This is a genomic window from Sphingobacterium siyangense (genome assembly GCF_007830445.1).
In the GTDB taxonomy this organism is placed as follows: Bacteria; Bacteroidota; Bacteroidia; order Sphingobacteriales; family Sphingobacteriaceae; genus Sphingobacterium; species Sphingobacterium siyangense.
The window spans coordinates 117604-175274 of the sequence record NZ_VLKR01000004.1 but is presented as its reverse complement, the minus strand read 5'-3'; the positions used below and the strand labels follow the sequence as shown (position 1 = coordinate 175274).

The 57671-nt window shown below is 41.2% G+C and carries 47 protein-coding genes (1 of these 47 running past the window's edge); 28 read left to right on the top strand and 19 right to left on the bottom strand.

Going from position 1 to position 57671, the window contains the following annotated elements; translation table 11 throughout:
- Together fbp and IQ31_RS06000 are read left to right on the top strand one after the other, a co-directional pair.
- Positions 1 to 214: the 3' portion of a class 1 fructose-bisphosphatase gene (gene fbp / locus IQ31_RS06005; RefSeq protein ID WP_145327440.1), read on the top strand. It extends 797 nt beyond the left edge of the window; 214 of the gene's 1011 nt are visible here — the last part of the coding sequence; its start codon lies beyond the left edge, outside the window; it ends in the stop codon at positions 212 to 214.
- Between the two features lie 114 nt (positions 215 to 328).
- A complete protein-coding gene (locus IQ31_RS06000; RefSeq protein ID WP_145327439.1) occupies positions 329 to 1777 on the top strand; it encodes a L,D-transpeptidase family protein in 1449 nt (482 codons plus the stop codon).
- Positions 1778 to 1818: 41 nt separating this feature from the next.
- On the opposite strand, the gene IQ31_RS05995 is transcribed toward IQ31_RS06000, so the two are convergent.
- Entirely contained in the window at positions 1819 to 3351 is a 1533-nt protein-coding gene (locus IQ31_RS05995) for a DUF3943 domain-containing protein (protein WP_145327438.1), read from the bottom strand.
- 101 nt (positions 3352 to 3452) lie between these two features.
- On the opposite strand from IQ31_RS05995, the gene IQ31_RS05990 reads away from it, so the two are divergent.
- Positions 3453 to 4985: a SulP family inorganic anion transporter gene (locus tag IQ31_RS05990; RefSeq protein WP_145327437.1), complete on the top strand. Its 1533-nt coding sequence runs from the start codon at positions 3453 to 3455 to the stop codon at positions 4983 to 4985.
- On the opposite strand, the gene IQ31_RS05985 is transcribed toward IQ31_RS05990, so the two are convergent.
- Complete coding sequence (locus tag IQ31_RS05985; RefSeq protein ID WP_145327436.1) at positions 4969 to 5577, bottom strand: methyltransferase domain-containing protein; 609 nt, start codon at positions 5575 to 5577, stop codon at positions 4969 to 4971. The genes IQ31_RS05990 and IQ31_RS05985 overlap by 17 nt on opposite strands.
- A 253-nt stretch (positions 5578 to 5830) precedes the next feature.
- Here IQ31_RS05985 and IQ31_RS05980 point away from each other — a divergent pair, with 253 nt between their 5' ends.
- The 5 genes from IQ31_RS05980 (at position 5831) to IQ31_RS05960 (ending at position 14186) form a co-directional block, all read left to right on the top strand.
- Positions 5831 to 6289, top strand: a complete 459-nt coding sequence (locus IQ31_RS05980; RefSeq protein WP_145327435.1) for a hypothetical protein — start codon at positions 5831 to 5833, stop codon at positions 6287 to 6289.
- Positions 6290 to 6540: 251 nt separating this feature from the next.
- Positions 6541 to 7812, top strand: coding sequence for a glucose-1-phosphate adenylyltransferase (locus IQ31_RS05975; RefSeq protein ID WP_145327434.1), 1272 nt, complete (start codon positions 6541 to 6543; stop codon positions 7810 to 7812).
- Between the two features lie 193 nt (positions 7813 to 8005).
- Entirely contained in the window at positions 8006 to 8782 is a 777-nt protein-coding gene (locus IQ31_RS05970; protein ID WP_145327433.1) for a phosphatase PAP2 family protein, read from the top strand.
- A gap of 377 nt (positions 8783 to 9159) precedes the next feature.
- Positions 9160 to 12405 carry a SusC/RagA family TonB-linked outer membrane protein gene (locus tag IQ31_RS05965; protein WP_208734134.1) on the top strand — a complete coding sequence of 1082 codons (3246 nt, stop codon included), beginning with the start codon at positions 9160 to 9162 and terminating at the stop codon, positions 12403 to 12405.
- 11 nt (positions 12406 to 12416) lie between these two features.
- Positions 12417 to 14186, top strand: a complete 1770-nt coding sequence (locus tag IQ31_RS05960) for a RagB/SusD family nutrient uptake outer membrane protein (RefSeq protein ID WP_145327432.1) — start codon at positions 12417 to 12419, stop codon at positions 14184 to 14186.
- 110 nt (positions 14187 to 14296) lie between these two features.
- Here IQ31_RS05960 and IQ31_RS05955 read toward each other — a convergent pair whose 3' ends face one another.
- Positions 14297 to 14710 (bottom strand): metallophosphoesterase, encoded by a 414-nt coding sequence (locus IQ31_RS05955; protein WP_208734132.1) that lies wholly within the window; start codon positions 14708 to 14710, stop codon positions 14297 to 14299.
- Positions 14711 to 15064: 354 nt separating this feature from the next.
- On the opposite strand from IQ31_RS05955, the gene IQ31_RS05950 reads away from it, so the two are divergent.
- The 8 genes from IQ31_RS05950 to IQ31_RS05915 all read left to right on the top strand — a co-directional run bounded on the left by IQ31_RS05950 (position 15065) and on the right by IQ31_RS05915 (position 32811).
- Positions 15065 to 15655: a YdeI/OmpD-associated family protein gene (locus IQ31_RS05950; RefSeq protein WP_145327430.1), complete on the top strand. Its 591-nt coding sequence runs from the start codon at positions 15065 to 15067 to the stop codon at positions 15653 to 15655.
- Between the two features lie 546 nt (positions 15656 to 16201).
- Positions 16202 to 20212 carry a hybrid sensor histidine kinase/response regulator transcription factor gene (locus IQ31_RS05945; protein ID WP_145327429.1) on the top strand — a complete coding sequence of 1337 codons (4011 nt, stop codon included), beginning with the start codon at positions 16202 to 16204 and terminating at the stop codon, positions 20210 to 20212.
- A gap of 182 nt (positions 20213 to 20394) precedes the next feature.
- Positions 20395 to 23259 carry a glycoside hydrolase family 31 protein gene (locus IQ31_RS05940; RefSeq protein ID WP_244294374.1) on the top strand — a complete coding sequence of 955 codons (2865 nt, stop codon included), beginning with the start codon at positions 20395 to 20397 and terminating at the stop codon, positions 23257 to 23259.
- Positions 23260 to 23286: 27 nt separating this feature from the next.
- The gene (locus tag IQ31_RS05935) at positions 23287 to 26424 is read left to right on the top strand and encodes a SusC/RagA family TonB-linked outer membrane protein (protein ID WP_208734130.1); all 3138 of its coding nucleotides are present in this window, start codon (positions 23287 to 23289) and stop codon (positions 26422 to 26424) included.
- 12 nt (positions 26425 to 26436) lie between these two features.
- On the top strand, positions 26437 to 28065 hold the full coding sequence (locus IQ31_RS05930; protein WP_145327428.1) for a RagB/SusD family nutrient uptake outer membrane protein: 1629 nt from the start codon (positions 26437 to 26439) through the stop codon (positions 28063 to 28065).
- Positions 28066 to 28114: 49 nt separating this feature from the next.
- Positions 28115 to 29050: a hypothetical protein gene (locus IQ31_RS05925; protein ID WP_145327427.1), complete on the top strand. Its 936-nt coding sequence runs from the start codon at positions 28115 to 28117 to the stop codon at positions 29048 to 29050.
- A 4-nt stretch (positions 29051 to 29054) separates the two neighbouring features.
- Positions 29055 to 31499, top strand: a complete 2445-nt coding sequence (locus IQ31_RS05920; RefSeq protein ID WP_158638804.1) for a glycoside hydrolase family 2 TIM barrel-domain containing protein — start codon at positions 29055 to 29057, stop codon at positions 31497 to 31499.
- Positions 31500 to 32055: 556 nt separating this feature from the next.
- Positions 32056 to 32811 (top strand): copper resistance protein NlpE, encoded by a 756-nt coding sequence (locus tag IQ31_RS05915; RefSeq protein WP_145327425.1) that lies wholly within the window; start codon positions 32056 to 32058, stop codon positions 32809 to 32811.
- Here the strand turns inward: IQ31_RS05915 and IQ31_RS28200 are convergent.
- Both IQ31_RS28200 and mnmE read right to left on the bottom strand, forming a co-directional pair.
- A complete protein-coding gene (locus tag IQ31_RS28200; RefSeq protein WP_414711783.1) occupies positions 32723 to 33211 on the bottom strand; it encodes a CPBP family glutamic-type intramembrane protease in 489 nt (162 codons plus the stop codon). The two genes, IQ31_RS05915 and IQ31_RS28200, sit on opposite strands and share 89 nt — an antisense overlap.
- Positions 33212 to 33496: 285 nt before the next feature.
- A complete protein-coding gene (mnmE, locus tag IQ31_RS05905) occupies positions 33497 to 34876 on the bottom strand; it encodes a tRNA uridine-5-carboxymethylaminomethyl(34) synthesis GTPase MnmE (protein WP_120334635.1) in 1380 nt (459 codons plus the stop codon).
- Between the two features lie 177 nt (positions 34877 to 35053).
- Here mnmE and IQ31_RS05900 point away from each other — a divergent pair, with 177 nt between their 5' ends.
- Positions 35054 to 35539, top strand: a complete 486-nt coding sequence (locus tag IQ31_RS05900) for a hypothetical protein (protein WP_120334634.1) — start codon at positions 35054 to 35056, stop codon at positions 35537 to 35539.
- A 67-nt stretch (positions 35540 to 35606) separates the two neighbouring features.
- Here the strand turns inward: IQ31_RS05900 and xpt are convergent, their stop codons facing one another.
- The 3 genes from xpt to IQ31_RS05885 all read right to left on the bottom strand — a co-directional run bounded on the left by xpt (position 35607) and on the right by IQ31_RS05885 (position 39473).
- Positions 35607 to 36182, bottom strand: a complete 576-nt coding sequence (gene xpt / locus IQ31_RS05895) for a xanthine phosphoribosyltransferase (RefSeq protein ID WP_088161115.1) — start codon at positions 36180 to 36182, stop codon at positions 35607 to 35609.
- Positions 36183 to 36235: 53 nt separating this feature from the next.
- The gene (locus IQ31_RS05890; RefSeq protein ID WP_145327424.1) at positions 36236 to 38014 is read right to left on the bottom strand and encodes an AMP-dependent synthetase/ligase; all 1779 of its coding nucleotides are present in this window, start codon (positions 38012 to 38014) and stop codon (positions 36236 to 36238) included.
- A 265-nt stretch (positions 38015 to 38279) separates the two neighbouring features.
- The gene (locus tag IQ31_RS05885) at positions 38280 to 39473 is read right to left on the bottom strand and encodes a proline dehydrogenase family protein (protein ID WP_075992054.1); all 1194 of its coding nucleotides are present in this window, start codon (positions 39471 to 39473) and stop codon (positions 38280 to 38282) included.
- Between the two features lie 95 nt (positions 39474 to 39568).
- Here IQ31_RS05885 and IQ31_RS05880 point away from each other — a divergent pair, with 95 nt between their 5' ends.
- The 3 genes from IQ31_RS05880 (at position 39569) to IQ31_RS05870 (ending at position 41731) form a co-directional block, all read left to right on the top strand.
- Positions 39569 to 39775 carry an RNA-binding S4 domain-containing protein gene (locus IQ31_RS05880; RefSeq protein ID WP_088161117.1) on the top strand — a complete coding sequence of 69 codons (207 nt, stop codon included), beginning with the start codon at positions 39569 to 39571 and terminating at the stop codon, positions 39773 to 39775.
- A gap of 50 nt (positions 39776 to 39825) precedes the next feature.
- The gene (gene aroB / locus IQ31_RS05875) at positions 39826 to 40893 is read left to right on the top strand and encodes a 3-dehydroquinate synthase (protein ID WP_088161118.1); all 1068 of its coding nucleotides are present in this window, start codon (positions 39826 to 39828) and stop codon (positions 40891 to 40893) included.
- Positions 40894 to 41014: 121 nt separating this feature from the next.
- Positions 41015 to 41731: a ThuA domain-containing protein gene (locus tag IQ31_RS05870; RefSeq protein ID WP_145327423.1), complete on the top strand. Its 717-nt coding sequence runs from the start codon at positions 41015 to 41017 to the stop codon at positions 41729 to 41731.
- A gap of 154 nt (positions 41732 to 41885) precedes the next feature.
- Here IQ31_RS05870 and IQ31_RS05865 read toward each other — a convergent pair whose 3' ends face one another.
- Both IQ31_RS05865 and IQ31_RS05860 read right to left on the bottom strand, forming a co-directional pair.
- Positions 41886 to 43772 (bottom strand): TonB-dependent receptor plug domain-containing protein, encoded by a 1887-nt coding sequence (locus tag IQ31_RS05865; RefSeq protein ID WP_145327422.1) that lies wholly within the window; start codon positions 43770 to 43772, stop codon positions 41886 to 41888.
- Between the two features lie 101 nt (positions 43773 to 43873).
- Entirely contained in the window at positions 43874 to 44785 is a 912-nt protein-coding gene (locus IQ31_RS05860; protein ID WP_232475749.1) for a zinc dependent phospholipase C family protein, read from the bottom strand.
- 219 nt (positions 44786 to 45004) lie between these two features.
- Between IQ31_RS05860 and IQ31_RS05855 the strand changes: the two genes are divergently transcribed.
- The 3 genes from IQ31_RS05855 to IQ31_RS05845 are packed head-to-tail and all read left to right on the top strand — an operon-like array spanning position 45005 to position 47621.
- Positions 45005 to 45991, top strand: a complete 987-nt coding sequence (locus tag IQ31_RS05855; RefSeq protein WP_145327421.1) for a glycosyltransferase family protein — start codon at positions 45005 to 45007, stop codon at positions 45989 to 45991.
- Between the two features lie 6 nt (positions 45992 to 45997).
- Positions 45998 to 46729: an FKBP-type peptidyl-prolyl cis-trans isomerase gene (locus tag IQ31_RS05850; protein WP_075992061.1), complete on the top strand. Its 732-nt coding sequence runs from the start codon at positions 45998 to 46000 to the stop codon at positions 46727 to 46729.
- Positions 46716 to 47621: an aldo/keto reductase gene (locus IQ31_RS05845; RefSeq protein WP_145327420.1), complete on the top strand. Its 906-nt coding sequence runs from the start codon at positions 46716 to 46718 to the stop codon at positions 47619 to 47621. Before IQ31_RS05850 ends, IQ31_RS05845 begins: the two co-directional genes overlap by 14 nt.
- Before the next feature lie 6 nt (positions 47622 to 47627).
- Here the strand turns inward: IQ31_RS05845 and kdsB are convergent, their stop codons facing one another.
- From kdsB to mazG, 4 genes are all read right to left on the bottom strand, one after another.
- Positions 47628 to 48371, bottom strand: a complete 744-nt coding sequence (kdsB, locus tag IQ31_RS05840) for a 3-deoxy-manno-octulosonate cytidylyltransferase (protein WP_145327419.1) — start codon at positions 48369 to 48371, stop codon at positions 47628 to 47630.
- Between the two features lie 88 nt (positions 48372 to 48459).
- Positions 48460 to 49077 (bottom strand): deoxynucleoside kinase, encoded by a 618-nt coding sequence (locus IQ31_RS05835; RefSeq protein ID WP_145327418.1) that lies wholly within the window; start codon positions 49075 to 49077, stop codon positions 48460 to 48462.
- A 12-nt stretch (positions 49078 to 49089) separates the two neighbouring features.
- Positions 49090 to 50088 (bottom strand): tryptophan--tRNA ligase, encoded by a 999-nt coding sequence (gene trpS, locus IQ31_RS05830; protein WP_145327417.1) that lies wholly within the window; start codon positions 50086 to 50088, stop codon positions 49090 to 49092.
- Positions 50089 to 50163: 75 nt separating this feature from the next.
- The gene (gene mazG, locus IQ31_RS05825; RefSeq protein WP_145327416.1) at positions 50164 to 50976 is read right to left on the bottom strand and encodes a nucleoside triphosphate pyrophosphohydrolase; all 813 of its coding nucleotides are present in this window, start codon (positions 50974 to 50976) and stop codon (positions 50164 to 50166) included.
- 136 nt (positions 50977 to 51112) lie between these two features.
- On the opposite strand from mazG, the gene IQ31_RS05820 reads away from it, so the two are divergent.
- The 4 genes from IQ31_RS05820 to IQ31_RS05805 all read left to right on the top strand — a co-directional run bounded on the left by IQ31_RS05820 (position 51113) and on the right by IQ31_RS05805 (position 53590).
- The gene (locus IQ31_RS05820) at positions 51113 to 51412 is read left to right on the top strand and encodes a hypothetical protein (protein WP_075992067.1); all 300 of its coding nucleotides are present in this window, start codon (positions 51113 to 51115) and stop codon (positions 51410 to 51412) included.
- 19 nt (positions 51413 to 51431) lie between these two features.
- Positions 51432 to 51941 carry a hypothetical protein gene (locus tag IQ31_RS05815; RefSeq protein ID WP_145327415.1) on the top strand — a complete coding sequence of 170 codons (510 nt, stop codon included), beginning with the start codon at positions 51432 to 51434 and terminating at the stop codon, positions 51939 to 51941.
- A gap of 106 nt (positions 51942 to 52047) precedes the next feature.
- Positions 52048 to 52731, top strand: a complete 684-nt coding sequence (locus IQ31_RS05810) for a hypothetical protein (protein ID WP_088161128.1) — start codon at positions 52048 to 52050, stop codon at positions 52729 to 52731.
- Between the two features lie 109 nt (positions 52732 to 52840).
- A complete protein-coding gene (locus IQ31_RS05805; RefSeq protein WP_145327414.1) occupies positions 52841 to 53590 on the top strand; it encodes an SDR family NAD(P)-dependent oxidoreductase in 750 nt (249 codons plus the stop codon).
- Between the two features lie 82 nt (positions 53591 to 53672).
- Here the strand turns inward: IQ31_RS05805 and IQ31_RS27840 are convergent, their stop codons facing one another.
- From IQ31_RS27840 to IQ31_RS05785, 5 genes are all read right to left on the bottom strand, one after another.
- Positions 53673 to 53837, bottom strand: coding sequence for a hypothetical protein (locus IQ31_RS27840; protein ID WP_244294372.1), 165 nt, complete (start codon positions 53835 to 53837; stop codon positions 53673 to 53675).
- A 27-nt stretch (positions 53838 to 53864) separates the two neighbouring features.
- Positions 53865 to 55238, bottom strand: coding sequence for a sulfatase family protein (locus IQ31_RS05800; protein ID WP_244294370.1), 1374 nt, complete (start codon positions 55236 to 55238; stop codon positions 53865 to 53867).
- Between the two features lie 152 nt (positions 55239 to 55390).
- Positions 55391 to 55975, bottom strand: coding sequence for a YdeI/OmpD-associated family protein (locus IQ31_RS05795; protein ID WP_244294368.1), 585 nt, complete (start codon positions 55973 to 55975; stop codon positions 55391 to 55393).
- Positions 55976 to 55983: 8 nt separating this feature from the next.
- Complete coding sequence (locus IQ31_RS05790) at positions 55984 to 56448, bottom strand: SRPBCC domain-containing protein (protein ID WP_145327413.1); 465 nt, start codon at positions 56446 to 56448, stop codon at positions 55984 to 55986.
- Position 56449: 1 nt separating this feature from the next.
- Positions 56450 to 56770 (bottom strand): ArsR/SmtB family transcription factor, encoded by a 321-nt coding sequence (locus IQ31_RS05785; RefSeq protein WP_088161133.1) that lies wholly within the window; start codon positions 56768 to 56770, stop codon positions 56450 to 56452.
- A gap of 213 nt (positions 56771 to 56983) precedes the next feature.
- Between IQ31_RS05785 and IQ31_RS05780 the strand changes: the two genes are divergently transcribed.
- Positions 56984 to 57616, top strand: a complete 633-nt coding sequence (locus tag IQ31_RS05780; RefSeq protein ID WP_145327412.1) for a hypothetical protein — start codon at positions 56984 to 56986, stop codon at positions 57614 to 57616.
- The last annotated feature ends 55 nt before the right edge of the window (positions 57617 to 57671 follow it).

The window sequence follows — 57671 nt, the reverse complement described above, 5'->3', positions numbered from 1 at the left end:
GACTTCTGCGCACCCTAATGGTAAGCTAAGATTGATGTATGAGTGCAATCCAATTGCCTTCATCATTGAGCAGGCAGGGGGTAAAGCTTCGAATGGATCGCAGCGCATACTCGATATTGAGCCAAAAACTTTGCACCAGCGATCAGCAGCTTTTTTGGGCAATACCGATATGGTGGAATTGCTGGAAGATTTCCTGAAAAAATACAGTGATTGATTCTGTAGTGATTCAATGACAGGTAAGATTCTTTAGACAATAAGAATTATTTATCTTTGTCCTTAGAAAATGGCTTCATTATTGCGAAGCCATTTCTTTTTCACGATTTGTAATATGTTACGTTTTTTAGTTTTTATTTCATTTGTTTCAGTAGTATTTTTTTCTTGTAAGGATAATCCTCCGACTTATGGTGATGTGTTGGCGAAAGAGTTTGAGAATAAGTCCTATAAGGATTTTGACACTGCAGCGTATGTAAAAGTCTTCCGTGAAGTGTATGGCAAGGAAAAATCTCAATTGGTTAATCCAAGCTGGATGAAGGAATTATCGGATTCTACTGAAGGGATGACTTTAATTGCCGAACACCTTTTTGATGGTAGTATAGACACCATGTTAACTTACTTTGAGCGGAGTGATGCACATGGTATTCGAGCTAGTTATTTCCATACAGCTGCGATTAAGGAAACATTATCTTCGCTTCGAAAACTGAAAAGCAAAGATGTTGCTGAAGTTTATCCATTATTGGCCAAACTTGACTTATTGAGTACTGATGGGCTCGTGGCTTATATCAGCAGCATAAAATATGGTGTGGTCAACCCCAAACGCCTTTATGGAAGATATTTCGTTCCTCAAAAGCGTATGAGCTATGGCAAAGTTGTACAAATGCTGGATAGTGTAAAAATTGGAACTGTGTTGACCGATATCCAACCTAAAAATCAGTATTACACCAGGTTTCAGGATTTATTGGAAAATGGGAACCTAAACAGTGCACAACGTAGCCAGGTGTTAATGGTATTGGAAAAATTGCGCTGGATGGGAGATGCTTTTCCGGAGAAATATGTATTTGTGAACATACCTGAACAACGGTTACATATTATGGAAGAAGGGAAGACAAGTCAACTGATGAATGTGTGTGTAGGTGAAACTGATAATCCGGCTTATACGCGAAAAGGTGAGAACCACGAGACGCCTGTCATGCAGGGGGTGTTGGATGCCATGCAAGTAAATCCTGTATGGAATATTCCAAGCAGTATTGTCAAGAAAGAGTTATTGTCAAGCGTTCGAAATAATCCAAACTATCTGGCCTCGCGTAATATGGTAGCCTATTACAAAGGTAAACAAGTGGACCCTGCAACGGTCAACTGGAATTCGGATTCTGTGGAGAATTTTCGTTTTAAACAAAATCCTGGTTCGGATAATTCATTGGGGAATGTGAAGTTTTTGTTTGAGAACCCCTATTCCATTTATTTGCACGATACGCCTGCAAAACAAATGTTTGGGCAGAGCAATCGCGCTGTGAGCCATGGTTGTGTGCGTGTTGAAAAACCCGTTGATTTGGCGTCTTACCTTGTCAATAATGAAAAACAGGCCGAAAAAATTGCAAAAGAAATTACCACAGATTCGATCTCAAAATCACGTTGGGTAACACTGAAACGGCAGATGCCAGTTTATATCACCTACTATACAACCTGGTTGGATGACGAAGGAAAAATCGTTACGTATCCGGATATATATGGTTATGATCCGCGTTTGAAGGAAGCGTTAAAGAAATATTGGACAAATTAATCAAAAAGGCTTAACTTATTTAGTTAAGCCTTTTTTTATCGCTAGTATTCAGAATTGTAGGCTAGTGCTATCCGGACAAAAGGATAGTCTTTGTTGACATTGTTATGGTCTTGATAATGACCTTCCAATCTAAAGTAACCGGAGTAAAGGTTGACACCGAAATTTTTCCAGATACGCATTGAAGCACTCGTGGATACCGCGTGTAGAAAATGGTGGGATTTGTTGCCACTGATTGTGACAAAATATCCGCCACGATAATCTATACCAAATTTAAAGCGGTTTAATGTGCTCAATGTGGCTGAAGCCCTAACATCTGCCCCGGGGCCATAATCGTAAGTGCGACTTTCACCAAAATGGAGATAAGGATCAGGTACAGCAGCCAATACCACTGGACCACCACCAAGGATGGTTGTCAGCTTGGTACGGCTACCAATATTGAAGTTTGAAAAAACATTGTAATTGATGCTCTGTGATCCGTAATAAAAAGCTTCATTGCGTAGAAAGTCGAAATGCGCAGACACGATACCACGATGACGTCCTGTTAAATTGGATAAAATACGGTTACCGTATAACGAGGCATACACATTGACCGCATTGACGATGGAACTATCATCTGATCCAAGTTCCAAGTTGAGGAAGAAATCATCAAAGGGTTTCTTTTTGTCTAGATCATCGTTGGTGTAAATCAGTTTGATACGAGCATAGATGTCATTCTTTCCTTTATTCAAGATGTCATGTTCTTTGGCATCAAACCGTCTTAGCCCCAATTCAACTTCAGTGTGTACTAAAGAACTGTCGACCACCGCACCTTTTACCTTATCTCCCCAGCGCCCGTCGAGCAGACGGTTGAGCCCGTTTATCGGATTGATCAACATGGCCAATAGTTCTTTTTTATTGCGTTGTCCTTTGGTCAGGCTTGGGCGCGAAAGAATATGATGCGATAGTCTATGGGTCATTTCACCTAAAATAGTACCGCCAAAACTTGTGTTGATGATATCATTGATGGATGGTGGTTCTGTTTCACCTGCAGTTTCCCAGATATAGCTACCAGCTACGGTTGCTGCTGTCGATTGTAGAAAACTGTAGTTGTTGGATCGGAACGAATTAAAATAAAACTGACCGTGATAAGGATGCGCTATTTGATTTGTTGCAAAAAGATTGTCGTCCCAGGTCCAGGCTGACAGTTTTAAATGACTAAAGAAGTTTTTAAAGGAAATATGGGAAACAGGATCTTTTCGAATGAAGTAATTAACCGATGCAGGAATAGCTTGGATGGAAAACCACTCAATTCCCGCCCTTAAGAAGTTCTTTTTTTGGTAATCGAATAGACTGTCTGTTTGTTTCACGTTGATAAGATGATTGTTCCAAAGTCGTGGTTGCTCATCGTGGTACATGGGATATTTTTCGATAGGTTTCGCTCGAAATAGGCTATCTGAAGTAACTAAGGAGTCTCTAGCTGGTAGGAATGTAGCCTTACTAGGCCCTATACTCACGAGCTGGACAAGCAACAAAATGATACATATTAAGAGACTATAATAACGTTGGTTAATGCGTTGTTTGATCGAAATGAACATACTGTTTTGCGATAAAATTTGTAAAGAATAACAAATATTGGGGAAAAGTGTTTGTGTGATTAGTACCTTTGCGGCAATTATCCCGTTCAAGTAAATTAAAAATGAACAATACCTTTGAAATATTCAATATAAAATCGACTAATCTTAAGAATGAGTTGTTTGCAGGATTAACGGTCGCAATGACAATGATTCCGGAATCACTCTCATTTGCAATTTTAGCTGGGCTACCACCGTTGACGGGACTTTATGCAGCATTTTTAATGGGTTTGGTGACCTCCATTTTGGGCGGTAGACCAGGGATGGTTTCCGGAGGTGCTGGCGCAACAGTGGTTGTATTGATGGCCCTGGCGGCAAGTCACGGTATTGATTACCTGTTTGCTGCTGTCGTCTTTGCGGGGCTCCTGCAATTTTTAGTCGGGCTTTTTAAATGGGGGAAATTTGTACGCTTAATTCCGCAGCCCGTTATGTACGGTTTTTTGAACGGACTGGCCATTATCATTTTTATGGCTCAAGTAGTCCAATTTAAGGTGAATACCGGACAGGGAGCGGAGTGGATGTCGGGAAGTACCTTATACATCATGGGGGGACTGACTCTGCTGACGATGTTGATTGTGATTGGATTTCCTCGGATAACGAAGGCTGTTCCAGCCTCTTTAGTCGCTATTTTAGTTGTATTTGGTCTAGTTTCTTTTTTAGGTATTGATACCAAAAAAGTAGTAGATATTGCCTCTGTTAGTGGGACATTACCCCATCTACATTTACCTAATGTACCCCTGAGCTGGGAAACATTGCAACTGATTTTTCCGTATTCTTTGGTGATGGCTGGAGTAGGGTTGGTGGAATCGCTTCTGACACTGAACATGGTGGACGAAATAACGGCGAGTAAAGGAAATGCAAACCGCGAATCCATGGCGCAGGGGATAGCCAATACAATCAATGGATTTTTTGGAGGAATGGGTGGCTGTGCCATGGTTGCTCAAACACTGGTCAATTTAAATGCTGGTGCGCGTACGCGACTTTCTTCTTTTATTGGAGCGATGACCATCTTAGTGATTATTTTGGTAGGTGCTCCTTTTATTGAGCAGATACCCATGGCCGCGCTGGTCGGTGTGATGATGATGGTGGCCATTGGAACCTTCCAATGGGTGAGCTTACGGATTGTCAATAAATTTCCCAAATCAGATATTTTCGTTGGGATTATTGTCGCCGGAATTACCGTGGTTTTACATAATTTGGCACTTGCGGTGCTGATTGGTGTAGTGGTATCCGCACTTGTATTTGCCTGGGATAATGCGAAGCGCATTCGGGCAAGAAAATATTTGGATGCCGAGGGCATCAAGCATTATGAAATCTATGGACCTCTTTTCTTTGGTTCAACAGCTAATTTTTTGGATAAATTTGATGTTTTGGAAGATCCCGAGCGCGTGATTTTAGATTTTAAGGAAAGTCGTGTGGTGGATATGTCCGCAGTGGATGCACTCAACAAAATTACCGAACGCTACGCTGCACAAGGAAAAAAAATAGAATTGTGGCACCTCAGTGAAGATTGTCGCTCTTTGTTAAAAAATGCGGCGGGCATTGTGAAGGTCAATATCATGGAAGATCCAACCTATCGGGTCATGCCGGGCAAGTAGACTCTTTTTTGCGCAGCTCAAAAAACAGTTCATTTCCCTGTCTTTGAGGAATACTGTTGGTTGAATCTGTCAGCTGTAAAATGTCAAATTGCGATGCGAATAATTGTTGATATTCCGTTTGATCTCCACCGAAAGGTGGTCCTTGTTGCGCAAATTCCCGTTTAAACAATAAGCCCATCAGTATACTCTGAGGCTTGAGCAAAGTATGCATTTGTTGTACATAGCTGGGACGTAATGAAGGATCCAGTGCACAAAAAAATGTTTGCTCAATTATATAGTCGTACTGACCCTTGTGCTGGAAGAAATCTTGACATACAATCTGGATCTGAGGGCTATTGGCGAACTCCTTTCTTACCTTTGCAACGAGGGTCGGAGCGATGTCAAGTAAGGTAATTTGATGGAACCCCATGTCAAGTAGAGTCTTTGCTTCATAGGCATTTCCACAACCGGGAATTAGAATAGATGCATCTTTGGCAATAGACTCCGCTGCATAATTGATAATAGCAGGAGAGGCATAGCCAATATCCCAGCCTGTTGCTTTGTTCTTATAACGTTCATCCCAATAATTTTCATCCAATAATGAAGAATTCATAGCTGTTTTGTTCTATATGCTTTAGCAATTTACATAAATATTAGGTCAATAGGGTGCTTCTCTTTGCTGAAAATTGCTTTTAGCTACCCGCTCGGAAGTTGATTTTATTTAGTTGATTTGCACTATCGTGGTCAAAGTTGATTGGTAAGACATCGTATTGGAGAGAAATCTTGAAATTCACTTGTATTCCATACGATATTAAAATTTATAGCGTTCAATTACTCTAGTAGGGATAATCCCCTCATGTTTTTAGATGAATTATATTAAAGTAGTTTTATTTATTGTTTTATTTCTAATTGTTGGTCTTGCCTACGCTAATCAAGATTGGAATGGTTTGGAGAGCGCGCATCACTATATCGGTTATTTGTTGTTATCACTCTATATATCGGGCTCAACACTGTTTATGTATAAACCTCTTAAAGGGGATCGAAAACTAAAACGACATTTTTTTATTCGATTTTCTGTAGTCTGTATCGCCTTTCTGCTACTTCTTGTCCCATATTTGATTCTTAAACAACAAAATGATGCTTTGGGGGCTGGATATTTACTCTATTTTATGACCGTCAGTCTTGCAGCACCGTTGTCCATTTATGCCTTTATTGAGATCCTATGGTTATTTACCCAAAAGAAATATCCGCAAATAGGTGTTAACCTATTACTTGTTGGCTATATCTACGGCCTTTTTTTATTCAGTGGTCTATTTGGATATTAAACCTATGGGAGACACGGACTTGTCATCATCGCCTTTTAATCGGTTAAAATTAAGCATGTTTCTGCTCGTTTTTCTAGAATTACTTTTTTGTGAAAAGAATCATTGATTAAAATTGTTGTTTGCTTCTTATCCGGAAAATTGCTAATTTAATAAGGATTCTTAAACCTGAATTTAAAGAATCTCGAGACTAAACCTGATCAGGTCCTTGTTCTTGAAGATAACAATTTTATAACCAATTAATGGATTGAGGTATGATACACAAAGTAGTTTCCCTTGTATTGGGAGGAGGTCGAGGGTCGCGCCTTTTCCCATTGACACAGCAACGGTCGAAACCAGCGGTTCCAATAGCTGGAAAATATCGTTTGGTCGATATTCCGATTTCGAACTGTTTGAATTCTGGCTATAATAAGATCTTCGTACTGACGCAGTTCAATTCAGCCTCTTTGAACACACACATCAAAAATTCTTACAATTTCAGCATTTTCAGTAAGGGCTTTGTTGACATCTTGGCTGCTGAGCAGACCAATGAGGGCGATCGTTGGTTTGAGGGTACGGCTGATGCCGTTAGGCGAACGCAGAAACATCTCCTGAATGTAGATTACGACTACATTCTTGTCTTGTCTGGTGATCAGTTATACCAAATGGATTATTCGAAGCTGATTGACTTCCATGTTGAAAATGGGGGGGATGTTACCATTGCGACTATACCAGTCAATGGTAAGGATGCTACAGGATTTGGTATTTTAAAAGCGAATGAAGCAAATGAAATTACCGCTTTTGTTGAAAAGCCCGATAAGGATGAAGTATTAAATTGGACCTCAGAGGTCTCCGAGGTTTTGCATAAGCAGGGAAGACATTATCTGGCATCCATGGGGATTTATGTTTTCTCAAAAAACATCTTGCGCAACCTTTTAATTGCCAACCCCGGGATGGATTTTGGCAAGGAAATTATACCGGATGCCATTGAAGCACTTCGCGTGTTAAGTTATCAATTTGATGGTTATTGGACCGATATCGGAACCATCAAATCCTTTTTTGATGCCAATATCGGATTAACGGATGACATTCCGGATTTCAACCTGTTTAATGAAACCGTGTATACACGTGCGCGGATGCTTCCACCTTCGAAAATTTCGGGGACAACCTTGAATAATACGGTAATTGCCGATGGATGTATTTTAAATGGAGATAAACTGGAGAGGTCTGTTATTGGGATACGTTCCCGTATTGGTGAAGGGACGGTTATTAAATCGACCTACATGATGGGAACAGATTACTATGAGCAATTGGAAGAAGTATTGGAATTGGGAAATACACAAAAGCCACCACCGGTAGGCGTGGGTAAACGTTGTTATATTGAAAATGCTATTTTGGATAAGAACTGCCGTATTGGAGATGACGTTCGTATCATTGGTGGACCGGGCTTGAATGATGGCGATTTTGATACGCATATGATCTGTGACGGCATCGTTGTTGTGAAAAAAGATGCGATCATTGCCAATGGTGTTACGATAGGATTTTGATCATTTATATATGTTGAAGCGAAAGTCCGCCGTCTATTTAAAAGCTAAAACAGCGGACTTTCGTTACTTTTCCTTTGTTTAATGATAAAATGGAGATTGATGCCCAATATTGCCGTGCTGTATGGATTAATACTGTCAAAGAGGTAGTTTATAAATATTATCTTTGCGCATTATAAAATTTTTTAAGGCTAAAATGATCGATTACTGGAAACAGATTGTTTTTTATTGGCTACTGGTTTTACTTTTTGTAATGCCGGTTACCTCATTTGCGCAGATCTTGTCGGAACAACCTTCGGATTCGAGCAGCAGATCTCATTTTTTTAAGAAAATTCCTTACAAAGAACTGGCTGTTCCTGTAGGATTGATCACCTATGGTATCGTTGCCAAAGGGAATCCCTTTTTAAAAGGGATAGATGAAGACATTAGAGACGGCGTTTCGAGAAGGAACAATCAAAAAATTAAGTTGGACGATTTCACACGTTTTGCTGGAACTGCCGGAGTTTTTGTGCTGGATGCGGTCGGGGTACCTGCGAAACATAACCTTAAACAACGCCTGTTCACAACGGCGGTTTCCAATATTATCATGACTTCAACCGTGAGAATTATGAAATCTACTATACCTGTTTGGCGACCCGATAGTTCAGCGAACAATTCCTTTCCTTCAGGGCATGCTGCCACTGCATTTGTTGGTGCGGAATTACTTTGGCAGGAATACAGACAGGAGTCAATTTGGTACGGAATAGCGGGGTATGCTGTTGCCGCGGGTACCGGTTATCTGCGGATGCACAATGATAAGCACTGGTTCTCGGATATCGCTATGGGAGCTGGGGTCGGGATCTTAAGTACTAAAATCGCCTATTGGTTGCTACCGCTGGTAGACAGTCGATTGCAGAATTCAAAAAAGAGTTATGTGGTATTACCAACCTATAATGGACGGCAATTTTGCCTAAATGCCAGCTTACAGTTTTAGGCTCTTTTTTTTAAGTCCCATTCGGAGCCTCTACATTGATCGTACTCGGCTCGCCTGAAAATAAAATTTCCTAGATATTATTCGTACAGGGATATAAATCCACTTTAAATCCCTGTGTTCACTACCGTTTTTAGGTGTCCTACCTGAAGATCGGGACTGCTGTGTCCGGCATTTCCATTCCCTGTTTTAAGCATGTAACGTTTCTGTGAATTTTGGATTAAAAAATCATATTAGTTTCGTTAATAAGATTTTGTTTTTTAAATTTAATAGACAATCTAATCCACTTTTGCTGTTTTTTATAAAAAGAAAGACATGCAAAGTCAATAAACCAAAGTTGAACCCTACGGTTCTTTATTATTTTAAACCAATTTGTAATTATGATGAGAAATTTTTTTCTTCATGGAAAGGCGAGACCCATTAGCCTTTTGGGGCTCTGCCTGCTGTTTAGTCAGCCTGATTCTTACGCGCTGAATCTGGATCCGATCAATGCTATTGTCGATCAGGATCAGGTTACAGGGATCATCAAAGATGAGAAAGGTCAGGTATTAGCCGGTGCTACCATCACCGTCAAAGGAACATCCGTTCAAACGTCCTCCAATCAACAAGGTGTTTTTTCTATTCGCGCAAAGCGCGGTGATGTTTTGGTCGTGAACTACCAAGGGTTTACAAAACAGGAGGTGGCCGTTTCCGCAGGTAATGTGAACGTGGTCATGGTATCGAGTGATCAAGCACTTGAAGAAGTCGTGATCATTGGCTATGGTAAGCAGCGGAAAGGGAATATTACCGGTTCGGTCGCTACCGTCAATGCAGAACAGTTAAAAAACATCCCCAGTTCAAATCTTTCCAATTCACTCGCCGGTAGAGCTGCAGGTGTCAATGTCACCAATACTTCGGGGATGGCCGGAGCATCGTCGAGCTTGCGTATACGGGGGAGTTTTGCCGAGCCACTCTATGTAATTGATGGCGTGGTTCGCGATAAAGCTGCATTCGATGTGCTTGAAGCGAACGAGGTTGACCAAATGACCTTCTTAAAAGATGCTGCAACAGCCGCAGTGTATGGCACCCGGGCCGGTAATGGCGTAGTGGTGGTAACGACAAAAAAAGGAACGGCGCAAGCACCTGTTTTTAATGTACAAAGTAATTATACTTTCAATACGCCAACACAGGAGCTCCTTGCTAATTTAACGACTGCGCAAGATGAACTCACTTATCAAAACCGGGTCGCCGAATTTCGTGGTCTTTCTATCCCCAATGGACAAAAAGAGTTTGATTATTTCAAGGACAAAAATTACAATGCTAATGACGTTATCTGGCGCAATCCGTTTACACATCGACAATCAATATCGGTTAATGGGGGTGGCGACAAAATTACTTATTATAGCTTGCTGAGCTACCGTAAAGAAAATGGATCTTATAAATCTTTGGATCATGAGAAATTTAATCTAAGGAGCAATATTTCCGCACAGATTACCGAAGATTTTAGCATGGATTTTAATATTTCAGCCAACCAGACTAATTCGAAGCGCTTTTTTTGGCCATTCAGCACATCTTCGAACGATGATGATTTTGATGTATCCGATTTCTACCGTGTTACATTCAACTGGCCAAAGATGTATCCGTTTTACCTGAATGCAGACGGAACACCGAGCAATACACCTACGGCTTATCCTGTACAGACGCCTATGGGAAGCTGGCAGGCGTGGAATGTGATCGATCAGGTCATTGGGGATCGCTATATAGACCGTAAAGTGCGGCAGGTCAATCCTATTATGACCCTAAACTTGAAGCTGGATAAATTGGTACAGGGCCTTTCGACAAAAGTTGTCGGAAGTTACATTGCTCAAGACTATATGCGCAAGCGTTATATGAGTTTTCAAAAGAACTATACCTTTACTTCTTTAAACCCGAATGACAACCGCTTTATACCAGCTCCGCCATCAGAAGCGAATATTAATATTTTTACTTTTAGTCAGAGCCAGCCTTTCATGGATTACAGCCCACAACGATTGTGGGAATATCAGGTAAACTGGTTTTTAAACTATAACCGCAAGTTTGGTAAACATTCCGTCGACGGAACATTGGTTTATGAACAGTCCAAAAAAGGAGGGACTTATGTCACTTCACGGGCAGAAAATCCAATTACAGCCCTGGATCAAATGTTTATTTATCCTACAGATCGCAACTTTAGGTCGACAACTGCCAATGAAACGATCGATTCGAGACGTGGTATCATCGGGCGTGCCAACTACAATTATGCGGATAAATATATTGCGGAGTTTTCTTTTCGTTATGATGGTTCACCATTATTTCCGACGGATAAGCGGTGGGGATTTTTTCCTTCAGTATCAGCAGCCTGGCGTGTGTCGGACGAAAACTTCTTTACGGATATAAAAAATACGATATCGGATTTGAAGTTCAGAGCTTCTTATGGTACAACGGGTAACGATTTGGATGTCAATGCCAATCGAATCGGGCAATTTGGTTATTTAGAAAAGTATACAACCTCGGGCGGTTATATGTTTGGTGACCGCTATTATAACGGTATTGCGTATGGTGCAACCCCAACACAAAATCTAACCTGGACAACTTCTAAGAGTGTCAACTTGGGTTTAGATTTTGGATTTGTTAATAATAAGCTGACCGGTAGCCTTGATCTGTTTTCACGCAAGGAAACCAATATTCTTGGTCCAAGATCGCTGAAGGTCCCTGACAATTACGGTCGTGCACTTGCTCCTGAAAACTATGCGGCGAGAAGTTATAAAGGCGGCGAGATTTCTTTTAACTGGAATGACAAGGTTGGTGAAGTAGCTTATGGTCTCAATGCCAATCTGGGGTATGCCAAAGACCGTTGGGACATCATTGACGAAGAACCATCTTATGCATCGGGCCAGCCGCAGAATTTTCGCTCCAGAATTGGACGACCTGAGAATAGAATTATCGGCTTAGAATCCCTTGGTTTGGTTAGGACACAGGCTGAAGCTGATGCGTTGAAAGCAAAAGGATTTAAGACCTACGGAAGGGATCCTTTTCCTGGGATGATCTTATATAAAGATATTCAGGGGGCGAATTACTCAGGTGGTCCGGATGGGAAAATTGATGATAACGATTTGCAGTTATTGTCGGACAATAATTCTCCGCGCATCAATTATGGGTTTGGATTCAATGCGAGCTGGAAGGGCTTTTATGTCTCGGCCTTATTTCAGGGAGTTCTTGCTTATGATCGCATGATCAGTAATCAAGAAGGCGGTGGAATGCGTCAGCACGGTGATACCTTCCGTCCATATTATCCAATTTGGGCTTCCGATGTCTGGACACCGGATAATACCGACGCCAAATATCCGCGGCCAACAGGATACTCTGGATGGGCCGAATCCGGTGCAGCCCCTTCGTCATTCTGGATAAGAAATGGAGCCTATTTGCGCTTACGTGACATTAATGTTTCTTATCGATTGCCGAAGAGCATGACGGAGAAACTGCGTGTGAAAGATGTCAATCTGTTTTTTAATGGGACCAATTTGTTTGTTTTTTCGCCAATGAAAGAGTTTCATGATCCCGAACAAAAGCTGTATGATTCTTATCCAGTCATGAAAACCTTTACGTTTGGACTTGATGTTAAATTTTAAATGAAAAAAAGATGAAAAAAATATATTATCCTTTAATTGCATTGGCTTTGTGCATGTCCTCCTGTAAAAATGTATTGGACATTGAGGACCTCAATTCGCTGGATGAAGCCAAGGTATGGGCTGATCCAAATCTAGTGAACGGCTATCTTGCCAATTTATATCCACTATTTGGTAACTGGAATTCTGGTGCGGACGGAAATTCGGAACAACTAATCGGCATCGCTTTTCCATTGGATGCGGTTACCGTCAACAATGGTTCTTACAAATCATGGGATTATACAACCATCCGGAAAATCAATACGGCCATACAGAAAGTCAATGAAAGTACTTCATTAAAAGACGATTTTAAAAAAACGGTGATTGGCCAAGCGTTGTTTATGCGTGCCTTTATGTATTTTAACATGGTCAGGATCCACGGCGGTGTTCCTTATATTACTGTACCGCAAGACCTAAAAAATGATGATCTTAATGTGCCCCGCCATTCGACAAAAGAATGTTTTGATCTGATCGTTAAAGATCTGGATCAGGCAATTTCACAATTGCCAAAAACAATTGCAAAAGGAACAGCAGATTATGGGAAAATTGATGGTGATTTTGCAACCGCTTTTAAAGCAAAGGTATTGTTATATAAGGCTTCTCCACAGTTTAACCCTTCCAATCCTTATGGAAATGCCTATTGGCAGGAGGCCAATACCGCAAATAAATTAGCTTATGATCAGCTGAAGGCGGATGGCTATAGTTTGACTTCAGATTATTCCAACATTGCGCTGGTAGAAAAGGGGCCGGAGGTTGTTTTTGCTGTGATTAATACCTATCCAAATAAAGTTGCCAATTGGGATAATGGTGTACGTCCGGGATCTGAAAGTAGGGGGCCTGCAGGTTCCGTTCCATCCTGGGAATTTGTAAAAGCTTTTCCAATGAAAGATGGAAAGTTATATTCCGATCAAGCGGGTAAATACCATAAGACAGAAGATCAATTTTTACAATCCTATTGGGAAAACCGCGATCCGCGTTTTGACAAGTCTATTGTATGGAATGCCAAAATCTATGAAGTTTCCGGCAAGACTGGCAAAAGACAATACACTTCTGTCGGTATTGCTCCGGCTTTAGATGACTTTGGCATTAACCCGAAGGCAAAAACTCCATCGTCCAATTTGGATCGATATAGCGGGTTTTTTATCTTAAAAAATTCTAAACTGTCATTAAAGCAAACCGAAGTGGAAACTCAGTATGATGTCGACTTTGTGTTGATGCGCTATGCCGAGGTCCTATTGAATTATGCTGAAACGGCAAATGAAACAGGAGATTTTGCGACAGCCTTAGACCTGGTTACGCAAATTAGGAAAAGAGCGGGAATCGAGCCGGGCGCAGACAATAAATATGGCATAACAGCAACCACGAAGGAACAAATACGCGAGGCCATTTTGGCAGAGCGTAATATTGAGTTCTGTTTTGAGGGACATCGTTTTTGGGATTTAAGAAGGTTACGTAAGCTCAATATACTGAACAATACAACCAAACATGGAGTTGAAGCGATAGCAATAAATTCAAATGGAACGGAGATGAATCTGGATGATGCCAATGCATTGGCCAAAACATATACATTGAAGGAAAATCAGTTCAAATATAGCGTCTTGCAGGTGCCCAGTACAGGAAACAAAGTGAATTTGGTACCCGATACCTATTATTTCTTTCCCGTCGCGCAGTCGGTCATTGACAAGAACCCAAATATCAAGCAGAATAAAGATTGGGGCGGAACATTTAATCCAACCATGGAATAGCATTTTTGTCTAAACCTATTCAATAAAAAACACCCGCAACAGCTAAAGCCGTTGCGGGTGTTTTATTTAAATCTCATTTATGGTGAGTTTATTAATCACCCGATTGAGCCTTATTTGGATGATAATTTAAAAACTCTTGAACTGAGTCTACCCTGGCCTTTGATTTTGATTTCTTTCGGATAGAGTTCCAAAAGTCCATAGGCGTTGCTGGTAGCTGTTTCGATCATACCCTCCATGGTTACAAAAGGAATATTATTTGCCATTACATAATTGCCTTTATGATTATGACCGGAAAGTACCAACTTAACTTCGGGGAATTTGTATAGTATATCAAGAACCTCCCGGTTATTGAGTGTTTCATAGCCGTTTTCTGGCAATAAAGGATGATGTGTCAATACGATCACATGCGCTTTGTTTTTCCGCGCTTGGGCAAGTTCGTTTTGTAACCATTCGAGTTGTTTACGGTCAACTCCGCCATTCCAGGGTTGCGTATTTTTCCTTCCGCTTGTCTGTAGGCTATCCACCAGGGTTTTCCATTCACTTCTGTGTTGATTGTAATTTTTTAAGGACTTATTATTTGAAACGAAGAGCAAAAATAAATACGTATGATAAAGAAAATCCTGATTAGCTTGACTTCAATTACCATTATTGGCTGTTGCTGGTTTTTTTTACGCTATTCGACGCTATCGACTTGGCGCCTACGCAAAATAATCATTTGGCAAGTGAGGGAAAATGGAAAATAGAGCAGCGGGCTGATATTGTCAATTGGACAAGCTGGTCGTTGTTCTGCAAAACATGGATGACTAGTATTCAAAAAAAACGTATTTTCACAATAGACAAATTTTATCCATACCAGTAAGGACTAAAAAACTAAATAAATGATCAAACAGAATTCGGCGGAGAGAATCACTATTTACCTGAATACAAAGGAAGAGTGGCGATTTTGGCTTGAGAACAATCATCACATAGCACAATCAATTTGGGTGATCTGTAATACTAAAAAATCAAATTTACCGGTGGTCAACTGGACTGAACTTGTGGATGAAGCATTGTGTTTTGGCTGGATTGATAGCACACGGAGGCCGATTGATGCCTATTCATTCATGCAGCTATTTAGTAGAAGAAAGCCAAATAGTACATGGTCTAAAATCAATAAAGAAAAAGTTAAAAGATTAATCGATGCGAATCTGATGACTCCAGCGGGGTATGAGGTTATAAAAATTGCACAAGAAAATGGTTCTTGGTCAATTTTGGACAGTGTGGAAGAATTAATTATTCCCCAGGATTTGGATGAAGCATTTCAACATTACGCTGGTTCAAAAGATTATTTTCTTGGATTGAGTAAATCCGTCAAAAAAATGATGTTGCAATGGATTGTTCTCGCCAAAAGACCAGATACCCGCAAAAAACGCATTGATGAGATTGCCGCAAGAGCAGCAGAAAAAGACAGGCCTAAGCAATTTCAGTAAGTTTCCAGTATTTTGAACTGCTGTTTCGAGTGGTAAATAAAGGATTTTTAGTCAGATCTAAACATCTGGTTTTAGAAATTCTATTACCTAATAGGGCTGTTTAAATAGTGCTATTTTCATGGCTATTTATTTAATAGCAATCTTTTGGAAGCGCTTCATTGTAAAACTGATTTTCAATTTTTCCTACAAAACGTATTAATTAATTTATACGAGTTCTACTATTAGTAGGGGTTTAACAGGGGTATAACAGGGGGTTAACAGGGGGTTAACAGGGGTAAACCCTTGCTAACCCCCAGCTATATCCCTGTAAAAATGGTATTATTCCGGTTTAATTTACGAACGTGATCGCAATGTGTTAATATGGTTAGGGGGATAAAGAATAGCTGTCTCAATAATGCCATTTTTTATATTGGGAATATAATAAGAGGTGATAGTGCGTGTTGTATAATGATGAAACGATCAAAAGACCATGTTAAAGCTTATATTAATAGCAACTTGATTTGCTGTATTTGCTCAATTTTTGTATCATTGGGGAGATGATAACCAATGCAGCAGCTTAAGTCTTTTTTATACGCGTATCTCCAACTTTTTCTTTTCCTTTTCTTAGGGCAATCTTCAGTTTGGAGCCAGGTCAATACGTATGCGTTTAAAACCTTAACTTCTGACCAGGGCCTGGTGCATAATCATGTCAATTGCGCACTCAGGGATAAGTACAATTACCTCTGGTTTGGTACCGAATCTGGCCTGAGCCGATTTGATGGAGCGCAATTCACAAATTTTCGCTATTCCGCCAATAAACGTACCGGGCTGAGTGGAAATTCGATTTCCGCAATCTTTGAGGGACCAGAAGGTAATGTATGGATCCGTACCAGCAACCGGATGAATGTGTATGATCAGCATTCAGGCATTATCGTCCAGCAGCTTGATTCCATACTGACCCGCTTAAAGTTGCCCGTCAAAGACGTACATACGATAAGACCGCTGGAAGGGCAGACCTTTGCACTATTGTATAGCGATCGTTCACTGATCTTGTACGATAGCCTAAAGAAAACCTATCGTACTGTACCGCAGTTGACCAAAAACAACCGAATCGCCGATGTGATTGCTGGGCAAGGGCAGACGATCTGGGTAATCTACGAAAATGGCCTGCTGGGTCACATTGATACGAAATCACTGCGAAGTACCAAAACTAGCTTATTGCCGATCAGCAATAAGCTGGTAAATTATAATCTATTTGCCGATCAGGACGGGGCGATATGGATCTTCTCAAAGGATATTCCAATCGGTGTATACTGGCTTGATCCGAAAGATGGATCAATTCAACATCTCCAAAAAGAACTATCCAATCCTTTTGTAGGCAATATCGTGCAAGATGATAAAGGGCATCTCTGGCTAGGAACTGACCATGGTGGGATCAATGTTTATGATAAAAAAACAAAAAGTGTACAAATCATCGGTAACGATAAATATGATTTACGGAGCCTACCTTACAATAGCATAACGGCTTTATATCGGGATAAGTCAGGGATTATCTGGACGGGAACATACAAAGGCGGCATCAGTTATTATCATCCCAACTTGTTATTATTCTCCTTAGTCAAGAACTATCCTGGACTTCCCAAATCACTTCCCTTTGACGACGTCAATAAGTTTGTACAGGATCGAAAGGGTAATCTCTGGATTGGGACAAATGGCGGGGGATTGCTCTATTATGATCTCAGTCAGAAAACCTTTACGCAATACCTGCATGATCCTCAGGATCCCAATAGTTTGAGCAGCAACGTGATTGTTTTCTTATTGCTGGATGCGGAAGACAGGCTGTGGATAGGAACTTATCGAGGTGGTATGTGTCGATTTGACGGCAAAAGTTTTAAGGTTTTCCACCGTGACGCGGCCCCCGGGAAATTGAATGACGATAGTGTATGGGAGATCTATGAAGATAGTCAACATCGGTTTTGGATAGGAACGCTAAGTACCGGCCTGTACCTGTTTGATAAAAAAACAGAACAGTTTTCGAAAACATATACACGGCAGGGCCAAACCATCAACAGCAATTATATCTCTGTCTTATTTGAGGATTCAAAAAAACGTCTCTGGATCGGCACAGCTACAGGATTGGCATTGTTGACACCCGACGACAAGATTACTTATATCAATACATCCAGTTCGCCTATGAAACTCATGAATGATCTAATTTATGATATCAAAGAGGATAAAACTGGTCGTATTTGGGTAGCGACACAAGAGGGACTGCATGTAATCGATGGTGCGAAAATAAGCTATCTTACACAGCAAGATGGGCTTAGCGACGATGCAATCCTGGCGCTCTTGATAGATGATCAAGGTGATATTTGGGCTTCCACAAACAAAGGCCTGTCGACGATTGTCGGTACAGGGCAGGCAGAGAAGTTTATCATCCGCAATTTTACGCAGGAATTGGGCCTTCAGGGTAATGTATTCAATGAAAACGCTGCTTTAAAAATGCGGGACGGAAGACTTGTTTTTGGTGGGCCAAAGGGGTTCAATTTTATTGATCCTGCGAAAATTAGCCGCGAAAGTGAACTGATCTTGCCGCTTTTGTCCAATCTCTATTTATTCAATAAGCGGGTCGCCGTAGGTGAAGAATTTTCGGGCCGGGTCATTTACGATCAAGCCCTGAATAATCTTAAGGAACTGAGGCTTCCGTACAACCTCAATGCCATTTCGCTGGAGTTCTCGACCTTTGACTACCTACAGCAACATAATGGACTCTATCAATATCAGCTTGCTGGTCTAAGTGATGAATGGTTTGATTTTGAACCGGGAACCATGCGGGCCAGTTTTACCAATCTGGACACGCGCAGCTACAGCTTGTATATTCGGCATGCTATCGATTCAAGTAGCTGGTCAGATGGTGTACTACTTTTGACAATCGATATACAGCCACCGTTTTGGCGTTCAACAATGGCCTTTCTTTTTTATGCCTGTTTGATATTAGTCGTCCTATGGGCTTATTTTTATTTGACAAAACTGCGTGTCAGGACGCGTAATCAACTCTATCTCGCACAAGAGCAAGCTGCACAGGCAAAGGAATTGGATGCGTTGAAAACACGTTTCTTTACCAATATAAGCCATGAATTCAGGACTCCGATCAGTTTGATTCTAACTCCAGCACAGCAGCTGCTGGATGAAGAGCAGCATCCGGAAAAAAAAGCCGACCTAAACTTAATCAAGAAGAATGCAGACCGTCTGCTTAAATTGGTCAACCAGCTGCTGGACTTTAGAAAATTGGAGAAAAGTGAACTTGAACTGAACGAAGAATATGGGGACCTCATGGGATTTATCCGCGAACAGCTTGATGCCTTTGCCGGGATAGCTCAAAGCAATCAGATCTCGCTGCAGGTCAATATCGCTCCAGACACATATCTGTCCTGGTTTGACAAAAACAAATTGGAAAGCATTATTTTCAATCTGATGTCAAATGCGGTCAAATTTAGCCCAGTATCCGGTATTGTGACATTCAATGCCGAAATCACTGAACAAGAAACAGAAAAGATACTGTGTATTGAAGTTCAAAATCAGGGTATAGCGATTCCCGAAAATTTACAAGCCCGCGTTTTTGAACGTTACATACAACTGGATGTGCCAAATGGAAAACTGAATCAGGGTACAGGCATCGGGCTTTCTATTGTCAAAGACTATGTCGAATTCTTGAGTGGAAATATCAGGCTGAGCAGCAATGCGCACTGGACGACATTTAATGTTCAGTTGCCCATAAATAAGGCCATAGCGAGCGCCGATCCCGTCGAAAGCAGTAAGCAGGATAAACCCGCTATTTTATTGGTGGAAGATGATATTGACTTCCTTCATTACTTGGAGCGGACCCTGAGTTCGGTCTACCTAATTTACGCTGTACAAAGTATTAATGATGCAAAATTGACCCTAAGCAAGCAGCAGGTCGATCTTGTCATCACCGATCTCAGCCTGCCTGGAGAGAGCGGACTGGATTTTTGCCGCTTTATAAAAGCCCAGGCTAAGCTGGTCCATATGCCTGTGCTGATTGTAACTGCGGTAGTCAATCAGAAGATCGAACTGGAGGCCTTACAGGCCGGTGCAACAGATTATATCAACAAACCTTTTAATATCAGTCTGCTGCGTTCAAAATTGGCGCAGATACTCCATCAGCAGCAGACGTTAGTAAAACGGTATAAAAAACAGATCAACGTTAATCTGGCGCAGCCCGATATCGAATCTGCTGATGAACAGTTTATCCGTGTGCTTGTAAAGGAAATTGAGCAGGATCTCAGTGACTCTTCGCTTTCTGTCGAACTGCTAGCCAAAAGAATGAACCTCACCCGCGTAGGGCTTTATAAAAAGGTGCTTGCCATCACAGGCTATTCACCGATGGAATACATCCGACATATTCGGCTCAAGCGTGCCATGCATCTGGTTCAGAACTCGAAATTATCGATGGCTGAAATTGCTTATGAAGTAGGATTCGGAAATCCGAAACAATTCAGCAAATATTTTAAATCTGCATTTGGTAACCTGCCGTCTTTTTATCGAAAAAGCTTGTAAATAAGTGAATTATCGATAGTGTTGCCCGCGAGTATTCCCGCATAAGTTAACAAAATAACCCCTAAAAGTTAACAAAACATACCCCTTATACAACCGGTTGCATTCTATATTTGATCTGTTCTTTCAATAGGAAAGGACGTGTAATAACCAAGGGAATATAATAACCAATAAATCTTATTTAAATGCGCAACTTAACGTACGCTTTAAGTGGTTTGATGCTCTTCGCAATCGTGCAGCAGGGATTTAGCCAAGCCAATAAAGCTCATTATGAAAAAATGCCTTCCGGTATTAAGGTCAGCTTCAAAAATTCGGAGACCTCCATTGATCAGGATATTTATTTGGATGTCGTAACCGACAAGATTGTGCGTGTCACAGCTGTTCCGGCTGGTGCAGTCTTACCGGGACAAACAAGCTTAGTGATCGTCGATTCAGTGCGCCGGCAAGTAAAATCACTCGCGGTAAGCTCGACAGACTCGACGGTAAATGTACAAACGGCCAATATGCAGGCAGTTGTTTCCTTGATGAATGGTAACGTGGAATTTTTTGATCTTAAGGGGCAATCCATCCTTAAAGAAGCAAAGCGGAATTCAAGTTCTTTCTTAGCCAATAGTTATCAAGGTGATGCATTTTATCACATTAACCAAGACTTTATTGTCAATGCTGAAGAAGGGATCTACGGACTCGGCCAACATCAGAATGCGGTGATGAACTATAACCGTGGAAAACAGGTTTCGCTGCTGCAATATAATACAGAAATCGGAATCCCCTTTTTACTGTCCACCAATAACTATGGTATTTTATGGCACAATTACTCCATCACAAAAGCGGGCGACGTGAGACCGTTATTGCCCTTAAATGCTTTTAAACTACAGTCAAAAGAAGGTGAACCGGGCTGGCTCACAGCAACCTATGTAAATCGGAACAAGGGCGAAGAGGTTTATCTATCCCGACCGGAATCGATCATTGACTATGGCTACCTAACAGATCAGCACAAGTTTCCAAAAGGCGTAAATCTGGCCGAAAGCAAAGTCATCTATGCCGGAAGTTTCTCTTCGCCCTACACAGGCAAACATGTGCTGCATTTTAAATATTCGGGTTATATGAAAGTCTGGATTGATGGGGAGCTGGTCGCCGACCGCTGGCGGCAATCCTGGAATGCAGGTACCTTTGAGATTGAGAGAGACCTCCAGAAAGATAAGACCCACCAGATCCGCATGGAATGGATACCAGATGGAGGGGAGTCTTATTTTACCTTAAACTGGCAGAGTCCTATCCCGGAAGTGCGTAAAAACGTATTTTCCTTTAATTCGGAAGCTGGCGATGCCATAGATTATTACTTTGTTCAGGGCGCATCAATGGATGAGGTCATTGCAGGTTATCGCCACTTGTCCGGCAAGGCACCGATTATGCCGCTTTGGAGCTTCGGATTTTGGCAGAGCAGAGAACGCTACAAGACGCAAGCGGAAATTGAAGCGGTCGCAGCTGAATTTCGCAAACGTAAGATTCCAATCGACAATATTGTGCAGGATTGGTCTTACTGGGCTGAAAATGACTGGGGGAGCCAGAAATTTGATGTAAAGCGTTTCCCAGATCCTCAGGCCATGGTGAAGAAGCTGCATGATCAGCACTTTAAGATCATGATTTCGGCCTGGCCCAAAATCAATGAAGAGTCTTCCGTATACCAAGAATTTAAAGCCAACAAATGGATCTATCCACGAAATATTTATGATGGCAGAAAAGACTGGATCGGAAAGGGCTATACCTCGACATTTTATGATCCTTTCAACAAAGCGGCACGCGATGGGTTCTGGAAATTGTTGGACAACAACCTGTTCAAAATTGGGATCGATGCTTGGTGGATGGATGCCAGCGAACCAGATATTCACTCCAATATTGATCTGGATGAGCGTAAATCGGTTTTTCAGCCGAGTATAGGGTCATCTGTTCGCTATTATAATGCGTTCCCTTTGCAAAATGCCAAGGGTATCTATGAGGGCCAGCGTGAAACAGATCCTAACAAACGGGTATTTATTCTGACGCGATCTTTTTTTGCAGGGCAGCAGCGCTATGCTGCGGCGGCCTGGAGCGGCGATATTGCTTCGAGATGGCATGACATGAAAGATCAGATTGCCGGGGGCATCAATTTCTCGATGTCCGGGACACCTTACTGGACCATGGATGCGGGTGGCTTTTTGGTTGAAAATAGGTTTCACAAACCTAATGCGGCAGACTTGGAGGAGTGGCGCGAGCTGAATAGCCGCTGGTACCAATACGGGGCATTCTTGCCTTTGTTCAGGGCGCATGGACAATATCCCTACCGTGAGCCGTATAATATCGCTCCTGTGGATCATCCGGCCTATAAAAGCATGACCTATGCGATCAATCTACGGTATAAATTACTGGCCTATAATTACAGTCTTGCCGCAAAGACTTTTTTTGAGGACTATTCGATGATACGTGGACTTGCCATGGATTTCCCGCAGGACAAAGATGGATTCGACAGCAACGACCAATACCTTTGGGGGCCATCCTTGCTCGTCAGTCCAGTCACAGAAAAAGGAGCAACCTCACGCAAGATACACTTTCCAAAAGGAGCCAGCTGGTATGATCTATACAGTGGCAAGATGGTAGCAGGCGGGCAGGATCTGCTTATTGCAGCACCATACGAACGTATCCCTGTTTATGTCAGAGCCGGAGCAATAGTGCCCATTGGACCTGTCATGCAGTATACGGCCGAGAAAAAGCCGGATGTGCTGGATATTTATATCTATGCCGGAGCAGACGGTCAGTTTTCACTCTATGAAGACGAAGGGAGCAATTATAATTATGAAAAAGGGAAATATAGCCGCATTGATTTCAGCTACGATAATTCTGAACAGATACTGTCTTTGGCCAGCCGTCAGGGAGATTTCGACGGCATGCTGAACAAAAGAAAGTTCAATATCATTTTTGTCAGCGACAGGAATGCCGTCGGACTGGATGTTTCATCAGCAAAATCTACAGTGGTAACCTATGCAGGTAAAGCCTTGCAGGTCAAATTAAAATAATAAAAACCAATTTATAAATCAAGACATATGATAAGCAAACAATTGTTGAGCAGGGGCATGGCCGTCGTTGTCATGACCAGCGTGACCTCTTTGGTCTGGGCACAATCCTTCACCGGATCGGTTGTTTCGGCTGATTCAGGATTGCCGATCGGGGGCGCGAGTATCAGCGTAAAGAATCAGAAGATTTCAACGAGCAGCGATGAATCGGGCAAGTTTTCTATTGCAGCCAGCACAGGGACTGTATTGACCATTACTTACGTAGGGTACAAAACGGAGGAAGTTAAAATTACTGGTCCCAATATGGTGATCCGCCTACAGCCGCAAGCTTCCGATCTCGAAGAGGTGGTAGTCATTGGCTACGGTGTACAAAAGAAAAAACTGAATACAGGAGCCAATTTGAAGGTGGAGGGTGAAGAACTGCAGAAGCGCAATCAATTGAACCCGCTGCAGTCGCTTCAGGGACAAGCACCGGGTGTATCCATTACATCAACTTCCGGTCAGCCGGGAGCAGATATGAAGGTCGTCGTCCGGGGGTTGGGAACAATCGGTAATTCGGGCCCCTTGTACGTCATCGACGGCGTTCCGGGAGGTGATATTTCGGTCTTGAATGCGGCCGATATCCAATCTATCGACGTACTGAAAGACGCAGCTTCGGCCGCCATCTATGGTTCGCAGGCTGCCAATGGGGTTATCCTGGTCACCACCAAAATGGGCGCTGCGGGAAAAAACGTGCTGTCGTTTGATGGCTATACGGGTATTCAGAACGTTTCGCGTAAAGCAAAATTGCTGGATGCAGATCAGTACAAGCTGATCATGAATGAGCAATCGCTGAATTCGGGGGCCGCGGTGATTGATTTTAACGGCATGGACGGTCTGGCCAATACCAATTGGATGGATTATATGTTCAAGGATAATGCAAAAATGGACAATTACAATGTTGCCCTGACCGGCGGCAATGAAAAATCCACCTACGCCTTATCGATGAATTATATTGGTCAGGAGGGGATTGTCGGTGGTAAAGATGTTTCCAACTATCAGCGTTATGGTTTCCGGACGAATTCGGAACATAAACTCTTCGATAACTTTGTGAAAATAGGTCAGCACCTCAACTTTAATTACATCAAAAATCGAGGCATCAGTGTCGGCAATCAGTACAGCAATACGCTGCGTGGTGCGTTTGCCACTTCGCCCTTGTCACCGGTGTATTCAGACAACGGTTTGTACGGAAGTCCTTTCAATGATACTTCCAATTCACCTTGGTACAATGGGGACAGCAATCCATATGGGGTGATGATGACCAATTCGAACAACGCCAATGATGGCCAAAAATTATTGGCCGATATCTTTGCGGAAATCGAACCGATCAAAGGCCTAAAGGTGCGGTCATTGCTGGGATTCAACTATTATGCTTCAGAATACAGAAGTTTTACGCCCTTATACCGCTTCTCCATCTACACCTACAACCAAGATCATACAACAACCTCGCAGAACATGAGCAAAGGTCATACGCTGACCTGGACAAATACAGCTTCTTATGACTTTGATATCAATACGGATCATCGCTTTTCGGCGATGGTCGGTATGGAATCGCTACGTTACCAGGGAACTTACCTTTCGGGGTCCAACTGGAATCTGCTTTCGCAGTTCAATGATTTTGCACATGCTTACCTGGACAATACTACAGGCCAGGCACACCTGGATGAAAAAGGAAACGTCGTTGAAACGCGTACGGTGTCTGGAAAACCTGAGAACATCACCCGTAGGGTCTCGTACTTTGGACGGCTAGGCTACAATTATAAAGAAAAGTACCTGTTGAATGCTACATTGCGTGCAGATGGATCCTCTAAATTTTCGCGCAGCAACCGCTGGGGATATTTCCCTTCGGTATCGGCAGGCTGGGTAATTTCTTCGGAAGAGTTTTTTAAAGAACATTTAGCGGCTGTAAACTTCTTTAAACTCCGCGCTTCATGGGGGCAAGTGGGCAATCAGGATATCGCTGATTTTCAATATGCGGCACCAATCAGTACCTCAACAGGCATTACATCGTCCAACCCCGGCGCACATTATGTCTTTGGAACGAGCAACAATAATATTGCCGGGGCTTATCCGAGCCGCTTATCCAATCCGAATCTGACCTGGGAAACTTCCGAACAGACCAATATCGGATTTGATGCCAAATTTGCGAACAGCCGTCTGGATGTTGTTGCCGACTTTTATGTCAAAAAGACGAAAAACTGGTTGGTTACAGCGCCTGTTTTGGCGACAACCGGAACGTTGCCCCCTTTTATCAATGGCGGTGACGTGAAGAATACAGGGGTGGAACTGGGACTAAATTGGGCGGATAAGATCAATGAAGTCAAGTATCGCATTGGGGTAAATGGTGCCTATAACAAAAATAAGGTGGGACAGATACCAACAGAAGATGGTATTATCCACGGACAGACAGCCATGTTATACGATAACTCGGAAGAATTTTACCGCGCCGCAAACGGCCTGCCCATTGGCTACTTCTGGGGGTATAAAACAGACGGTCTATTCCAGAACCAAGCCGAGATCGACGCCTGGAAAACAGCCGGAAAAGGTATCCTTCAAGCGGATGTAAAACCGGGCGATGTGAAATATGTAGATCAGAATAACGATGGTATTATCAATGCCTCGGATAAGACAAATTTGGGCGTGGGCATGCCTAATTTTACCTATGGATTTAATATTGGACTGGATTATAAAGGATTTGATTTCTCGGTGAATGCCTATGGTTCCCTTGGAAACAAAATTGTACAGTCTTACCGCAATCATGCCAATAAACAAGCAAACTATACCACACGAATATTAGACCGATGGACCGGGGAAGGTACTTCCAGTACGATCCCCCGTGTTACGGAAACTAATGTCAATTGGCAGTTTTCAGACCTTTATATTCAGGATGGAGACTTTCTTCGGATCAGCAATGTGACCTTAGGTTATGATCTGTCGAAACTGATCAAATGGAAGTATGCTAATCAGATCCGCTTCTACGTACAAGGTCAAAACCTGTTGACGTTCACCAAATATGATGGGATGGATCCCGAGATTGGTTATGGAACAGATGGTTGGGTATCGGGTATCGACCTCGGTTACTATCCAAGACCAAGGACTGTATTATTTGGCCTAAATGTTAAATTCTAAACACAAGAAATCATGAAAAAAACGAGCTATATCTATCATTCCATGTTATTTGGATCCTTAATCTTAGGATCATGTTCATCCAGTTTTTTGGATGTCGAACCGATGACAAGCGTTTTGGAAAGCAATTTTTATAAAACGGTAGCCGATGCCGACATGGCTCTGGTCGGCTGCTATGATGGTTATCAACGGACGACCTCCAATGGGAGCCAGTCTTTCTATCTGACAGCAGAGGTGGCCGCCGACAATTGTTTTGGCGGAACAGGTACAACAGACGGTCGCTCATTTCAGGCAATAGACCGTTTTGATATTGCGCAGTCCCAATCGGACAATAATATCTTTGATGGTACCTGGTCTGATTACTATGCGGGAATTTTTCGCTGCAATACGCTATTGGGAAAATTGGACGGCACTGATTTTTCAGGCAACACAACAGCGCGGGCGCGTATCGAAGGGGAAACGAAATTCCTGCGGGCCACCATGTACTTTGATCTCGTCCGTCTATTCGAAAACATCCCTTTGCTAACGAGCCCGACCAATGAGAATATTCCACAGTCGGACCCCAAAGCGATTTATCAACTGATTGTTTCAGACCTTAAATTTGCGGCTGCCAATATACCAGCAACAGCTTACCCCAAGTCAGCTGCGGCAACCAATGATGGTCGGGCAACTCCATTTGCTGCTAAAGCGCTACTGGCCCGTGTTTATCTATTTTATGCAGGCTATTATGGCGGCGAAGATATCGGTGTCTCCAAGGTCGAAGCCCTGGCGGGACTCGAAGAAGTTATCAGCAGCGGCCAGTTTGCGCTGGTGGCAGATTTTAAAAATCTGTGGCCGGCAGCGAGTTATATCCCCAATGCAAGCAATAATACGCTAGATATCTCCAAATATGCCGGTAAGGGAAATGCTGAGGTTGTATTTGCACAGAAATTCAACAATACATCGAACTACAACGGTTATGTTGACGGCAACCGCTGGGTCGTCTTTCTGGGCTTGCGCGGTAAAAATTGGTCGCCTTATGGCCAAGGATGGGGGGCATGTACGGTAAGCAAAAAGTTCTTCAATGAGTTTGACAACATGGATACACGCAAAACTGCCTCAATTATTGATATCGATGGCGAGAATATCACGGGATTTGATCTGAAAGACCAGCGTGAGTATACAGGTTACACCATAAAAAAATACGCCCCCACAGCATTGCCGGACGGCACCACCAATACTGGAGGGGATAAGGATATGCAACTGTCCCAAGACCAGGATTACTTTGTCATCCGCTATGCTGATGTCTTGCTTATGGCGGCAGAACTTGGTTCCGCAAACGCACAGAAATACTTTGACGAGGTAAGGAAAAGAGCGTATAAGACCAATTTTGTGTCGCTAGCAGTTTCAAAAAACAATATTCTGAAGGAAAGAAAATTTGAATTTGCGTTTGAAGGTATCCGCTATTGGGATGTATTGCGGCAGGGGCTGAATAATGCCGCCGCTACACTGGAAACAACCGAAGATGTGCTCAGTGGATCTGTACCGGAGAAGGTCACTGTGACTAAAGAGCGTTTTTTGACAACGAAAGGATTTATGCAAATACCTAACAAGCAGATTACCTTATCCAATGGTGTACTGAAGCAAAATGCTGGATGGAACTAAACACAGGTATACTAGGACTTACTATTGGTTGAATTATAACTAGACAAACATGAAAAAGATATTCACATATGCCATCTGCTTTTTTGCGGCGATGGTACTCTTTGGAGCCTGTTCTCCCGAGAATTATACACTGGGAGACATTGATGTCACTTCGGCGCAGTTGGAGAAGGGAAAGGCCTTTATCGTTGAACATGACGCCAGCAATCCCAATATTGTGTATTTAACCAGCTTGATGGATTCAAAATACACCCCATTGTGGGAACATCCACAAGGACGGAGTCAGGAGAAAAAGGTAACCCTGAAAATGCCTTTTCCCGGTGAGTACACCGTTAAATTTGGTGTCGAGACGCGTGGTGGTATTGTCTATGGCGAGCCTGTGACATTTAAAATCGATCAGATGTATGCCGAGTTTATCAGTGACGAGACCTGGAGCTTATTGACGGGCGGGGCAGGGGAAGAGAAAACCTGGTACCTCGATCTGGATGCTGAGGGTATTTCCCGCTACTTTAAAGGTCCAATGTATTTTTACGGCACCGGTGACTGGTGGGGAAGCATCAATAAAACAGCCGCGCCTTTAAATAGCGATAGCTGGAGCTGGGAACCCGATTGGAAAGGCAATAGCTGGCTTATGCCTGCCGGTGATTATGGAAGTATGACTTTTGATCTGAAAGGCGGTGCAAACATCAATGTGAATCATGCTATGCTGGGGAAAGTCCAGAAGGGGACTTTTAATATCGATACCGAAAAGAAAACCATCCGTATGACCGGCGCTTCGCCTTTACATGGAAAGCCACAAGATGGGATCGTTGTCGACTGGGGCGATGTCCGTATTATGTCGCTGACCGAGAATACGATGCAACTGGCGGTATTGCGGGATCCTGTGCTTTCGAACGACGGAGCAGCTATGCTGACCTTTAATTTTATCAGCAAGGCCTACAAGGAGAGTTTGACCGAAAATGCCTCGGATACCAATAAGACTAAATAAGCCTATGTTGAAGCGACTATTTCACACAGGATATAGCCGAATGATGATCCTGCTCTTCCTGTTATTGGGGGCGACGGTCTCCTTAAGGGGACAGTCCAGAAAGGTTATTGATTTTAATGGGGGCTGGTGGTTTAAACTGGACAGCAGCCAGCAATATGGCCATGGACGAAAAGGAGAGGGCTGGCGAAAACTCGATCTACCCCATGACTGGAGTATCGAAATGCCATTTAGAGAAAACAGCCCCGCAGGTAGCGGGGCTGCTTACCTCGATGGTGGCGTAGGATGGTATCAAAAAACGTTTAAGCTGGCTCAGGCTGAGTACGGGCAACGGATATTTATTGCATTCGAAGGTGTGTACGAAAACAGTGAAGTCTGGATCAATGGGCATTTTTTAGGAAAAAGACCCAATGGTTATATCGGATTTGAATATGAGCTTTCCCCTTATTTATACTGGGATGGTAGAGACAACCTGCTTTCAGTAAAAGTAAACAATAAGAATCAGCCCAACTCGCGTTTCTATTCGGGGTCGGGGATCTATCGGGATGTCAAATTAATCAGCCGGAATCCAGTCAGCATAGGAACGAACAGTACCTTCATAAGAGCTGGGCAGCTCAGTGAGAAACGTGCTGTCGTGGATCTCTCCCTGGAAATTGAGCATAACCTTGAGGAATCAAAAAAGATTACGCTACTGACAGAGGTTCTTTCGGCTCAAGGTGCTGTTGTCGCAAGCGAACGTACCATGTTGAGCGCTGTCAAAGCAGGTCTGTACTCCATCGCTCAGCAGATAGTCCTCGAAAATCCCGTCTTATGGGGTATTGAAAATCCCTATCAATATACTGCAAAAATTAAACTTATTGTTGATGGTCGGGTTTTAGATGAACAGCTTACGAAATTTGGCTTACGTAATTTTAGCTTCGATCAGCAACGGGGCTTTATACTGAATGGGAGGCAGCTTAAAATCCGGGGTGTCTGTTTACATAGTGATCTCGGCGCTTTGGGCATGGCATTCAATACGTCGGCAGCATTACGTCAGCTCCGCATCATGAAAGCAATGGGGGTCAATGGGATACGCACCTCACACAACCCTGCGGCTCCAGCGTTTTTGGACCTTTGCGACAGCTTGGGTTTTGTCGTGATGAGTGAAACTTTCGATGTCTGGAAAGGGCATAAAAACCCTTATGACTATCATTTATACTGGGACGAATGGTACAAGCGGGACTTTGTTGACCATGTCAAAAGGGATCGGAATCATCCGTCGCTGTTTATTTGGTGCCTGGGCAATGAAGCGCAGGAGCAATGGCATTCCAAAGCTGATGGTACAGCGATTCCGATCGCGCTGGCAGCAATCGTCGATAGTCTAGATGGCACACGTCCAACCACCATTGCCAATAATGAGCTCTCCAAAGCCAATCCGGTGCTGATGAGTTCGGCGGTAGATCTGATTGGCTACAACTATAACCATAAGAAATGGGCAAGCTTCCCACAGGATCACCCCGGAAAGAAGTTTATCGTAACGGAAAGCACTTCGGCGTTGGAAAGCCGCGGAACGTATGATTTGGTTCCTTATGATTCTAGCCGCATGTGGCCTGAACGATGGGATATTCCTTTTTCTGGCGGGAATGAAGACAGGAACATATCGGCTTACGACAATGTATTCACACCATGGGGTTCAAATCATCAGACAAGCTTGAGGTTGATGGAAAGGTATGACCATATTGCTGGGATGTATGTATGGACGGGATTTGATTATCTCGGCGAACCCACACCGTACACCTGGCCGGCACGAAGTTCGTACTTTGGTATTGTGGATCTAGCCGGGTTTCCGAAAGATGTCTACTATCTGTATCAAAGCGTATGGACAGAAAAGCCGATCTTACATGTATTGCCTCATTGGAATTGGAAGCAAGGTGACCGGGTAGATATCGTCGTGTATTTTAATCAGGCTGACCGGGTGGAGCTTTATCTGAACGGTAAAAAGATAGGGGAGCAGTCCAGAGACCCAGACCGGTACGACCTTGTATTTAAGGCCGTTGAATTTGAACCAGGGGAGATTGAAGTAATATCGTTTCAAGGTGGCAAGAAACTGCTAAGTAAAACGATCCGTACGGCAGCAAAAGCGCATCGTATACAATTGTCTTCAGAAAACCTGACTTTCAATTCGGCAAACAAAGAACTTTCCTTTGTGCATGCCTATATCGTGGACGAGTTTGGTACGATCGTTCCTGATGCAGACGATAAAATCGAATTTGAGGTGAAGGGAGACGGTGCAAAAATTGTGGCGACAGACAATGGCAATACGACGGATCTGACAAGCTTCCAATCAGCTTCTCGCAATGCTTTTCATGGTAAAGCCTTGGCGATTGTCACGAGCAAAAACAAAGGTGAAATACGGGTAAGGGCAAAAGGTGAAGGACTAATTTCGGGGGTTATTCAGCTTGAAGCCAACTAGCTATTGCCCCCGTTCTGCGCCGGATCTGTATGTTTTTTGTTCACTAATAAGAGCAAGGTTTTACCATGGTAGGACCTTGTCTTTTTGTTGTATCGTGCTATCGGCAATTTGTTAAAGACGTTGTTTCTCCATTATTACCGATAAAAGACTGTGGTAAGTACAATATATCCTAAAAAGGAAATAATTTGATAAATGTTCGTGAAGATATTTATATTTGATCAGAAGCCATTATTAGCAAATGATACCTGTATCGCTGACACAACAAGAAAACTTACAAGGTATTATTAAGTATTTTATCATAGGATCTTAATTAAAAATAGCATGAAAGAAAAAGAATTAAGCGAACTATCGGACCAAGAATTATTAAAAAAACGGAAAGATTTGCTGATCTTCAAAAGGTTCTCTGTAATATTAACCGTATTGTGCCTTCCGGTTGTGGTTTATAGTATTGTGAAAAAATAACTTTTCCTGTTTAAGAAGAACAAAGAGTAAATTAGGTGAACATTTTGTGATATATTTGTATTCTATCCCTAACAAAGCAAAGGAAAAATGGATTATGATCAAAGTATTGTTGTCAGCACTTCTTTATTTTTCACTAGTATTCTCCGTATTTGCTCAAAAAGCTTCTAAACCGATCTTCGGTACGTATGGGGAATATTCGACCCGTCTGACTCTAAATCTAGACAGCACATTTGAGCTTATTGAAGCAGATCCTATTTTCCCCTATACATTTGAATCCTATACGAATAGAGGAGATTGGGAAGTAAAGGGAGATACAGTAATTTTAAATCCACACCTGGAAAAAAGATTACCCAGGGTATCGGTACGGGAAAAGTCAGTCCAAAAAGATAACGATTCTATTTCAGTAACGATCAACTATTATTTGGAAACTTATGAGAAAAACGAGATGAGCAGTAGAACTCCGTTTTACTTCGAATTACTTTCCATATATATTAACAAAAAGAAAAATTATCGAAATATTGTCCATGTTCCGCAATATAGACATTGCATGTTTTCTTCCAGACTAAGAAAACAAATCGTTATTGATTCAACGAAAACATTTAATTTTCCGAGACAGGACGTTTACAAGTTAGGTGTATATTCGTACGGCTTTGAAAAAGCTATCGAAATTAAAGTCAATAATACCCAGGCCAACCATTACGAGATCACTGTTATACAACCCGTGGACAAAGAGCGGATGCCTAGGAGCAAAAAGGTTATTATCAAAAGGAGGCAAGCCTACTACTATGAATGGAATGGAAAGATCTCCAGTGGAATTTTCTCTTTGTCTCCTTTGGAGCGTTTAAATTAGTCTGTAAGAATAAATGTAAGTAACCAGTAAGGTTGTCAAAATCACTCCCGTGCTTTAATTTATCCATTTTAGGTACATAAAAACCACTAAATGCATTATTGTAATTGAATCTATAACTAGAGAAGTTATTTAAAGTATATTTGACCGATAAAAGGAAGTTATATAGTATATGCAGTAAGCAACTGTAAATAAATCCATATGGAGCTCTAGCATATTCTAGGATCCAACCCCTTGAAAAATAGAAAGCCAATAAAAATGGGATTAATAATAGGTTTTCAAAAGTCATATTGTAGCGCTTATAGTGAAGTATTGCAAAGATTATCGCAGACAAAATGAATATTCTACGTTGATTATATGTCCAAAATTTATTTAATGCATCCTGATTTTTAGAGTATGCGATACCGTAATAAAAATTAATATCGAAAAAAGTGAATCTTCAATAGTTGTTTTTTATAATCATAGCACTACGGCAAGTCCAGTCCATGTAGCTGTGAGAAATTCTAATGGACAGTATAGCTGGAAAGTAGGTGGGTTTAATTTTGAAGAAAACCAGGACTATTCAGTTTTATTTGAGCGGTAATACATTTTAAAGATAAACATTAATAATGAAAAAAATCACTTAAAATGTTTATTTTAAGTGATTTATAATCAATGATGGTTATTGTTTATTATCGTTAATTAAGATTTACTTTCCGATACAAAACTTGGAAAAGATATTATCCAATAAATCGTCTGTAGAAACACTTCCGGTGATTTCACCAAGATGATATAAGGCTTGGCGTATATCCATCGCTAGGAAATCAGAAGTGACAGGATTGTCAATCCCATAGATTACGCGTTCCAGTGAATCTGCTGTTTTTTGTAGCGCTTCTACGTGACGGATGTTGGTGACCATGACATCGTCGGTATTTAAATTTCCTAAATGTACACGATTGATCAATTCGTCTTTCAGTTCCTCGACACCGATTTGTTCTTTCGCTGAAATGTAAAGCGGATTAAGGACATTGTAAACCTCTTTTTGCGCCTCAGAAAGCAAATCTGATTTATTGATAATGGTGACAAATGGAATTTGTAGGCGCTCGATTTCAGGTAATTGCGCTTGTACTTCCTCGACTTTGTCCTGTGTAGGGTCAAATAGGTAAATGATCAATCTCGCCTGTTTCATCTTTTCACGGGTACGCTCAACACCTTTTGCTTCAATAACATCTGCCGTCTCACGTATACCTGCTGTGTCAATAAATCGGAACGTGACGCCATGAATATTAATTTCATCTTCAATGGTATCGCGCGTTGTTCCTGCAATATCTGAAACAATGGCACGTTCTTCGTTTAAAAAAGCGTTCAATAGGGTTGATTTTCCTACATTAGGTTTCCCGGCAATAACAACAGGAACACCATTTTTTAGGACGTTACCCTGTTCAAAAGACTGCACTAATTTTTGAACAATAACCTGTATTTTATTGATTAGATTTTTTAGCTGATCTCTGTTGGCAAATTCCACATCTTCTTCCGAAAAATCAAGCTCTAATTCAATCAGTGAAGCAAAGTGAATGAGATCTTCACGAAGGGATTTAAGCTGATTGGAAAAGCCGCCACGCATCTGCTGCATCGCCACTTGATGTGAGGCTGCAGAATTAGATGCAATTAAATCGGCAACTGCTTCTGCTTGGGATAAATCCATTCCGCCATTGAGAAATGCACGTAGGGTAAATTCTCCCGGACGGGCGGCACGTGCTCCTTTTTTGATGAGTAAATTTACAACGCGCTCGATAATATATTTGGAGTTATGCGTTGATATTTCCACCGAATTTTCTCTCGTATAGGAGTTCGGAGCTACAAATAAGGAGACCAATACTTCGTCAATGATCTCTTCGCCATCGCGTATGGTTCCAAAATGGATGGTATGTGATGCTTGTTGAAGTAGGTTCTTTCCTTTAAATATTTCGTTCGTAATTTTTATGGCATTTTGGCCCGAAACGCGTATGACAGCAATAGCGCCATTTGTTCCGGAAGATGTCGCTAATGCAACAATGGTATCTTCAGTGATATATCCCGTATTTGACATGGTACAAAGATACGTTAAATTGAAGTAATGGATTCTATATATTGCAGCACAAATTAAATTCATCTTGATCGATTAAACCTTTGTTCAAACATTGAAGTCATACCCATAGAAACGCTTGTAAAAAAGAATGGAACACAGGCAGAGTGGAATTGATTTTTAAATTTAAATTATACTGTTATGAGAAAGATGATATACTTCGCGTTGGCAATTGGAGGGCTGGTTTTAATCGCTCCTCAACAATCTTCGGCTCAACATCGTGGACATGAACGTGAATGGAAACAGGACAAAGAGCGTAGAAAATATGAAGAGAAAAGGGATAAGGAATATCGAAAATATTTAGAAAAACGCGAAAAAGAAGACCGTAAGTATCATAAAGAAGTAGCTAAGTCATACCGAAAAGGATACCGTCATGGAGCACCGGCCTGGGCAAGTGCACATCGTTACGATAGTAGACACCATGTATACTTTAGAGATTACAAAACATTCTACGATCCTTACAGAGGAGGTTACGTGTATATGCGCAATGGTCGTTGGAATTTTTCAGCAAACGTACCTTCTTTTATGTTGAATGTCAACTTGGGAGCAGCCAATATCCGGATTGTAAAAGATGTTGCAATTAGCAGACATCCTGAAGATTTTTACAACGACTACCGTTGGGATTAGAAAGAATTTATCTTGTTGTTTGAATAAAAAAGCCTCAATCTTTAGGAAGATGAGGCTTTTCTTTTTGCTATTCTTCTTCGAAACTGACTTTATTCACTTCAAGCGACTTTATCCGCGCTAACGATTCAATTCTTAAATCGGGCAATTCTCTTAATCTTTTGCCACCTTCCTGGAAGGATTTTTCAATAATAAATCCCATGCCCAATACTGAAGCCCCCGATTGTTTAACGAGATCGAGCATACCAAAAGCGGCATTCCCATTGGCCAAAAAATCGTCTATAAAAAGAACATTGTCGCTCGGCGTAAGAAACTCTTTGCTGACACAGATGTCATAGGTTCGGTTCTTGGTAAATGAATGCACCTGGCTTACATACATATCAGCCATGGTGGTCGGTTTTGCTTTTTTTACAAATACAACCGGTAATTCCAAAAGGTAGCCAAGCATGATCGCTGGGGCTATTCCGCTTGCTTCAATTGTAATGATTTTATTGATCGGGAGGTCTGCAAAACGACGGACAAATTCCACCGCAATAGATTTCATCAATACGGGGTCCATCTGGTGATTGATGAAGTTGTCTACTTTAAGTATGCCTCCTGCAAGACTTTTACCGTCATGAAGGATTCTATCCTTTAATAATTTCATGTTTTACTCGTATAAATATAGCGCGCTATGTCAAAATTTTGATTTGTTAATCCTTAATCCATCTCCATCTGATAGAGGTTATTGAACTCTTCTTGATGATGTTCGAGAATTACTTTTCGTTTCATTTTCAAGGTTGGTGTTAACTCTCCATTTTCAATAGTAAATTCATCTGTTAAAATAATTGGTTTCTTAATCTGCTCCCAGTTACCAAAGTGCTGGTTCGCACGACGTACCTCCTGATTGACTTTTTTTACAATGGCAGGGTCAGTCAGAAAATCATCCTTTGTCATGGTTGCAAGTTCAGGAGCATCTGTTCTGGCCCAATCCAACAAATGGGCATAGTTTGGTACAATAAAGGCAGAAGCAAACTTCATCCCGTCACCGATAACCATTGCCTGTTCAATAAATTTAGATTCAACGAGCTTGGTTTCGATAGGTTGTGGTATGACGTACTTCCCGCCCGAAATTTTGAACATCTCTTTTTTTCGGTCAATGATTTTCAAGAATTTTTCATCTTCCCACTTTCCTATATCTCCGGTATGCAGCCATCCATCAATGATCGTTTTATCCGTTTCGGCCTTGTTCTTATAGTATCCCATCATGACATTAGGGCCTTTTACTAATATTTCTCCGTCTTCAGCAAGTTTTATTTCAACAAAACGGACAGGAAGGCCAACAGTACCTATGCGTATTCCTTTGATATAATGATTGACCGAAATGAGTGGGGAGGCTTCGGTCATGCCGTAACCCTCATATAATGGAATTCCTGCAGCTAAGAAGGCACGTGTTAGTTTACTATGAAGAGAGGCTGATCCAGAGGCAACGGTAAGTAATTCGCCACCTAATGCTTCATACCATTTGTTAAGGACAAGTTTCTTGGCAAGCTTTAGTTTGAGATTATAGGATAGACTTCTTTTCTCAGAATTTGGATCATATTCTTCTGCAACTGAAACAGCCCAATCAAATACTTTGCGTTTGAAACCACTGAGATCATGACCTGTTTTCATGATTTTCTCATAAACTTTTTCAAGAATACGTGGGACAACGGTCATGATATGAGGTTTTACTTCCTTCAGATTATCACCAATCTTGTCAAAAGATTCTGCGATATAGATCGTAAAGCCAAGATACATATAGGTATATAAAACCATACGCTCGTAGGCGTGACAAGGAGGGAGGAAGGTCAGTCCGCGGTCATAAGCTTTACAAGGGGTAATTTCTGCTGCGCCCAATACATTGGAAAAGATATTATTGTGTGACAGCATTACGCCTTTTGGTTTGCCCGTTGTACCGGATGTGTAAATCAGGGTAGCGAGATCTTCAGGTTTAACCTGGTCACGTAGTGCTGCTAGTTTTTCTAGGGAGCAATTGGAGCCTATATCATTCAGTTCTTTCCAGCTACGTGTGCCTTCCTGATCTGCGATACAAAAAATATACTTCAATGTATAGATTGAGTCGGTTAGATTCATCAGGCGATCGTACAGGCTTTTGTTACTGACGATGCAAACCCTGATTTCGGCGTCATTAAAGATATATTGATAGTCTGTATCCGTAATATTTGGATAGATGGCCACCACCACTGCACCAATTTGCTGGATTGCAAAGTCAATCAAATGCCATTCCATACTGCTGCCGGCAATGAGGCCAACTTTCTCGTTGGGTTTCACGCCAAGTTCAATCAGCCCTTTGGAGAGGCTGTCTACTTGTTCAAGAAAATCTGCTGTTTTGATATAATTCCACTTGCCGTCCACTTTGTGTGCAAACATATCAAGATCGGGGTATTTGCCCATCTGTTGACGTGCAAGATCAAATAATCTAAGTTTTTCTTCCATTTCAAATCGTATTCTTTTAAGCTCCGGGGGAGCACCCTTCCAGTATGAACTTTGTTTTAAGGGAAAAGTTTGCAAACATAAATAATAGTTTCAAGAATATGGAATGATTTTGTAATTAGCTTGTTTCAAAAGGATGAAGGGGAGTCGAGTGATAGGTAAAGTGCTTTTGTGCTTTTCAAAAGTAGGGTGTTTCTTGGAGACCATTTGAGCATAGTTCCTTGAGTAGATGGACTTGATGCCCGCCAATTATAAAAAAAGCTAGTCGTTATCGACTAGCTTTTCTTCTTTGTTTTTCTTTGATCAAAAGCCCGAGCTCCCGACCTGTCGCTCCTGCGACGGAAGTATTTTCTTGTGCTCTACGGAAAAGGTATGGCATCACCGCTTTAACCGGTCCATAAGGCATGTATTTAGCAACATTATAGCCATGTGCCGCTAAGTTAAAGCTCAGGTTGTCAGACATACCCAATAATTGCGCAAAGAAGATGCGATCGGTGGATCTATCGATACCACGTCTGTCAATTTCCTTCGCCAATAACATGCTACTGTCCTCATTGTGTGTACCCGCCATTAGCCCAAAGTTGTCCAGGTGGTCCAAGATAAATTCAATAGCTTCATTATAATCTCTATCGGAAGCTTCTTTATTTGGCTGGATGGGATCGGAATAACCTTTTTGTGCAGCACGAGCACGTTCGATCTCCATGTAGGCACCACGAACGATCTTAGCACCCATGTGAAAGCCTCTAACTTTTGCGTATTCAAAGTCGGCTTTCAAAGATGCCAACTTATCACTACGGTACAATTGATAAGTATTATATACAATTGGTTTCTCCATATTGTATTTTTCCATCATTTCACGTGCAATATCATCGATCGCATCTTGAATCCATGAATGTTCAGCATCCACTAAAACTTTTACACCGGCGGCATGACATGCTTTACAGATACGGTCAGTACGATCCAACATGCGTTGGTATTCTCCTTGTTCTGCCTCTGTTAAAGTTTCTTTGGCGTTGACCTTTTCAAATAACTCAAAACGTCCTAATCCAGTTGGTTTAAATACTGAAAATGGAATGTACTTGTTTTTACTGGCCGCAACTACGGTACGTAATACCTCTTCGCAGCAGGCGTCAAATGCACTTTCTGTTTCTTCTCCTTCAACGGAATAATCCAATATTGTCCCTACACCATTCTCTCCCAATTCGTTGATTGCTGCTTCGCAACCCGCGATGGTTTCTCCACCACAAAAATGTTTGAAGATTGTTTTACGGATAATGCCTTGGATAGGCAGTCCTATGTTCAGGGCAAAGTTGGTCATTGACGGACCTACTTTTGTCAAGAAGTTATTCGCTATTATTTTGAATAACCAATACGCTCTTTCCAAATCCTTATCGCTTTTACTTTTAAAAGCAATCTCTGTATTATCAAAGGATAATGTCTTGGGCTCAGAATTCTCAATCATAATCTTTATTTGCAATAAGGCAAATGTAGCAATTTAGTAAGCATTAAAACGATGATAATTCTTGTATTCCTCAGTGAAACCACTATTTTTGTGAAATGCAAGAATTTAAAATCGAGGGCGAATATATCCAGCTTATACAGTTACTTAAAGCTTTAAATTGGGTGGAGCATGGTGCTATGGCTCAATGGGTTGTGGCGGAAGGGTATGTGAAGTATAATGGGCAGGTTGATTACCGGAAAAGACTCAAATTAAGACCAGGAGATGTTGTTGAATTTGATGGGATGGAAATAAAATTGGTGTAATATTAAACAATATTGGTAAATAGAAAACTTAAACCTTAAAGAATCATAGAATGGAAGTCATAGAAAGTTTGGGCTATCAGGTATATTTTGATGATACGTTGGCCTCTTTAGAGGCGTTTTTAGCTGAGCGCAATTACTCAAAGATCATCGTATTGGTGGATACCAATACTTTGGATAATTGTTTGCCGCTATTTCAGCAAGCTTTACCCAATTTAGCGAATTATGATGTGATAGAAGTAGATCCGGGCGAAGAAAATAAAAATATTGATTTCTGTATTGGTGTATGGCATAATATGCTCGATTTCGGAGCTGATAGACATTCATTGATGATCAATCTTGGCGGTGGTGTGGTGACTGATATGGGAGGATTTGCCGCATCGACTTTCAAAAGAGGGATGGATTTTATTCAAATTCCGACGACTTTACTTTCCCAGGTAGATGCATCAGTAGGGGGTAAAACCGGTATTGATATGGGAAGTGTGAAAAATATTATTGGAACTTTTGCACAACCCCAGGCTGTTTTTATTTCAAGCCAGTTTTTGAAAACTTTAGATCAACGTCAGTTAATCTCAGGTTTTGCTGAAGTAATCAAACATGGCCTGATCTTCGATCGGGCTTATTATGAGCGAGTGAAAACATTGGAGATCGATCAAATCGATAATTCTTTGGTCAAACATTCTGTTTCGATCAAAAACCGTGTTATCCTTGAGGATCCGAAAGAAAAAGGACTGCGTAAAATTTTAAACTTTGGCCATACAATTGGTCATGCTATTGAGGGATACTCTTTGTTGAACGATGCTTCACCTTTATTACATGGAGAAGCTATTGCAGTAGGAATGATTTGTGAGGGGTATCTATCGCATAAATTGAATGGCTTGCCTTTGGATGAATTAAACGATTTGATCCAAACTTTTAGAAAATATTTCAACGATTACACATTTGATTCATCCATTGATACAGCCTTGTTGGATCTGATGCGAAATGATAAGAAAAACCTGTCCAATCAGATCGGTTTCGCATTGCTTGACCAAATTGGCAGTTGTCAATATGATATCTACGTTTCTGAGGATGATATTATAGAAAGTCTTGATTTTTACCGTGAGCTAATCACACAATAATAAAACAGAAAAGCCGTGTATCGGGAGAATGCGCGGCATTTCTGTACAGCTATTTTTATCGCGATTTCGTTGCGGAAAATAGTAAACCTAAACTTAAATCATCATAATAACCATTTATATCATGAATAGAATCTTCATTTTTCTGTTTCTCCTGTTGGGGATATCAGCTGCTGTTCAGGCACAAAGGCAAGTATTGATCTTTAGCAAGACAAAAGGGTTTAGACACGGAAGCATCGAAAAGGGTGCGCAGGTACTTAAACAGTTGCTAGATAAAGAAAAGATAAAATCTGATCATTCGGAGGATGCTGCTCTGTTTACAGATCAGGGATTGAAAAAATATGACGCTGTTATCTTTCTGAGTACAACTGGCGATATTCTCGATAATGCGCAACAGGAAGCTTTTGTGCGGTATATCCAATCAGGAAAAGGGTTTGTGGGTATTCATGCAGCGACGGATACGGAGTTTGATTGGCCCTGGTATAACGGCCTTGTAGGGGCATATTTTGCATCTCATCCTGCCGTACAAAAAGCCAAAATTGATGTGCTGGATAGAAAACATGCGGCCACCAAGCACCTCGATCCGATCTGGTGGCACAAAGATGAATGGTATAATTTCAAGGACGTGAAGGACGGATTGCATGTGTTGATGAATTTGGATGAAAAAAGCTACCAAGGTGGAAAAATGGGGGATCAACATCCAATCTCCTGGACCCAGACCTACGACGGAGGGAAAGTCTTCTATACCGGGCTTGGACATACCGATGAGTCCTATGACGAACCCGAGTTCCAAAAACATTTAATTGGGGGAATTTTATCTGTTCTTCCCAAGAAAAAGTAACTTATTTTATAGTTGGCGTTTTCTTAACTAGGGCATGGTACATGCTTCTATGTGTCAATAGCACAATGAAAAGTCCCAAATGGTCATTCCATTTGGGACTTTTTTATAATTGATGGGAAAAGGGAAGAGAACCGATTTTGCCATTTGATCGGGTTTAATAGTTCAGTTTATATTTTGCGCCGATACTAAACCAACGACCGGGCATTGGAACGGCGGCAGCTTCTATATAACTCTTGTCAAATATATTCTGAACATCCACAAAGATGTTTAAGTCGTGGAGTTGGTACGATCCTCTTACGTCAGCGATGAAATAAGATTTGTAACTGATACGCTCATTAAAGCGGTTTGCAGAAGTTAACATCCAGTTCTTGTGGTTTATGGTAAAGTTGGCAATAACTTGATGCCTTAAGCTTTCAATAGCATATTTGGATAGTATCCCGTCTGCTAATGTTATGCTTGGGTTGAGATAATTATAACTTAGCGTTGTAAAGTATCGTGTCGTTGCGCTGGGATCATTGATATTATATCGGAATGAAGCATTGAATCCATCAATTTTATTTTTTCCAATATTTATTGGTTTCCAGGGAATGATCGTTCCGCTTCCTGTAGTGGCATCCTCTTTTTGCCAGTCTATGAAATCGCTTATCCTTCGATGGAAATAGCCCGCTTGAGCAATAATCCGATTGGATAAGTATTTTATACCACCTTCGATCTGATAGGCATTTTCAGAGCTCAGTGTGGGGTTTCCAACGTTGGCTGTCTGATTGGTGTAAAGATCCGTAAAGGAAGGGATCCGCTGGCTAGAACCTGCGTTGACTACAATCTTCCAATGTTCGGTAATATCATATCCCAAATCTAGACCCGGGAATACCTGCCAGCCAAATTTTGAGTTGTAATTGATGTAGGCACCAGAGTTGATCATCAGTTTTTTGATCGCCTCTGTTTTGAATTCAAGGTAGCCGCCGTAATTCTCCCGGTTATGGTCGCCAATACTGGTGCTATTGATGCGTTCAAATCGACTTTCTAATCCTAAGCCAAATGTACCATAACTTTGCTCCAATGTGGCATTAATTTCTGCTCCAAAGACGTTGCTGTAATGTTTGGATCTACCTTTCGTTGTTTCTCGGCCTAAATACCAATATTCATCTTCGTTGTAGCGATTACTGAGGCGTGGACTGATGGAAAATGCCTGTGTTAATTGATGCTTGGACTGCAGGGAAGCGAAAGCTGTCTTAACCTGTTCATAAGCTTCCTTGTCACTCGGTGCAGCATAGTAACCATTGGCTCCAAATTGATTGTTGATATAGCCAACATTGGCTTTTATCATATTGGATGTATTCAGTTGATATGTCCCGTCATAATAGAGTTTATTATTGTTGGAGGCTGTATTATAGCGTTGTCCATTCGAATCTTCGTGGCCAAAATATAAACCGTGGCTTGTTTGCTTGGTTAAGAACTGTGAGCCAAGCTGAACACCTTTACCATAATACTTGCCTGCACTTGTCTGCTCATTATCTTTGAATGAAGAACCACTATATACCTGGGCGCTAATTTGATTTGATTCAATTTTCTTTGTTACGATGTTAATGGCACCGGTTAGTGCATTAATACCGAAAATCCGTGAAGCCGGCCCCCGAATGATTTCGATGCGCTCGATGGCCTCCAGAGGAACCGGAAGGTTCATATTGTGATGGGCACTCTGTGGATCGGTGATTTTAACACCATTGAGTAGGATCGCCGTCTGTTCAAAAGACCCACCGTCGATACTTATATCTGCCTGCGAACCAAATGGTCCACGTTGACGAATATCAACGCCTGGGATATTGCTAAGCAACTCGTTGATTGATCGATTTGGTAGTCTCTGTATATCTTCCTGCGTCAATATTTGGATATTTTTGCTCTGTTTTGAAAAAGGGATCTGTAAGCGATTTTGATTAATGATGACTTCGCCCAAAGTGGTTGTGTCTTTAATCTGAGCAGTCGCAGCTCCAATACTCAGCACTAATGCAATGTTTGTTAACGTAATATTCTTATTCAACATGCTTTCCTAGATTTTACGCTGCAAAAGTAGCTTAGCTGACTAAAAAATAAATAGTCCGGCGTGAATAATACTGGTAGTCCGGATGATATTTTGTAACCTTCTTACATCCATTCTTCTCGGCCGATACGCTTTTTCCCCGTTATATCGATGTGATCTTGCTTGTCGCTGCTTTTTATTTTTTCGATGTTAGTCAAGTCGGGTTGGCCGGATTCGAGCCAGGCTGAATACCAATAGGAAGCAACGCGTAAAATGGTTTTTTGCATTCTCCTTTCAACCATACCGTTCATGGCTTCATGATAAGCTCTAGCATAACTGTCGGAATAGGTCCATACCAATTGATTGTTTCGCTCAATAAAAGATTTTTTTTGAGATGCCTTAAATTGACGATTAAGCCGGGCTTCAATGCTCAATACAGAATCCACAAGGCGATTGCTTTCACGGACGATACCCCAGGCTTCCGCTAAGGGATCTTTGATATAGTTGGCTTTTCCAACGCGAAGGTTGTATTTTTCTGAAAACATTTCCGGTAAGCGGCTCTCCCAGAATGCGTGTATACCGAGTTGATTCGTCAGCTGTCCATTATAATTTTTAGTCGTGTGCAATGGAACATGGGCATCAGCAATATAATGGCCGAGTTCTGCTGAGTGTTTGATGATCCGTTTATAATCTTTTGCTTGAAAGGCCTTAACAAGCTTTTGATAAGTAAGATTGATTTGCCAGGGCACAATACCATTTTTTAACAATTGCCTTTCTTGAAATTTCTCTTTGGCCTGTGACCAATGTATCGGCATGGAGTCAACTGTACTTTCCTTGCGGTAGTCCTCTAAATCTATAAAATGTCTTGGGCCTTCAGCGCTGTCTGTGAAGCAGCGTTTATCTGGATCAACAGCTTTTTCGGTAATAAGGTCAATATTGGATTTATAAAACTTAGCCAACTGAGCAGGGAGCGCAAAGACGGCATAATGATTAATTTTTTTATGAGCAAAAAATCCCCACGATGTTAAAATTAGCATGGAGACTATGCAAAGCATTCTATAAAATAGAGACTTCATGGGGTATCAAACTGGCTATTAATTAATTGTTGATATTAAATATACGTAAAGGAAAATTAAAAATGGATTAACAACTTTTTTTATTGATGTTAATTTATATTTTCTTAACATAACTAAACAATAAAATAATATTGATACTCGTTAAAATTGATTAATTTGCCGACACAAAATACAGTCGTTATGAAGATATTGTATGCCGTACAAGGGACAGGAAATGGACATCTGAGCCGGGCAATGGATATTGTCCCCTGTTTGAGGGAGTTAGGGGAAGTCGATGTTTTGGTTAGTGGAATTCAAGCAGATCTATCATTACCTTTCGAAGTGAAATACCGTTTTCACGGGTTGAGTTTTATCTTTGGAAAATCCGGCGGAGTAGATCTGTGGAAAACATTTATGAGTTCGACGATTCGTAAATTTACGAATGAAATTAAGAGCTTGCCCATAGAAAACTATGATTTGGTGATCAATGATTTTGAACCAATTTCTGCTTGGGCTTGTCATTCAAAAGATTTGGAATGCATTGGGTTGAGCCATCAGATTGCTGCCTTAGATCCATCGAGTCCTAAGCCAGAAGATAGTGATATGTTGGGCAAATTTATTATGAAAAATTATGCCCCGTCTACCCATTCCTATGGTTTCCATTTTAAGCGGTACGCCAAGAATATTTACCAACCGGTTATCCGTAATGCTGTTCGTGAATTGAATGTGACAGAGCAGGGACATTATACGGTTTACCTCCCGGCATATGACGATGCGCATCTTTTAAAGCATTTGATGAAGTTTCCAGATGTGAAGTGGGATGTTTTTAGCAAACATAATTCGAAGGCATTTGACATGAAAAATGTAACGATAAGACCGATCAATAACCAATCTTTTATTGATAGTATGGCATCTTCTTCTGGAGTTTTATGTGGGGCAGGTTTTGAAACACCGGCAGAAGCGTTATATTTGAAAAAGAAACTGTTAGTTATCCCGATGAAAAACCAATATGAGCAGCATTTGAATGCAGCGTCATTGGAGGAGATGGGGGTGCCTGTAATTTCGAGCTTAAAACAGAAAAACATGCTGGCGATAGAAGCCTGGCTCAACAGTAAATCTAGGGTTGAAGTTGATTACCCTAATATCACGCAGGAAATTATAAATGAAATCGTGCAGAAGCACCGTTAAACAAACATGAAGTATATTGCATTAGCCCTATTATCCTTGACAACAGTCACAGGATTTGCCCAACAAAAAAAAACGAACATGACGGCGAAGAAGAAGGTCGTCACAACTAAATCAAGTACAACAAATCAACTGAAAACGAAGGCCGATTCTGTGTCTTATGCGTTTGGTGCCGATATCGGAAATTCATTAAAATCTATTGAGATCGATTACTTGAAGTCAGATGTTATTGCAAAAGCAATTTCGGATGTCTTGAAAGGGGAGAAATCGCTATTGGAAGAAGGCCAAGGAAGAGCTGTTATCCAGCAGGCGATCATGGATGTTCGTGCTAAAAAAGAGGCTGCTAGCCGTGCTGAAGAAGATAAATTTTTTGCCGAAAATGCAAAGGTTGTTGGGATGAAATCTACAGCTGAAGGAATTCAATATCTTGTTCTAAATGAGGCGGAAGGTCCAAAACCAAAAAGTGACGATGAGGTAACAGTGCATTATAAAGGTACCTTACTCAATGGAAAGCAATTTGATAGCTCATACGATCGTAAGGAGCCATTGAAACTATCCTTGGGTCAGGTGATCAAGGGTTGGCAGATTGGAATCCCGTTAATGTCGAAAGGTGCAAAGTATAAATTTTTTATACCTAGTAGATTAGCCTATGGCGAACGGGCAACAGGTGAAATTCCTGCAAACAGCACATTGGTATTTGAGGTAGAATTGCTTGATATTGGTGCAGATGGAACAACGTAAATTAGGTAATACAAGCTTAATCGTTTCGGAAATAGGTTTGGGCTGTATGTCTTTAAAAAGCAATCAGTCCAAACAATCCAAAGATATTATCCAAAAAGCTTACGAGAAAGGGATCACTTTCTTCGATACCGCTGATCTCTACGATAAAGGCCTAAACGAGATGATCGTCGGGGAGAGTGTGCAAAGCTTTCGCAAGCATATTGTTTTGGCGTCGAAAGTTGGTAACCTTTGGCGTGCAGATGGATCCGGCTGGGATTGGAAGGCTTCGAAGGACTATATTATCAAGGCTGTAGAAGGTTCGTTGTCACGTTTAAAAACGGATTACATCGACCTCTATCAGTTACATGGTGGTACAATAGAAGATCCGATAGAGGAGATTGTTGAAGCGTTTGAGTTGTTGAAGAAACAAGGGAAAATCCGTGCTTACGGCCTTTCATCAATTCGCCCAAACGTTATCAAGGCATTTTTGTCCAAATCTGACATTGCCTCAGTAATGATGCAATACAGTCTATTGGATAGAAGACCAGAAGAAGAAATCAGTGGCTTGTTGGAAGAGCGGGGTGTAAGTATCGTCGTACGCGGTGTATTAGCCAAAGGTGTTCTCATCAACAAACCTATTGAACCTTTTCTTCAGTATAGTTCAGGAGAGGTGGCCCATATCGTGAGAAACTTGGCAAATCTTTCCAAACGTATCGGAAAAGACAATATGATTGTTGCACTATCTTATGTGCTTTCTAACGCAGCTGTTGGTACAGCACTCGTTGGTGTGAGTACCAAATTGCAATTGGATGAATTGATCAAAGCAAAAGCGCAGATGATCAAATTAAGTGATTCGGATAAGCAGGTACTATTGGAAGGTGTCCGGTCGTTATACTATACCGAACACCGGTAAGCTTTACTATTTATTAAAAAATAGTCTTAATATTTTAGCGAGGTCTTCTTTTGTATCTACGGCGACAGTTTCATGCGTTGTAATTGCCGTTTGAATGGCGTAGCCATTTTCTAACCAGCGTAGCTGTTCCAGAGCCTCTGCTTCTTCTAGCATAGAAATAGGAAGTTGTGTCAGGGCTTTTAATGTATCTACCTGGTAAGCATATATTCCGATATGTTTATAGAATGTTTGCCTTTGTAACCATTGATCTTTTTCCACAGCTCTTAAAAAAGGAATGGTCTGCCTACTAAAGTAGATGGCTTCTCCTTTGGTGTTTCGGACAACTTTAGGGATGTTTACATTGAATAGTTCCTCCTCCGCAGTAATTTCCTTGATTAGGGTCGCTATCTGCGTAGTGGTATCTTCAAAACAATGTGCTAAAAGATCAATTTGTGCGGGGTCTATAAAGGGTTCGTCACCCTGGATATTGATGGCAACATCATAACCTTCTATATTGGTGATGACTTCAGCACAACGATCAGTTCCCGATTGATGGTGCTCTGCGGTCATGACAACTTCGCCACCAAAAGAACGTACAGTTTCGGCGATGCGCTGGTCGTCAGTTGCTACAACAACATCGTTTAATTTTGTTGATTTTTTGACCTGTTCGTAGACCCGCTGAATCATCGTTTTTCCTTCGATGTCGATCAGCGGTTTTCCAGGGAATCTGCTCGATGCATATCGGGCAGGAATAATACCTAAAAATTTCATTTTTTACTATTTATCGTTGGCTGAGGAAATGCGAGTTTATCAAAAAGCCTGTAAAATTAAGTGTCTTACAGGCTTTTTGATATCGCAATTATTCGAATAATCCGTATAATTCGGCTTCGATTTTTTGAATGATATTGCCGAGGTCCTCTGGGTTTGTGGTGAAATCCAGGTTGTCCTTGTCCAGAATCATGACCTTACCTTCTTTGTAATTATTGATCCATTTATCATATTTATCGTTCAGTTTCGACAGATAATCCAAGCGAATTGCGGATTCATAGTCACGCCCCCTTTTTTGGATATTATTCACCAGGGTAGGGACAGAGGCTTTGAGGTAAATCAATAAATCTGGCGGTTTGATATAATGGATAATGCTTTGAAAAATATTACTATAGTTTTCAAAATCACGTGCGCTCATTAAACCCATATCATACAAGTTTTCGGCAAAGATATAAGCATCTTCATAAATGGTACGATCCTGAATCATATCAATGCCAGTTTCCTGCAATTTTACAATATGTCTAAAGCGACTGTTGAGGAAAAAAATCTGAAGATTGAATGCCCAGCGTTTCATGTCCGAATAAAAATCTTCCAGATAAGGATTGTTGTCTACAGCTTCAAACTGAGGTTCAAATTTAAAGTGACTGGCCAACATTTCGGTCAATGTTGTTTTGCCGGCACCTATATTTCCAACGATAGCGATGTGCATATTATTTCTAGCTTAATAAAATCTTTTAATACCAATAATCTCACGAACTTCTTTCAGCGTCTTGTGCGCGGATTCGCTTGCTTTTTCAGCGCCCATTTTTGCAACTTTAGCAATGTATGCATCATCGTTTGATATATCCTCTATACGGGAGCGTACATCGTTGGTTGCAAGGACCATATCTTCTGCCAATTGTTTTTTGAAATCACCATAACGAATTTCGCATTTGTTATAGAGTTCATCAAAATGCTGTAACGTATCTGCAGTAGATACGACCTTCATTAAATCAAAAAGATTTTGGATAGCTTCAGGCTTAGGCTGGTTCATTTCCGTCGGACCAGAATCGGATACAGCGCGCATCACTTTTTTACGAATTACGGTTTCACTGTCCGATAGATAAATACAATCTGCTTCACCATTGGATTTACCCATTTTTCCCTGGCCTGAAAGTCCGGGAACTTTCACCAATTTGTCAGCGTAGGAGAACGCAAACGCTTCTTTAAAATAATCTACGTTGTATAAGCGATTGAAGCGATTTCCAAAAGTCCGCGTCATCTCCAAATGCTGTTCCTGATCTTTACCTACGGGCACTTTTGTGCCATGGTGAATCAATATATCAGAGGCCATCAAGACCGGATAGGTCAATAAACCTGCGTTAACATTATCTGGACTGCTTCTAACTTTATCTTTAAATGCTGTAGCGCGTTCTAGCTCGCCGAGATAGGCGTTCATATTCATATATAGATAGAGTTCCGCAACTTCTGGAACATCTGATTGAACGTAAATAGTCGATTTTTCGGGGTCTATTCCTGCAGCTAAATATTCAACAATAACTTGACGAACCGTTCCCTGAAGTCCATGAGGAGTGGGGTGGGTCGTTAGTGAATGTAAATCCGCAATGAAAAAAAAGCAATTATATTCGTTTTGCATTTTCACAAAATTGCTCAATGCGCCGTAGTAATTTCCTAAATGTAATTTTCCGGTACTTCTGATACCGCTAACAACTGTTTCCATATTCCTGCGAATTTACGCATAAATTTGACAAAGTCGAATTAAATTCGGTCCGTGACTCCCTTTTTAGGGATTGCGTTATTTTTTTAATTTTTTAGCTTCATTCCAATAAACGTCCATTTCTTCTAGACTCATTTCCTGCAGTTGTTGCTTATTTTCAGCGGCTTTTTGTTCTAAATAGGTAAACCGTTCAATGAATTTTTTGTTGGTGCGTTCAAGTGCATTTTCAGGGTTTATGCCAATATGCCGTGCATAATTTATTAAGGAGAATAAAAGGTCGCCAAATTCCCCTTCTGCTTTTTCCTGATCCATTGGAAGCGCTGTCTCCAGATTAAATTCGGCTTTAAATTCGGCAAGCTCTTCCTCTACTTTTTCCCATACTTGTTTCTTATCTTCCCAGTCAAAGCCGACACCGCGAACTTTATCTTGGATACGATAGGCCTTTACCAAAGCGGGTAGGCCTTTTGGGACACCAGCAAGAACAGATGTATTGCCTTCTTTGAGCTTGATTGTTTCCCAATTGGACTTGACTTGATCTTCTGTATCAGCACTGGTGTCGCCATAGATGTGGGGATGGCGCGTAATCAATTTATCACAGATTGCATTGAGTACATCTACGATGTTGAAATGTCCTTCTTCTTCGGCAATGCGGGTATAGAATACCAGATGCATCAAGACGTCACCAAGTTCTTTTTTGATTTCTGGATAATCTTTTTCCAAAATGGCGTCGGTTAATTCATACATTTCCTCCATAGTCAAATGTCGAAGGGATTCCATAGTCTGTTTTTTATCCCAGGGACATTCAACCCGTAAGGTATATAAGACATCGAGTAATCGTTGAAAAGCGAGTTGAGGTGTATGCTGATACGCTGGTGCTGCTAGATTTGCCATATTTCATCGTGTTTGGTAGCACAAAAGTAGAAATATGATTTTGAATAAACTATTTCAAATTGCGGAAAACAAAACCCTTTTGTCAATCGTTTTATAATAAAAATTAGAATTTAGATCGGATTTAGAACAATCAACTATGGAAAGAATGCATGGGTACTCCTCTGCAAGTGTTGCTTTGGAAAAGTTAAACGACTTAGGCTATACAATAGACTATAATATTGAATTTGACGATTTGTTGGCTGATGCAGATCAGTACAGAATTGACTATTTATTTCGCTACGAAGGTGCATCAGATCCTGACGATGAATCATCAGTGTATGGTATTAGCAAAAATTCGGGACAGAAAGGTGTTTTTGTTGCGGGCAATTTGTCTTTAATCGAAGGTAAGAAACGGGATATTCTATTGCAATTGGAACTCAAAGAGCGGCAGCGATAGTCTTATGGAAAAAAATGGAATGGAAACAACAGAACGGCTTGAGGAGCTTAAGCTTTGGGCCTTGAAACGTGATGGTAAAGAGGTAGAGACGGAATATCATGATCTAGCTTCGGATCGTTGGTTGCAGGTTTATAGAAATGAAGCATTAAACCTCATGAAAGCGGGGTTCTACAATAAAGGTTCGGCTTTGTTTGAGTCTTATGTTGAGGTTCATTATCCACATGAACTGGAAAAATTGATTGGCAAATTGGAACGTAGTTATGACAGTTTACAGCGTTTTAGTCCGGGATTGCTTGAAGATGGCTTTTATAATCTCGTTTTAGGCGATATCCCTTTGCTCATGGCTGGTACGATCGTTGTTTTACTTAGGGCCAAAGAGTCTGATTTTCCATCCATTTACAATAATGATGAGGATGCCGACATGCGAAGCTCTCCAAATTGGCTTATACAGCAGTCAAACAATGATATTTGGGTTGATATGCACCAGACTGCTTTAAATAATATTCACTACCCGGATAAAATTCTTTAGTCTGGCAAAATTTTTGTAGTCGATCGTACCAGAAAGAGGAAACCTGAATTGGTTGTTCACTTTCTGGATTTTTATTGAATTATAAACCCATTCTAAATTTTATTTTATGATGTTGTACATTGGTATTTTTGCCGTTATCGTTGTGGCTTGTGTATTCATTTCTCTTATGATGATGAAAAAGCAAAAGGAGACGGCCAAAAAGTATGAAGGTGAATCTGGGATTGCCCTAGCTCCAGGCGTAAAGGATGAATTGTTAAGTGATGAATTTAGTGAATTAAGAAAACAATTGAACGGCGCTCCGATCGACGCCTTTACGCAATGTGCGTATATTGCAACAGTTGGGGACAAAGTTGCTTCAGCTGCAGCTACAGCGGCCAAGACTGTTGCTTGGGCGGCTGTAGGTGTAAAGGCTCGTTATAATGAACGGGATAACGCTTCTTATCTGGTGCTTAGCAACAACGAGTTGCATTACATATTTTTTGATGAGGGGGAGGTGAGAGACCATTTGGTTTTTGATCATGAAACCTTGCTCGATGCGCGAACTGCGCAGATTACTAATTCTGAAAAAGTAACACGCATGGGCTCTGTCATGGGCTTGAAACCTAAGAAAATGCATCTTGACGTCAATGGAAATGGGCTCGATATTATTTATTACGGCACTGTTCAGCGTATGCCGCATGGTATTATTTCTCCAGGTTCAGGTATGTTTGAAACACAGGCGAGGCTTCAATTGATGGGGCGTTTGTTTTTGGATAGATTATATAAAAAATATCCGCAGCTACAGAACTAAGCCGCCGAGAAATGTCATTTTAGTTTCGTTTTAACTGAAGTAAATGGCCTTTTCGACTTAATTTCGCATTGCTTTTAGTAAATTGTCTGTATCATAAAATTTATATCATATGAAAATTTTAGCGGATAAAGTAGCTTTAGTAACAGGTTCGGGTTCGGGGATCGGACTGGCAGTTGCATTGGCTTATGGTAAAGAAGGTGCAAAGGTCGTTATCTCGGATATCAACGAGCAAGCGGGGAATGAAACCGTAAAACAAATTGAATCTCTAGGAGGAGAAGCTGTGTTTTTCAAAGCAGATAGCTCATCTCCCGCTGACAATGAAGCCTTGGTTGGTTACGCCGTCAAGACATTTGGCCGGCTTGATATTGCATGCAATAATGCTGGTATTGGCGGGGAGGCTGCACTAACGGGAGATTACAGTCTCGATGGATGGAAAAAAGTAATTGATATTAATTTCAATGGCGTATTTTATGGATGTAAATATCAAATAGAAGCCATGGAGAGGAATGGAGGCGGTGTTATTGTCAATATGGCTTCCATTCATGGTACTGTGGCTGCGCCTATGTCAAGTGCTTATACTTCAGCCAAACATGCTGTAGTGGGACTGACAAAGAACATCGGCGCAGAATATGGTCAAAAAAATATTCGTTGTAATGCGGTTGGACCTGGTTATATTGATACACCGTTATTGGCTAAGTTGGATAAAGAGCATATCAATGCGTTAATCAGTAAACACCCCATTGGACGTTTGGGAAAGGCAGAGGAAGTCGCTGAGCTGGTTCTTTTTCTAAGTTCGGATAAATCGTCTTTTATGACCGGTGGGTATTACCTAGTTGATGGTGGTTATACTGCTGTTTAACAGATCAGTTTAAGAAAAAAGGGATCCAAATGTGTCGTGTTGGATCCCTTTTTTTGCACTATAATTGAGCTGCGGTCGCCGCCTATGGTTGCGGGAGCGATAAGTTTTCTTGTTTGAGAACCTGTTGAAAAGCTGGTCTTGTTGCATCATCATCGCCTGCTTCAGCTTTAAGTTTAGCCAACTTTTTCTTTAACCGATCAATTTCTTTGACATATTTTTTGTCTAGAATGGCATTGTGTGTTTCCATGGGATCTTGCTGCAGGTCATAAAATTCTCAAGCAGGAGCTGTTGTTTTGGAGTCGCTGCCCGTCATTTCTAATGGCTGTCCATAGAAATAGATCAGTTTGTAGCGTTCATCACGGACTCCAAGATGCGCCGGGCGTATTGGTGCATGTTGCCAGTAACGGTAATACATGGCAGACCGCCATGCTTTGGATGTATTTCCTTTGAGGTTATTCCGGAAGCTTTCGCCTTGGATGTAGGCGGGTTTTTTGATGCCGGCATAGTCTGCAAATAGTGCAGCGAAATCGATATTTAGAATCATGTCGTCTAATCGACTACCAGCTTTGATTTCTTTGGGGTAGCTGATCACAAAAGGCATGCGCAGTGATTCTTCGTACATCAATCGTTTATCCATAAAATTGTGTTCTCCTAAGAAGTATCCTTGGTCGGAAGCCAGGATCACAACGGTATTTTCGTCCAAATTTGCCGTTGTAAGATAGCGCATAATTTTCCCTAGATTATCATCGATTCCAGCGACGCAACGCAGATAATCTTTGAGGAACTTTTGGTAGATCTTTTTACGGGCTTCCAAAGGGTCCATTCCTTTTGTTGAAAACGGAAGCTCAGGATAAGATGTCCAAAAGGGGCCTACCGAAGCTTGCTCATAACGGTGGCCAAGCTCCTCCAAGGGCTGCCCTTCAAAAGAGCGTCCACTTGTGATTGCTCCTGAATCCAAAAATGTTGGGGGATAAGGAAACTCCACATCTTTGTAGTAATCTTTGAATCGCTCGGCAAAATCAAAGGGTTCATGCGTCGCTTTGTAATGACACATTAAGAAGAAGGGTTTATCGGGGTTGCGTGATTTTAACCAATCCAGACTCATCGTTGTGGTGATATCATCTACATAGCCTTCGTAAGGTGTACCGGCCTCTTCCTTATCATTCCAGTTGTCTTTAGAGAGGTAAGTCGGGTTATGATAAACACCGTGTCCAGGAAGAACTTTAAAATCGTCAAATCCACTTGGCCTTTTTTTCAGATGCCATTTCCCAAACACAGCAGTTTGGTAGCCCGCATTGTGCAGATCCTTGGCGATATTTTCCTTATCGGGATCCAACGCATCTTCCAGTGTGTAGACTTGGTTTTTATTACTGTACTGTCCTGTCAGTATGCTTGCACGGCTAGGGGTGCAAATTGAATTGGTACAGAATGTATTATTGAGTACCGCCCCCTGACTGGCTAATTTTTCAATATTCGGATTTTTGACAAAATCTTTTAAAATACCGCCATATACGCCCCATGCTTGGGCTGTGAAATCGTCCGTTAGGATAAAGACGATATTGGGGCGTTGTGTTGCGTTGTTCTTTTTCTGTGCTTGTGAAAAAATGGGCAATAGGCCGCAGATGAGCAATACAAATTTTTTATTCATGTGAATTCAGCTATATATTAGTCGACGAATTGACTATATCGGATTGCAATAATAGCTATAATCGTTCGTTTTGGTCTGGTTCTGTCTATTTGATTGTAGACAAATCTACTCTTTATAGACAAATATATAACGGATAAACTGTAATAAATATGTTAGTCATCGATACCTTTTCCATCTAGAATATGCTGGTAATATTTTTCGATTCTCGCCGCACGTGTTTTCTCTTGTTTTGCCTGGTTAAAGTAAAATAGATACCCTTTTTGTCGACCTGGTGTAAGTGATTGAAAAGCTTTTTGAAGTAAAGGGTCTTCAATTAAGGCACGCTTAAATTCTTCCGCTACAGGGTAATCGGCAGCTTTTCGCATGTCAACTTTCTTGCCTGATTTTTCAATTTCGATGGCCTCCTGAATATATGTCGATATCACTTCTCGCAATGATTCTATCTGCTCAATAGTGGTGAATCTAAGCTGTCTGGCTGACTGAACATTTTCGGTTTGCTGGATCAGTATATTTTTGGGATCTTTTAATAATGCACCTTTATGGAATAGCAGCGCACAGTATTCTTTAAACCCGTGTATCAATACGACATTTTTACCTTCAAATGTATAACAAGGATGCATCCATTTATAATCCTCTTGCAGTGTTTTATTGCCACGGACAATTTCTCTCAACAGATTGAATTCTTCATTCCATCTTGTCGCATTTTCAAAAAAATGTTCAATTTTTAGATTCATCATGTAGTGCTTTAGGTAAGTTTAGCAAGAATTTCTTGTAATCTGTTGTGCGCCATATTGATTCCTCGCGCAAAAGGCATCTGTAACAGCTGGTTCCGAAATGCGACCGACTGAAATATTATATGGATGTGAAGCCTGCTGCGTTCTGCACTTATTTTTTCAAATGTTAAATATTCCAACTGTACGGGAAATGTGCTGTTTTCCATTTCAAAAGTCCGTGTGATGCGTTGATTGGGGAGGAATTCGTGTATCGCTCCATTTGCTTTGAACATGACCTGGCCGTTGTGCGAAGTTTCAAAGGCATAGGAGCCATGCTTTTTATTTTCCAATTTCAGGACTTTGGTTCCCATCCACTGCTCGAAAATTTCGGGATCCTCATATGCTTTGAAGAGCAGTTCAACAGGTAAATCGAATTCCCTTGTAATGACAATCTCCTGTTTATTATCCTCCGCCTGGACGTTAGTTTTTGGCTCCATATTATTTGTCTTTGTAGTTTTGCATAATAGCTTCCAATTTATTGAATCTGTCGTCCCACATTTGACGGAAAGGTTCAATAAAATCCGCAATTTCTTTCATCTTCGATGGGTTGAGTTGATAATATATCTCGCGTCCATTTTGTTGAAACTTTAATAATTCACATTCCGTCAATATTTGCAAATGTTTTGAAACGGTCGGTCTTGCCGTATTGAAATTGGCTGCAATTGCACCAGCAGTCATGGCTTGTGAGGCTAGAAGAAGTAAGATCGCTCTTCTGGTTGGGTCTGCTATAGCTTGGAAAACATCTCGTCTTAAGTTCATATTGATTTATTTGACTACTAATATAAGTGTAGTTATTTGACTACGCAAATTTTTTATAAATTATTTGTAACGGAATAAATAGGGGTGGAGCTAACGTGGATCAACGAATAAAAATTTTTTCCTGGCGAATTTAAAATGAAAGCGATCGGGAATTAAACCTAGGAATCAATGTTTGGTGAATAATGTTAAATTAGCGTAATTAATTATAGCAGGATGAAAACACAGTTATCGTATTTAAAAAAATTAAGCGTATTGGGGACGAAAACCTTAGTCAAATATTATTTGCTGGCTATTGTTTCGACTTTACTGTATTTGGTGGTTGGCAGTTTTCAGTTTAAGGCTAGTCATGAAGCTTTCTTTTCGACGGTCAGTCCTGCGCAAGCCGCAGCTAAATTCATTTGGCTGATTGGACTGATCCTGCTACCTGTACTACTTTTTATTTTTAGCAACAAATATGTATTTTCAAAGATTGCAAGTCTTGTTGTAGAAGAAAGGCAGGATGATCTCATTCTTCCGGCATTTGATAAAGTATTATTAATTTTTCAATCGAATCAGCCCGATGTAATACAAAATGTCGCTGATTATTCTTTTGCAAAACTTAAATTGATCAATGACGTGAAAAATAATAAAATCGAGAGCCCTTGGGTGCGACGAATTGTCATTTTTGGTCTGAATAAAGTGAGATTTGATGCCCTCGATTTAGACAAGAACGATAGCTTTTATGCGATCGTACGATCGAAGTTTATCCATGTACTCGAAATCTTAACAGAACCAAGTAGCAAACCATTTTGGCTATGTATTCTTATGCAATGGCTTATTCTACTTTTTGTCTGGCTGATCAACTAAATGTGTTGATCACTGCAAGCAAGCAAGCAAGCAAGCAAGCAAGCAAGCAAGCAAG

Bases quoted from the DNA above. Each gene is read 5' to 3' on its own strand.
- aroB (WP_088161118.1), top strand. From the start codon at position 39,826: ATGGAAGTCATAGAAAGTTTGGGCTATCAGGTATATTTTGATGATACG.
- IQ31_RS05780 (WP_145327412.1), top strand. From the start codon at position 56,984: ATGAAAACACAGTTATCGTATTTAAAAAAATTAAGCGTATTGGGGACG.
- IQ31_RS05990 (WP_145327437.1), top strand. From the start codon at position 3,453: ATGAACAATACCTTTGAAATATTCAATATAAAATCGACTAATCTTAAG.
- IQ31_RS05900 (WP_120334634.1), top strand. From the start codon at position 35,054: ATGAGAAAGATGATATACTTCGCGTTGGCAATTGGAGGGCTGGTTTTA.
- IQ31_RS05950 (WP_145327430.1), top strand. From the start codon at position 15,065: ATGATCAAACAGAATTCGGCGGAGAGAATCACTATTTACCTGAATACA.
- IQ31_RS05920 (WP_158638804.1), top strand. From the start codon at position 29,055: ATGTTGAAGCGACTATTTCACACAGGATATAGCCGAATGATGATCCTG.
- IQ31_RS05865 (WP_145327422.1), bottom strand. From the start codon at position 43,772: ATGTTGAATAAGAATATTACGTTAACAAACATTGCATTAGTGCTGAGT.
- kdsB (WP_145327419.1), bottom strand. From the start codon at position 48,371: ATGAAATTTTTAGGTATTATTCCTGCCCGATATGCATCGAGCAGATTC.
- IQ31_RS05795 (WP_244294368.1), bottom strand. From the start codon at position 55,975: ATGATGAATCTAAAAATTGAACATTTTTTTGAAAATGCGACAAGATGG.
- IQ31_RS05915 (WP_145327425.1), top strand. From the start codon at position 32,056: ATGATCAAAGTATTGTTGTCAGCACTTCTTTATTTTTCACTAGTATTC.
- IQ31_RS05940 (WP_244294374.1), top strand. From the start codon at position 20,395: ATGCGCAACTTAACGTACGCTTTAAGTGGTTTGATGCTCTTCGCAATC.
- trpS (WP_145327417.1), bottom strand. From the start codon at position 50,088: ATGGAAACAGTTGTTAGCGGTATCAGAAGTACCGGAAAATTACATTTA.
- IQ31_RS05960 (WP_145327432.1), top strand. From the start codon at position 12,417: ATGAAAAAAATATATTATCCTTTAATTGCATTGGCTTTGTGCATGTCC.
- IQ31_RS06000 (WP_145327439.1), top strand. From the start codon at position 329: ATGTTACGTTTTTTAGTTTTTATTTCATTTGTTTCAGTAGTATTTTTT.
- IQ31_RS27840 (WP_244294372.1), bottom strand. From the start codon at position 53,837: ATGGAAACACACAATGCCATTCTAGACAAAAAATATGTCAAAGAAATT.
- IQ31_RS05935 (WP_208734130.1), top strand. From the start codon at position 23,287: ATGATAAGCAAACAATTGTTGAGCAGGGGCATGGCCGTCGTTGTCATG.
- IQ31_RS05855 (WP_145327421.1), top strand. From the start codon at position 45,005: ATGAAGATATTGTATGCCGTACAAGGGACAGGAAATGGACATCTGAGC.
- IQ31_RS05965 (WP_208734134.1), top strand. From the start codon at position 9,160: ATGATGAGAAATTTTTTTCTTCATGGAAAGGCGAGACCCATTAGCCTT.
- mnmE (WP_120334635.1), bottom strand. From the start codon at position 34,876: ATGTCAAATACGGGATATATCACTGAAGATACCATTGTTGCATTAGCG.
- IQ31_RS05845 (WP_145327420.1), top strand. From the start codon at position 46,716: ATGGAACAACGTAAATTAGGTAATACAAGCTTAATCGTTTCGGAAATA.
- IQ31_RS05805 (WP_145327414.1), top strand. From the start codon at position 52,841: ATGAAAATTTTAGCGGATAAAGTAGCTTTAGTAACAGGTTCGGGTTCG.
- IQ31_RS05975 (WP_145327434.1), top strand. From the start codon at position 6,541: ATGATACACAAAGTAGTTTCCCTTGTATTGGGAGGAGGTCGAGGGTCG.
- IQ31_RS05890 (WP_145327424.1), bottom strand. From the start codon at position 38,014: ATGGAAGAAAAACTTAGATTATTTGATCTTGCACGTCAACAGATGGGC.
- IQ31_RS05880 (WP_088161117.1), top strand. From the start codon at position 39,569: ATGCAAGAATTTAAAATCGAGGGCGAATATATCCAGCTTATACAGTTA.
- IQ31_RS05810 (WP_088161128.1), top strand. From the start codon at position 52,048: ATGATGTTGTACATTGGTATTTTTGCCGTTATCGTTGTGGCTTGTGTA.
- IQ31_RS05820 (WP_075992067.1), top strand. From the start codon at position 51,113: ATGGAAAGAATGCATGGGTACTCCTCTGCAAGTGTTGCTTTGGAAAAG.
- IQ31_RS05860 (WP_232475749.1), bottom strand. From the start codon at position 44,785: ATGCTAATTTTAACATCGTGGGGATTTTTTGCTCATAAAAAAATTAAT.
- IQ31_RS05790 (WP_145327413.1), bottom strand. From the start codon at position 56,448: ATGGAGCCAAAAACTAACGTCCAGGCGGAGGATAATAAACAGGAGATT.
- mazG (WP_145327416.1), bottom strand. From the start codon at position 50,976: ATGGCAAATCTAGCAGCACCAGCGTATCAGCATACACCTCAACTCGCT.
- IQ31_RS05970 (WP_145327433.1), top strand. From the start codon at position 8,006: ATGATCGATTACTGGAAACAGATTGTTTTTTATTGGCTACTGGTTTTA.
- IQ31_RS05985 (WP_145327436.1), bottom strand. From the start codon at position 5,577: ATGAATTCTTCATTATTGGATGAAAATTATTGGGATGAACGTTATAAG.
- IQ31_RS05850 (WP_075992061.1), top strand. From the start codon at position 45,998: ATGAAGTATATTGCATTAGCCCTATTATCCTTGACAACAGTCACAGGA.
- IQ31_RS05800 (WP_244294370.1), bottom strand. From the start codon at position 55,238: ATGAATAAAAAATTTGTATTGCTCATCTGCGGCCTATTGCCCATTTTT.
- xpt (WP_088161115.1), bottom strand. From the start codon at position 36,182: ATGAAATTATTAAAGGATAGAATCCTTCATGACGGTAAAAGTCTTGCA.
- IQ31_RS05995 (WP_145327438.1), bottom strand. From the start codon at position 3,351: ATGTTCATTTCGATCAAACAACGCATTAACCAACGTTATTATAGTCTC.
- IQ31_RS05945 (WP_145327429.1), top strand. From the start codon at position 16,202: ATGCAGCAGCTTAAGTCTTTTTTATACGCGTATCTCCAACTTTTTCTT.
- IQ31_RS05930 (WP_145327428.1), top strand. From the start codon at position 26,437: ATGAAAAAAACGAGCTATATCTATCATTCCATGTTATTTGGATCCTTA.
- IQ31_RS05835 (WP_145327418.1), bottom strand. From the start codon at position 49,077: ATGCACATCGCTATCGTTGGAAATATAGGTGCCGGCAAAACAACATTG.
- IQ31_RS05870 (WP_145327423.1), top strand. From the start codon at position 41,015: ATGAATAGAATCTTCATTTTTCTGTTTCTCCTGTTGGGGATATCAGCT.
- IQ31_RS05885 (WP_075992054.1), bottom strand. From the start codon at position 39,473: ATGATTGAGAATTCTGAGCCCAAGACATTATCCTTTGATAATACAGAG.
- IQ31_RS05815 (WP_145327415.1), top strand. From the start codon at position 51,432: ATGGAAACAACAGAACGGCTTGAGGAGCTTAAGCTTTGGGCCTTGAAA.
- IQ31_RS05925 (WP_145327427.1), top strand. From the start codon at position 28,115: ATGAAAAAGATATTCACATATGCCATCTGCTTTTTTGCGGCGATGGTA.
- IQ31_RS05980 (WP_145327435.1), top strand. From the start codon at position 5,831: ATGAATTATATTAAAGTAGTTTTATTTATTGTTTTATTTCTAATTGTT.
- IQ31_RS05785 (WP_088161133.1), bottom strand. From the start codon at position 56,770: ATGAACTTAAGACGAGATGTTTTCCAAGCTATAGCAGACCCAACCAGA.